The organism is Amycolatopsis sp. lyj-112 (assembly GCF_046549055.1).
Taxonomy (GTDB): domain Bacteria; phylum Actinomycetota; class Actinomycetes; order Mycobacteriales; family Pseudonocardiaceae; genus Amycolatopsis.
The window spans coordinates 113,492-169,083 of the sequence record NZ_JAJPWS010000002.1 but is presented as its reverse complement, the minus strand read 5'-3'; the positions used below and the strand labels follow the sequence as shown (position 1 = coordinate 169,083).

Here is a 55,592-nt window from a genome sequence, read left to right as displayed (position 1 = left end):
CTTGAAGCGGTTGATGATGCCCTTCGTCATGTCGGAGTTCACCGCCGTCGCGGTGGCGCCGAGCCCGTAGCAGACCGCCAGCAGTATCAGTCCCGGCGTCGCGTAGTCGATGTAGTCGACTCCGACGTTGAAGGCGTCGCCCATCATGTACACGAACATCAGCATGATCACGATCGGCATCAGGACCGCGTTGAACACCGACGTCGGGTTGCGGGCGATGTGCTTGAAGTTGCGGCGCAACATCACCGTCGAGTGGGAAGTGCTCCCTGTTTTGATATTCACTGTGAAGCCTCCGTGGTGCGGCCGGTCAGGGCGAGGAAAACGTCGTCAAGGTCAGGGGTGTGCACCGAGAACTCTTCGGCGCTGAGGGAGTACTCGTCGAGCTTGTCCAGCAGGGCCCGCAGCGATTTCGTCCCGGCGTCGCTGGGAACCCGCAGGGTCAGCGCCTCGTCGTCCCGGGTGGACTCGGGGAAGAGACGCGCGGCCCCGTCGAGCAGGGAAAGGCCGGAGAACCGGAGCCGGACGTGCGTGCCGGGCATCTGGCGCTTGAGCTCGTCGGGCGTGCCCTGGGCGACCACGCGGCCCTGATCGAGGACCGCGATCCGGTCGGCGAGCTGATCGGCTTCTTCGAGGTACTGGGTGGTGAGGAAGACGGTCACCCCGTCGGCGACCAGCTCACGGATGATCGACCACATCGTGCGACGGCTGCGCGGGTCCAGCCCGGTCGTCGGCTCGTCCAGGAAGATGATCCGCGGATTGCCGACGAGCGTCATCGCCAGATCCAGTTTCCGGCGCATCCCGCCGGAGTAGGTCGACGCCTGCTTCTGCGCCGACTCCACCAGATCGAACCGCTCCAGCAACGCCGCGACGACCCGCTTGCCCTCGCCGGAGCCCATCCCGCTCAGATCCACCATCAGCTGCAGGTTTTCCTGCCCTGTCAGCAGTTCGTCCACCGCCGCGAACTGACCGGTGACCCCGATCGACGCGCGCACCGCCTTGGTCTCGGTCGCCGCGTCGTGCCCGGCGACGCTGACCGTCCCGCCGTCGGCCTGCATCAACGTGGTCAGCACGTTCACCGTCGTCGTCTTGCCCGCCCCGTTCGGGCCGAGCAGGGAGAAGATCGTGCCCGCCGGGACGTCCAGGTCGATGCCGTCGAGCACGACCTTGTCCCCGAAGGCCTTCCGCAGTCCTGTAACCGCGATCGCTGAAGTTTTCATGTGAGTACCATCGCGACCCGCCCTGACACGGCCCCGCCACGGCGCTGACGCGTCCTGACACGGGTCAGCCGGCGGTGCCGGTGCCGTGCCCACCGCGCGTTGTGAAAGCCACTTTCGCAACCTTCAACGTTGCGAAAGTGGCTTTCACAACTCCAGCCTTGCCCATGACCACGCCACCTTCGCCCTGCCCTCGCCAGTGCTCAGCCGGCGCGAGTCCCGGAAGCGACAATGAAGGGAATGGCGAGGAACAGCCGGTTGTCGCGTGCCCTGGCGGTTTGATCGTCGAGCCAGGCGCCTTCTCCACCGATGTTGGCGAGCATCGGCAGGCAGGTGGCGTCTGTCCAGACAATCGTGCGGACCTCGACGGTGACGTCAGTGAATCCGTTGTCCAGCAAGAGGTTCCGGTATCCGCGGGCGACCCATCGCTGGGGCACGCCGTCCGCGCGAGCACGGAGGAGCGCGCGGGTCAGTTCGGGATCGTCGGAGTCGATCGCGTACGAATCCCAGTCCTGGCCGATGAGCACCGCACGGCCGTTGGCGGCCAGGACCCGGCGCGCCTCGATGACGGCCAGCTCGGGCTCGGGGAGGTCGTGCAGGAGCTTGTCCGCGCGGTAGCCGGTGACCGAGCCGTCGTCGAGCGGCAACGCGGTGGCGTCGCCGACGTGGAACTCGCTCGCGGGCCAGCGCTCGATGGCGACCTCGATCATGTCGTGGTCCGCGTCGACGCCGATGGCCCGCGCCCCACGTGCGGCCAGCTCGCCGACCGCTCGTCCGCTCCCGCAGCCGACGTCGACAACCGTGTCGCCCAGCGCTCGATAAGTGTGTTCCCGCAGGCTACGAGCCTGGGTTCCGTCGTCAAAGGCGTCCAGGAGAGTGAGCAAGGTCGACATGGCCGTCATTGTGCCGCTTGATGTCGTCCTGACGTCAATGTCCGCGCGGACGCAGCAAAAAGGCCACCCGCGCAGCGGGTGGCCTTTCAGGACAATCTTGGGTGGAGCTGAGGGGAATCGAACCCCTGACCTTCTCGATGCGAACGAGACGCGCTACCAACTGCGCTACAGCCCCTGATAAAGCTTGAGACCTCGGTGAAGCTGGCCCCTTGTTTTGAAGCTCCATGAGCCTATCAGTGGCTCATGGAGCCCCAAAACGGGGGGTCACTCTCCGGAGGCCCGGCGGAACGGCCTGGTCCCGGGCTCGTCGAGCTCGTGAAAGGCCGGGTCCTCGTCGTCGAGGTCGACGACGACGGCTTGGCGCCGGATGCGGGACATCGGGGACGGCTTGCGCTCCACGACGTCCGGGCGTTCGGTGGCGACGACCTCGATGTCCTCGTGGTGTTCGTCGTCGTCCTCGGCGACCGGCGGGCGGCGCGGGGCGCGAGTGTTGTTGTAGCGCGCGAGGCGGCGTTGCCGGATGTCGTTCTCGATGCGGACCTGACGGCGCAGGTACGCGAGGTAGCCGATGAGGACGGCGTCGGCGATCCCGTTGGCCCACCAGACGAGGGGGAACAGGAAACCGGCGACGACCGCGGTGGCGATCACGAGCACCAGTAGTGCGACGACGACCCGCTGCCGGAACGCGTATTTGGCGCGCGCGGCGATGTCGGCGGCTTCGGGGTCGAAGCCCCCTCTGCCGGGCCGGTAGCCGGCGCCTTGGCGTTCGCTTTCGGCCCGTTTGTCCCGCGAGGGCTGGGGAAGCGGGTCGGCTTCCTGCTCCTCGTCCTCAAGGTCGGCGTCGAGTTCAGCCTCGAGTTCGGCCAGGTCGTCTTCTACCGATGGTTCCGTGTTCTCCGCCATGGCGAACTCCTCCGGTCCCTCGTGGCGCGTGCTCCCGCTCCGCACGACTCGCGCCGCTAGAGCCGAGTCCGCCGTCCGGGCGACCTGCTGGCGCTTGCGGGCGACCATGGGCACGAGAACGACGAGCCATGCCGCTGCGAGCGCGACGATGATCACCGAACTGGGCATCTCCCGTCACCTCCCCCGATCCACTGCTGTAGTCACGCTAGCCACAACAGTCACACACGCCGCGCAGACTCGCCGGTTTCGATCACGGAAAATGCATCACCAAATTAGGTGAATCTCACAGCTTGTGGTAACGCGGTCACCGAAACGGCCCGGTAGTGGGGTCAAACGCGCTCGGCGAAGCCCCTTGAGACCAGGCGAGACACCAGTCCGTCACCGGTTTCTTCCTTGGTGACGGCGTAGCAAAAGTGGTCCCGCCAGCCGCCCGCGACGTCGAGATAGCGCTCGAAAAGGCCTTCTTGCCGGAACCCTGCTTTGGTGAGAACCCGCAGGCTGGGGGTGTTTTCGGGGCGAACCGTCGCTTCGAGCCGGTGCAGCCCGGCGAAGTCGAAGACGTGGTCGGTCACGAGCGCCACGGCGCCGGTCGCGACGCCGCCGCGGACGATTTCCGATGACACCCAGTAGCCGATCCATGCGGATCGAAGCGACGCCCGGATGACGTTACCCACAGTGATCTGTCCGGCGAAGCGTCCATCTACCGTGATGGTGAACGGAAGACATTGCCCGCGCCGGGCGAGCCCGCGCAGGGCGGTCCACTGCGAAGGCCACGACCAGAACGCGTTGCGGTCGGGCCACGGCCCGACACCGGTCGGCTCCCACATCTCGAGGTGCTGCCGATCGCGCAACCGGACACGGCTCCACTCGCCGGCGTCCCGCAGCCGGACCGGCCGGACGGCGAGCACCCCGGCCGGTACCCGGAGCGGCCCGAGTTTCGCCGGCCAGCCCGGGTTCCTGCTCTCGATCGGATACGCGACGCCGGAAATCGGTCCGCCCATTACGCGCGCTGGGCCAGGAAGGTCACCTTGACCTGCTCGCCCGCGGCGACCTCGGTGAGGTCTTCGTCGATGTTGATCAGGCAGTTCGCCTCGGCCAGCGACGCGAGCAGGTGCGCGCCGGAGGTGCCGAGCGGCTGCACCAGGTACTCACCGTTGCCCTCGTCGCGCAGCAGTTGCCCGCGCAGGAACCCCTTGCGGCCTTTGGTCGAGGTGATGGGGGAGAGCAGCCGCGCGCCGACGATCCTGCGGTGCGGGTTGCGGGTACCGCGCGCGGCGCGGATCAGCGGGCGCACCAGCACTTCGAACACGACGAGCGCGCTCATCGGATTGCCGGGGATCAGGAACGTCGGCACCGAATCGGGGCCGAGCCTGCCGAAACCCTGCACCGACCCCGGGTGCATGCCGACCCGGGTCATGTCGATGTGGCCGAGGTCGGACAGCGCCGCGTGCACCTCGTCACCCGCGCTGCCGCCGGCGCCGCCCGCGACGACGACGATCTCCGACATCAGCAGGCGGCCTTCGACGATCTCGCGCAGCCGCTTCGGGTCCCCGGGAACGATGCCGACCCGGCTCACCTCGGCGCCCGCGTCCCGGGCGGCCGCGGACAGCGCGTAGGAATTGACGTCGTAGACCTGCCCGACCGACGGGGTCCGGTCGATGTCGACCAGTTCGTCGCCGACGGACACGATCGAAACCCGCGGTCGCGGGTAGACCAGGACCTTCGCCCGGCCGACCGCGGCGAGCAGGCCGACCTGGGCCGAGCCGATGGTGTCGCCCTTGCGCACGGCGACGTCGCCGATCTGGACGTCCTCGCCGGTCCGGCGCACGTAGCCGGCCGACGGCACCGACCGGTGCACGGTGACCTTGGCCCGGTGGCCGTCGGTGTAGGCGGTGGGGACGACGGCGTCGGCCAGCGTGGGCAGCGGCGCGCCGGTGTCGACCCGCACGGCCTGGCCCGGCTGCAGCCGTCGCGGCTGGCGCGAACCGGCGGCGATCTCGCCGACCACTGGTAGCTGCACGGCCTCTTGGCCGGCGGTGCGGACGTCGACGCTTCGTACCGCGTAACCGTCGACGGCGGCCTGGTCGAAACCGGGCAGCGCGTGTTCGGCGACGACTTCTTCGGCGCAGAGCAGGCCTTGGGCCTCGGAGATGGCGACCCGGACCGGACGCGGGCGGACCGCGGCGTCCAGGGTCAGCGCGATCTGATCCTCGACGGAACGGAACTGTCCCGCGTCTTCGGTCTCTGCCGCTTCGGCGATGGGCTCCGTCATGACTGGGGAATCTCGATCCGTTCGTAAGACCAGGCACGCGTCGAAGGCCCGCCGGTGAACTGAAGTTCACCACCGTTACCAGGAGTGATGCGGTCCGAAGCCGCGGAAATCGCCCGATCGGGCAAGCTCCTCGTGGTCCGTGCCGCCTGGATGGTCGCTGCGCCTGTCATAGGCGTGAAGCCTAACCTGACCACGTGGTCAAGCCCGGCAATGAACACCTGAGCAAAGCGGAGTGGCGTACCCGGATAACCGCCGAACGGCGTTCGCAGGCCACTGAGGAGCGGTCCAGAGAGGCGCTGTCACTGGCCGCCGCGGCCGCCGGAATACCGGGCGAGGTCGTGGCCGCGTACGTCCCCTTCGGTACCGAGCCGGGCTCGATCCTGCTCCTTGATCAACTTCGCGACCAGGACAAACGCGTACTGCTGCCGATCGTTCCCGACGAGCCGGGGCCGCTCGATTGGGCCGCCTACGAAGGCCCCTCGACACTCGGGCCGGGCCGCCTGCGCGGGCTGCTCGAACCGGTGGGCCGACGGCTCGGCGCCGACACGCTGGAGACGGCGGATCTGATCCTGATCCCCGCGCTCGCCGTCGACGACGAAGGTGTCCGGCTGGGCCGGGGCGCCGGATACTACGACCGGTCCCTCGGGTCCGCCGCGCCGGGCGCCGCGTTGATCGCCGTCGTCCGGGACGGCGAACTGGTGCGCGAACTGCCCGCGGAACCGCACGACTTCCGGATGACCGGTGTGCTCACCCCGGACCGGGGAGTGGCGCCACGGCCGGTAATACACTGACGCCCCGACGCAGTGTTTCAGAAAGGGCACGATGAGCTCTGACGCGCACCAGTCCGAGAATTTCACCGCAACTCTGGCGAAAATGCGTTCCGCGGGAGCGCACGCCATGGAGATCGCGGCTTTGCGACGGCGTCTCGATCAGCTGACCGAGCCCGGCGCCGGTGAACTTCCGGGGTCCGAACTCGAACCATTGGGTGACATCAGCCGGCTGGTGGATCTGCCCGAGCCGGATGCCGAGGAAGCGCGTCGCGTGCTGGATCGCACGGCGGTCCTCAAACTCAACGGCGGCCTCGGCACGAGCATGGGGCTCACCGGGCCGAAGTCCCTGCTGGAGATCAAACCGGGGAAGACGTTCCTCGACGTCATCGCGATGCAGGTGCTGTCGACCCGCAAGGCGTACAACGCGCGGCTGCCGCTGATCCTGATGAATTCGGCGGGCACCCGCGAGCCGTCGCTGGAGCTGCTGAAGAAGTACCCCGATCTGGCCGACAAGGTCATTCCGGCCGATTTCCTGCAGGGCCGGGAACCGAAGATCACCGCCGACGGCCTGCCCGCCGAGTGGCCCGCCAACCCGGAACTCGAGTGGTGCCCGCCGGGGCACGGCGACATCTACATCGCCCTCGCCGTGAGCGGCATGCTCGACACGTTGCTGGCGGAAGGCATCCGCTGGTGTTTCGTGTCCAACGCGGACAACCTCGGCGCGCAGCCGGACGCGCGGATCGCCGCGTGGCTCGCGAACGAGAACGTCCCGTTCGCGATGGAGACCGTGCTCGGTACCGCGGCCGACCGCAAGGGCGGTCACCTGGCCCGGCGGGCGGGCCGGATCGTCCTGCGGGAGTCCGCGCAGGTGCCCGACGGCGACGATTCGTTCGGCGACGTCGCCAAGTGGCGGTTCTTCAACACGAACAACATCTGGTTCGACCTCGAACGCTTGAAGGAACTGCAGAACGCCGATCCGGCCGCGCCGGTGCTCCCGCTGATCGTCAACCGGAAGACCGTCGACCCGGCGGATTCCGCCAGCACGCCGGTGATCCAGCTCGAAACGGCGATGGGCGCGGCGATCGCCTCGGTCGAAGGCGCGCGGGCCATCGAGATCCCGCGAACCCGGTTCGCTCCGGTCAAGACCACCGACGACCTGCTCGTCGTCCGCTCGGACGCCTACGTGCTCGATCCCGGCGGGGAGATGATCCCGGAGTTCACCACCACCCCGCCGGTCGTGTCGCTGAGCAAGGAGTTCTACAAGCTCCTGCCCGATTTCGACGCGCGCATCCCGGCCGCCCCCTCGCTGCGGGAATGCACGAGCCTCCAGGTGGAAGGCGACGTCACCTTCGGCAAGAACGTCGTCGTCCGGGGCGATGTGAAGATCACCGGCCCGAAAACCGTTCCGGACGACGAAATCCTGTAGCTACTCAGGTGGTCCGCTGAGCCACGAACACGTACTCGCGTCCTGGACGATCCGGGGCATCCCGGACGTCCAGGACGCGAAAGCCGTGTTCGGCCAGCAGTGACTCAAGGTCTTCGCGCTCGCGGAACCACAGGGTCGAATCCGACGTGACGACCTCGCCGTCGGAGAACCGGTAGTGATACCGGAACGAAACGAACGGCAGGTTCACCTCGGTGACCTCGCGCCACTGCTCGACCTCGCCGACGCCCGGGACGTCGATGGTCTCGTGCGCGGTGTCGGCCGCCCACCCCTCCCAGGCCCGGTAAGCCGGTCGCCTGATCTCGAACACCAGGTGACCGCCGGGCGCCAGCGCGGCGTGGATGCCTTGCAGAGTCCGGTTCCAGTCCTCGTCGGTCAGGAAGACCTGGGCCACGTTCCCCGTCATCAACGCGAGATCGGCCTCGACCGCGCCCGCAGCCTTCGCGTCGCCGTGGATCCAGGTGATCTTCCCTTCCGGGTCCTTGGCCTTCGCGATCTCCAGTGAGGCCTCGGCCGGGTCGACGCCCACGACTTCGAGGCCGCGTCCGGCGAGCAGGACGCCCAGGCAGCCGGTGCCGCATCCGACGTCGAGCACTCTCTTCGCCCCGAGCTCGCCGATGATGGCGAGGTAGTGCTCCAGATCGTCACGGGCGCCGTCGAAGGCGTCGTAAACGGGGGCGAGCCGGGCGTGAGCGAAGAGCGCGTCAGGCATTCGGCGACGATAGTTCCGGGACGCGTTGGGGCGCGACGGGTTTTCGGCCGGGCCGCCAGAGCCGTTCTCCCAGCAGGGCCAGGAACGCCGGGAGCAGCACACCGCGGACGAGAGTGGCGTCGATCAGCACGGCCACCGCCATCCCGACGCCCATCATCTTGTACTCGATCGCGCTCAGCGTGATGAAGACGCTGAACACCCCGACCATGATCACGGCCGCGCTGCTCACCACTCCCGCGCTGGTGCCGGTGCCCCGGACGATCGCGGCGACGGCGCCCTCCGCGCGACGTTCGCGGATCCGGCTGAGGATGAAGATGTGGTAGTCCATGCTCAGCCCGAGCAGCAGGACGAACATGAACATCGGCAGCCAGCCGACCACCCCGCCGTACGGGGTGAATCCCAGCAGGGACGCGAAATGGCCGTCCTGGAAGATCCAGGTGAGCACGCCGTACGCCGCGCCGATCGACAGCAGGTTGAGCGCGATCGACACCAGCGACACCGCCACGGACCGGAAAGCCAGTAGCAGCAACACGAACGCCGCCAGCAGGACGAAACCGAAGACCAGCGGCATCCGTTCGATGACCTGATCGGCGAAGTCGCGGGCGTTCGCCGTGCGGCCGGAAACCGCGAACTCGACGCCGTCCACCCGGCCCACGGTCGCCGGCAGCACTTCGGTGCGCAGCTTCGCCAGTGCGGCGTCGGCTCGCGGGTCGCGGCCCGCCCCGGACAACGGAACGCGGACGACCACCGCTTGGTCGACACTCGCGACCGCGATCGGTTTGTTCAGCACGCCACCGGTTTCGCCGATCCGGCGGCCGAGGTCGTCGATCGCCGATCGCAGTGCCGGGCTGTCGACCGGCCCGCCGTTCTCCGCGGTGAGCACCACGGTGGCCGGGTAGACCACACCGGGGAACGCCTCCTGCGTGCGGACCGCGGCATCGATCGTCGGCAGTGACCCCGGCAGGCTTTCCGCCGGTGTCGGGTCCTGCAGGCGCATGCCGAGCGCGGGGAGGGTGAGCAGGATCAGCAGCGCCGTCGCCAGCCCACCCCACAACGCCGGGCGCCGGGTGACCACGCGGGCGGTGGCGGTCCAGAACCGCGAGTTCTCCGCGGCCGTGCGTCGCTTGCCGAGCCAGGGGATCCGGCCGCGATCGACCTTGTCGCCCAGCAGCGAAAGCAGCGCGGGCAGCACCGTGACCGCGCCGAGCACGGCCAGCCCCACGACGAACGCGGTGCTGATCGCCAGGCCGCGGAAGTTGTCGAGGCCGGTGAACAGCAGCCCGCTCACGCACAGGACCACGGTGACCCCCGAGACGACCACGACGTGTCCCGACGTGCGAGCCGAGACCCGGATCGCGTCGTCGACGGAGAGGCCGTTCGCACGTTCTTCTCGTTGCCGCCGAAGGAAGAACAGTGAGTAGTCGACGCCGACGGCCATCCCGATGAGGAGGGTGATCACCGTCGTCGCACTGTTGATCGGGGTGAAGTCGTCGACGACGGAAAGAAAGCCGAACGTCGCGGCGACGCTCGTTCCCGCCAGCAGCAACGGGACCGACGCGGCGACCAGCGCGCCGAACACGATCAGCAGGATCACCAAGGTCATCGGCAGGGAAAGGAACTCCGACTTCTTGACGTCTTCCCGGATGGCCTTGTCGACCACGCTGGAGAGACTGAGGTCGCCGGAGAGAGCCAGCCGCACCGAAGGATGCCGGGCCGCGACCGCGTCGACCTGGGCGACCGCGGTTTCGAAGTTCGGGCGGACCTCCTTCTCTCCGCCTGCGATCGAGAAGCCGACGAGACCGGACAGGCCGTCGGCCGAGATCCGTTCCTGTTCGTTCCCGGCCAAGGGCGACCGGACGTCGGCGACGGCACCGGATCCGGTGAGGGTGGTGACCAGGTCTTCGGTCGCCCGGCGGAGTCCTTCGTTCGTCGCGAACGGTGCCGAGCCGGGGTCCTTCGCCTGCACGAGGACGTTCTCGCGCAAGGGATCGAAGGTGTTCTGGGCATTCATGGCGGTCTGGGCACGGCCGGATTCACCGGGATCGGTGCTGCGCTGGTTCTCCCCGTCGAGCACGATGCCCGAGAGCAGGGCGACGACCACGAGCGAGAGCCAGCCGACGAGGGTGAGCGCGCGGTGCCGGACTGACCAGGCGGCCAGCCGCTCGGTCACCGGCGCGGCCCGCGGATCGCTCGCGGCTCCTTGAGAGTTGTTTTCGGGCAGCATGAACTACAGTCCTTTGCGTGAAGGAGTGAGATGCCTCGGGCGAGGTTTTTGCTTCTTCTTTCCTGGACCGTCGAGTTGCCGCTCGGCGGTCCAGGGTCTTTTCAAGGTCTTTCCGGGGTGGTCAGTCGACCTCCTTGAGGATCCGCTCGACCGAGCCGACGCTCTTCTGGAGATCGGCGAGCCGCCCGTCGAGTTCGGTGAGCTTGCGTTCGGTCTCTTCCTGCGCCTGGACGGCCTTTTCGGCGAGCCTGCGGTATTCCTGCTCACGCGCCAGCGCGCCCCTGGCCCGGATCGTCGCGCCGAACTGCCACACCACCACCGTGATCACCACGGTGAGGAACACGAAAATGCCGATCACCCCGGCGACCTCCTGCCATTGATGCCACTTCACGGTCGTTCCCCCTCATCGCCGGGCTCTGGTGTTACTGATGCTGCTTTGACTGATGTCGGTGTGGTCAGCGTCGGTGCCGCGGCGGCGATGGTGTCCGGGCTCAGCTCGACCAGGAACGGTTTCACCTCGTAGAACTTCATCGCTTTCCCGTCCTCCGACAGCTCGAGGGTGGCCGACACGAGCCCGGCCGCCTCCAGTTTGCGCAGGTGGAGCTGGAGCAGCGCCCGGCTGATGCCGAGCTCTCTCGCCAGCTGGCTCACGTACGTGCGCTCCGCGCGGAGCGCCGCGACGATCCGCAGCCGGTGCGGGTTCGCGAGGGTCCCCAGCACCCGCAGCAGCTCGTCGCCGGACGGTCCGGTGGCGGTCATCCCCAGCTCCTGCACATGCCAAAGAAACCTAGCAGGTGCTGGCTCGGACTACCAGGTGCTCCAGCCAAGGCATCTTGGTTTGAGTCCGTGAGGGCCACCTTCAGGGACTCTGAGTCCCTGAAGGTGGCCCTCACGGACTTGAAAATACGGGTAAATGGCGCTTATTCGGACAATTTGACCGAGGTGTGTCCTTTGTGGACAGTTTCGGAGGCTGGAGCATGGCAGGGGCTTGAGGCGAAGGGAGCCTTCGCCGCGTGTCATGCGAGGAAAGCTCCCTTCGCCTCACTCAGTCCAGGCGATCCACCAGACACCGTAGCCGGATCCCGCCGCGCGCCCCTAGGCCCAACGCGGCCATCCGACTCAGGGCACCAGGTGCTCCAGCCAGACGTTCGGCTCGACGTAAACGCCGAGGTCCAGCGCGGAGGAGGCGAGCACCGGCGCGATCCCGCCCGGCACGGTCGTGAGACCGTCCCGGAGTTCGACGCCGGTCCACGTCCGCCATTGGGCGAAGCTGCCCGTGACCGTCATCGCGAACGGAGCCACCTTCACGAACCGCGCGCCGATCCGTTCGTGCGTGCGCAGCCACGGATCCTCGGGCAGCCCGTCCGGACGACGGCGGGCGATGTAGTCCTCAAAGGACAGTTCGGGTTCGTTCTCCTTCCCGGCCGGCCGTACCGGCACGACGAGTTTGCGCAGGCCCGTCTCCGAGGCGCGCTTTTTCAGTGCTTCCAACGCTTGGGTGGCCAGGCCGCCACCACGGCGGCCGGCATCGACCATCACTTCGAGTGCGATCAGGGTGTTCGTCTCACGGTCGTCCATCAGGTCTTCCGCGGCCCAGATCAGGGCGGCGTCCCAGCCGTGGTCCGGCAGTTCCGGGCGCTCGGCCGTCGGGAACCCGACCGGGACGGCGGCCGCCCGGGCCACCGGGACGCCGTCCTCCAGCAGCACGAGGAAGTATTCCGGCCAGCGGGCGGCGAGATGGGACGACTTCGCCAGCAGGCCGACCTGGTCGTGCAGGAGGAATTCACCACCGACGCCGCCGAGGCCGAGCGCGGCCTCGCGCAGATCGGGCCGGGTGGACAGGTCTTCGATCACGATCATGTCCTCAGTAGAACCGAGGACACGCCTTCTCACGGGGTGGTTTTCCGCCAGGGGCGGGGACCTAGCGCACCGGCAGCGCGGGGCGCCTTCCGGTGAGGCCGGTGGTGTTGAGGTTGGCGCGCTCGCCGGCGAAGTGCCCGTCGAGGTAGCCGCTGCCGGTCAGCCGCCTCGGCGGTGCCGAGCGCAGGCCGCCGTACTGTTCTTCGTAGGCGTGCTGGACCATCGCGGTCCGATCCTGGACCACGAGTTCGGCCGAGCGCTGGCCCGCGGCGGTGGTGTGGGTGCGGGCGGCGGTGTCCTCACTGCGGCGAAGCCGTTCGTAGACCGCTCCGGAGAATCCGTGCAGCCAGGTCCGCCGGTACGCCGCCAGCGATTCGCCCGCGAACACGCGGTTCTCCGGGCGCACCCTGGTCAGCTGGGTGGTCGCCTGCAGCAACAGGCTGGTGTACAGCAGCTCGACGCGCTCGAGGTCGGACCGGAAACCGAACACGGTCACCGCGGTGACCGACTGGCCCAGCCGGTGCAGCAGCGCCCGGCAGCGCATCGGATGCGCGATGTTCGTGAGCAGGCCGGCCTTGTCCCGGCTGTACGGGTTGTCGATCGAGATCGTGACCTGGGTGATCTCGTCCGCCGTCGCGCCGGAGGCGGCCAGCAGCGCCTGATCGATGCCGTACCGGGCGATCAGTTCGGCGGCCTTGGTGTTGTACGACTCGGCTTCGGCCTCGGTGACCGCCGGGTCCTCCGCCTTGGCGAGGAGTTTCCGGACGCGCGCGAGCAGCGTGTCGTGGTCGGGCATGGCCCCCCTTCCTGATTGGGTTGGTGCGGATCAACCTAGGAGAGGGGTCCGACAATATTCGATCAGATGTTCGGATCTCGGCAAGGGGGTGGCATGTCGGCCGATGTGTCGGTGGTCGGTTCCGGCCCGAACGGGCTCGCGGCCGCGGTCATCCTGGCCCGGGCGGGTCTCTCGGTCGAGGTCCACGAGTCGGCGGAGGAGATCGGCGGGGGAACGCGCACCACCGCGCTGTTCGACGACGACGTCCGCCACGACATCTGCGCCACCGGGCATCCGATGGCCGCGGCGTCTCCCTTCTTCCGCTGGTTCGGCCTGGCCGAGCGCGGCGTCGAACTCCTGCGGCCGGAGATCGCCTACGCGCATCCGCTCGACGGCGGCCGCGCCGGGCTCGCGTACGAGGACCTTGACCGGACCTGTGACGCCCTCGGCGTGGACGGGCCCCGCTGGCGACGGCTGATAGGCCCGCTGGTCGAACGCAGCCGCGAACTGACCGATCTGCTGCTCGGCGACCTCCGCCGTCCACCGCGTGATCCCCGGGCGGCCGCGCTGCTGCCCGCCCGGATACTGACGCTCGCCGCCGGGCTGGAGCGCCGCCTATTCACCGGCCCCGAAGCGCCCGCGCTGCTCGCCGGGGTCTCCGCGCATGTGATGAGCCGCCAGCCTTCGCTCGCCGCGGCCGGCGCGACCCTGCTGCTCGCCCATCTCGCTCACTCGACAGGCTGGCCGATCGCCCGTGGCGGCAGCCGGACCATCACCGACGCGCTCGCCGCCGACCTCCGTGCGCACGGAGGCCGGATCCACACCGGCAGCCGGATCACGGACCTGCGGCAACTGGCGAAGTCGCGGACGGTGATCCTCGATATCGGGCCTCGAGGCTTCCTCGACATCGCCCGCGATCTGATGCCGCCGCGCTATCGCCAGGCACTGGAGTCGTACAAATACGGTCCTGGCGCGGCGAAGGTCGATTTCCTGGTGTCCGAACCGGTTCCCTGGGCCGTGCCCGAGGTGGGCAAGGCCGGCACGGTCCATCTCGGCGGGACGCGCGACGCGGTGTACGCCGTCGAGAACGCCATCGTGCGCGGAGAGAGCCCGGACGACCGCTTCGTGCTCGTCTCCGACCCGATGGCGATCGATCCGAGCCGCGGACTGCCCGGGAAGCGGCCAGTGTGGGCTTATTGCCATGTGCCGCAAGGGGATCCGCGGGACATGACGGAGCTCGTCCGTCGCCGGATCGAGCGGTTCGCCCCCGGGTTCTCCGACACGATCTCGGCGAGCCGGTGTCTCACCGCGCCGGAACTCGAGGCGTACAACGCGAATTACGTCGGCGGTGACGTCGCCGCCGGCGCGGTGAACCTGCGGCAGGTGATGGGCCGCCCCGTGCTGCGGCAGAAGCCGCACCGGACCCCGCTCGGCGGTGTCTTCCTGTGCTCGGCCGCGACGGCGCCGGGGCCGGGGGTACACGGAATGGGCGGCTGGTACGCCGCGAAAGCCGTGCTGGGCAAGGACTTCGACCGGGTCGTTCAGGAACCGCGAGGTCGCACGAGGCCCGTTTCGTAGGCCACCACCACGGCCTGCGCGCGGCTCGAGATCCGTAGCTTCGTCATCACACGGTTCAGATGCGTCTTCACCGTGGCCTCGCTGACCAGCAGGTTCCGCGCGATGTCGGCGTTCGGCATCCCGGTGCCGACGAACCGCAGCACCTCGAGTTCGCGTTCGGTGAGCCCGCTCAGCGCCGGTGGTGCCGGAGGCTGGTCGGGCGGTCCCTGGGTGAAGGCCTCGACCAGCCGCCGGATGATGGTCGGCCCGAACAGCATGTCGCCGCGCGCGACGGCGTGGATCCCGGCGATCAGGGTCTCCGGCGGGCTGTCCTTGAGCAGGAAACCCGCCGCACCCGCGCGCAGGGCGGTGTAGACGTACTCGTCGAGGTCGAACACCGTCAGCATGAGCACGCTCGGCTTGTCCGGCCCGGCCTGCGCGAGGATCCGCTCGGTCGCCTTCACACCGTCGAGTTCGGGCAGCCGGATGTCCATCAGGATCACGTCCGGCCGCAGTTCAAGCGCTTTCGCGACGGCTTCGAGCCCATCGCGCGCTTCGCCCACGACGCGCACGTCGGGAACGGCGTCGAGCAACGCGGCGAACCCGGCGCGGACGAGATCCTGGTCGTCGACCACCAGCACACTGGTCACCGGGCTCGCTCCTGCGGAAGATAGGGAAGGGTCAGTTCGATCGCGAAGCCGCCTGAACCGACGGGTCCCATTTCGATCTGGCCACCGTACATTCTCGCCCGTTCGCGCATTCCGATGAGGCCTTGTCCCGCCGGATTGGGTGGCGGAGTTCCCTCGGAAGCGGAATTGCGGACACGCAGCACGAGTTCGTCGGCACCGTATTCGAGGGTGAGTTCCGCACACGCCTCACCGGCGTGTTTCAGCACATTCGTCAGTGCCTCCTGCGCGATGCGGTAGGTGCACAGTTGCTGGCCGGGCGGGAGCCGCCGGGGTTCGCCGGTGGTCCGCGTTTTCACCGTGAGACCGGCTTCGCGCACGCGGGCGACCAGCGCGGGGAGATCCGCCAGACCCGGCTGCGGACGGTATTCGCGGAGTTCGTACCGCGGCGGGCGCAGGACCCCGAGCAGCCGCCGGAGTTCGTCGAGCGCCTCCGTCGTCGTCCCGGTGATGGTGTCCAGCGCGGTGCGCGCGGTGTCGGGGGAGGATTCGAACACGTACCGCGCGAGGTTCGCCTGCACCGAGATCACCGAGATGTGGTGAGAGACGACGTCGTGCAGCTCGTGGGCGATGCGGATGCGCTCCTCCGCGACGGCCTGTTCCGCTTCGAGCCGGATCTCCCGTTCCGCGCGGACTGCCCGTTCCACCATCCTGTCCGCCCGGAGATAGCCGAGCCGTCCGACGATGATCGTGCCCGCGCACTGCGCGAGCAGCCTGGTCGTATCGACCACAAAGGACGGTACGTCCCCGAGGACGAGACCCAGTTCGAACAGGACGACCCACGCGACCGTCGGGGCCACGGCCTTCGCGGGCGGATAGCGCGCCCAGACGGTGTACGCCGCGATGAAGGCAGCCGGTTCGCCCAAGGTGGCCCGGTAACCCAAGGAGGTGTAGACGGTCATGATCACGACGGACGTGAGCAGTACCGCGATCGGGTAACGACGGCGGACCACGAGCGGGGCCGCCACGAGCACCGCGAGGAGGACGACGCCGACGGGAGCGGGATCGCCGAACGCGCCGCCGTGGGGCGCCGCGCCCAGGCCGAGCAGGGCCGCCGACGCCGCGGCGATCAGGCAGTCGACGAGCAGGGGCCGCGCCCGAAGGGCCTGGATCGGCTTGGCGAGTGACGGCACGTCCGCAAGCTACCGTCGGAGGGTCACCGAACCCAATTGCTGCAACCGGCGCGGTATATACCGGGAGTCATATACCGCCAAGGTTTACGCCGGTGTCCGACTCGGGGATATTCCGCTCGGTGATCCGCCCCGCTAACGTCGAAGAAGGATGGACATTTCCATTCCCCCAACTCGGCGAAGAGGATGACCCGCTTCGGGTAGAGGGCTTTACGGGAGGGGAAGCCCGCGGTGGTCCACCTCTTCGCCGAGTCGAAAATTCACGGCTGAAAGCCGAAGTCACGGCTGAATCGGATTCCCGTCGGTGCCGCAGACGTAGCCGCCGTGGAAGGTGAACCGGGCGCGTCGGAGACCTGGACGCCGCCGAGGGTGCCGGGCAGGCGAGGAAGTCCCTGCTCGATTCCGGCGTGCCGAGGCAGGACCAGCGGGCGTACGGGTTCTGGTCCGGGGCGTTCGCGGTGCGGTTGCCGAAGAACTCGTGGATATGCGAAACCCAGGGCATCCGGGGAAGGCGATCGGGTCGTCGCCCTGGCGGTGGGAGCTGAAGCAGTCCGTCCCGATGGCCGGGATTCAGCCCAGATACGCGTCGAGCGTGACGGCCAGCGCGCTTTCCGGGGACGGCGCGAAACTCGCCCCCGCCAGCCCGCCCCACAGCCACAACTGGGCGAGGCCGTGCAGCGACGCCCACAGCGACGACGCGAGCAGCCGCGGATCGGTGCCGGGATGCCAGCCGGTGCCCTGGACGTCGGCGACGAGCACGGCGAAGAAGTCGAACACCGCGCTGCTCACCCGCGTGAGTTCGGCGTCCTCCGGATCGATGAGGTCGCGGCGGAACATCAGCTCGAACATCGCCGGATTGGCCAGCGCGAAATCGAGATATCCGTGGCAGGCCGCGATGAGCCGTTCTCGCGGCGTTCCGTTCGGCAAGCCGGTGCCGCGGCCGAGTAGTTCCGTGTAGCCGCGGGTGGCGACGGCCGAAAGCAGGGCCGCGCGGCCGGAGAAATGCCGCAGCGGCGCGCCGTGCGAGACGCCTGCCGCTTTCGCGATCCCGCGCAGCGTCACGGCGCTGACGCCTTCTTCGGCCAGCAGGTTCGCCGCCGTGTCGATCAGGCGGGTTCGGGCGCCCATGCCTGCGTCTCCTCCGCGATGGGAAGCAGTTCGGGGCGTTTCGGCAGGAAGCCGTCCCCGGGCTGGCGGCCGATGAGCCGGTTGCGGAACCGGGTGACCGCGACCGGGAGGACCTCTTGGCGCATCCAGCGCAGGTCGGCCCGCAGGCCGGGGCGCGCGTCGGGGCCGGGGAGCGGTTCGAGCCAGGCCGGGTCGTGGCTGACGCCGAGTTTGCCGAGCACGTGCCCGGCGAGGCGCCGGTGGCCGGGTTCGGACAGGTGCAGCCTGTCCGGGCCGAAGTAGCGGGAATCGTGCACGGCGTGGTCCGGCCAGAGGTCGACCAGTGTCGCGCCGTAACTGACGGAAGCCTCGCGGACGGCGTCGTTCAGCGCGACGATCCGCGGGCGCATGCGGTGCCCCATCGGCATGCGGTGGGAGATGTCGCTGAGGGTGAAGGTGACGACGGCGGGCGCGATTTCGGTGCAGGCACGGATGGTCGCGTCGACGCGGCGGGCGACCGTGCGCGCGTCCCAGCCGCGGCTCATCACGTCGTTGCCGCCGCCGAACAGCGCGATCAGGTCGGGTTCGAGCCGGCTCGCCGCCGGGGTCTGCTCGACGTGGATCTGGTCGAGCCGCCGGCCGCGGACGGCGAGGTTGGCGTAGCGGAAACCGGGCTGCTCTTCGGCGAGGCGTCCCGCGACGAAGTCGGCCCAGCCGCGGTAGTGGCCGCCGTCCGGATGCGGGTCGGCCAGCCCTTCGGCGCAGCTGTCGCCGAGCGCGACGAAACGTTGGTAGCCCATCCAGATCTCCGTAACCGCGAGTTCACCTTGTAGACACTGTCTATCAAACTCATGTAGACGCTGTCTACTTCGCGGTGCATGACAGGCTCGTGTCATGATCGATGATTTCGCGAAAGAGTACTTACACGGCGATCTGCGCGAGGTCCGCGAGGTGATGCTCTGGAAGCTCGAAGGGCTGGGCGAGTACGAGATCCGCCGTCCCCTGACCCCGACCGGCACCAATCTTCTCGGGTTGGTCAAGCACCTGTCGCTCTGGGAGTCCCGGTACTTCGGCGAGGTCTTCGGCAGGCCGTTCCCCGAACCCCTGCCCCGATGGGACGACCCCGGGCAACGCGGTGCCGACATGTGGGCCACCGAGCACGAGACGCGTGAGGAGGTCATCGGCCGCTACCGGCGCGTCTGGGAGCACTCCGACGCGACAATCGCGGCTCTGGCCGTTGATTCGCCCGGTCACGTGCCCTGGTGGCCGCGACCTCAGGTGATGCTGTTCAACGTTCTGGTCCACATGCTCACCGAGACCAGCCGGCACGCCGGACACGCCGATATCCTGCGCGAACAAGCGGACGGCTCGACCGGGGTGGCCGCCGACTACGCCACCCAGCGGCACGACGCGGCCTTCTGGGAAGCCCGGCGCGGCCAGATCGAGCAAGCCGCCACGGCGGCCGTCGCCAAGCCCGACCACGACCTCCGGCCGTAGCGGCGAGCAACTTACCTGTTCAGGCGGGCCCGATGGGTGGCACCGTCGGCGGAGCTGAACGGCCCAGCAACGCGATGAGCCGTTCGCCCGGGCCGGCGTCCGGCGGTGCCTCGACAGCGTGGCCGAAGGCGCCGCCGGGCCCGCGCACCGGCGTGACATCGGGGTAGCGGCTCGCCACGGCCAGCGCGGCTGTGGCGAGTTCGTCGTCCCAGTGGTGTTCGCGGCCGAGCGCGGCGTCGAGGTCCCAGCCGTGGACGAGGGTGTCGACGAACAGCACCGCCAAGACGTTCGCGCCGGGCAGCGGGCCGAAGTTCCCGAAGTCGAAGATCTTGGCGAGCGCCGAGGTGTCGAAGGCCGTGAGGAACTCGGCGGAACTCTCTTCGTGGGCTTTGGCGAGGTCGCCGTCCGTGGTCGTGCGGGTGTTCCGGGGACGGCCCGCCGCCTGCGCGGCGTACTGCTCGTTGTTGTCGATCAGGTGGTGCACGAGGTCGCGGACGGTCCACTCGGCGCAGGGGGTCGAGCGGTCCCAGTCGTCGGCGCCGACACCGGAGATCGTCGTTCCCGCTCGGCGGTGTGCCCGTCTCGTCACTTCGAAAAAGTCCATGATGGCAAGATATACGAACGATCGTGCTACCTTCTAGGTGTGAGCACACTCGAAGTGAACGAGGTCTTCGTCGGGCGTCCGTCCGTACTCGGCTTGAAGCGCGATATCCCGATCTACAGCGCGATCTCGAAATCGCGCGTGGAAGTGCCGTCCCTGAAGCTGGGCGAGATCAACCTGGCGGGTGACGACCAGGCGGATCGCACGGTCCACGGCGGGGTCGACAAAGCGGTCTACGTCTATCCGGCGACGCATTACGCGGCATGGTCCGAGCAGGGCTTCCCGGTCGCCGCGGGCGATTTCGGCGAGAACGCGTCGGTGGTGGGCGCCGACGAGTACGACGTGCGTATCGGCGACATCTGGGCGTGGGGAGACGCGCTGGTCGAGGTGTCGCAGCCGCGGACCCCGTGTTTCAAGCTCGCGATGAAGACCGGGCGCAAGGACGTCATCCCGGCGATGATCGACTCCGGTCGCAGCGGCTGGTACCTGCGTGTGCTGCGGACGGGTGAAGTCCCCACGTCCGGTCGGATGCTGCTCGAAGAACGCGATCCGGTGAACCCGACGATCGCGGAGGTGTACGTCGCGTCGTACACCAACGTCGCCCAGCTCGACGCCGACCGGCGGGCCGCGTACGGGGCGCTGCTGGACCGGGTCCTCGCCGCGCGGGCGCTCTCCCGGCAGTACCGTGACGGCCTGGCAGCGGCGAAGCGGCGGCAGGAGGAACGGAATGCCGGTTGACGGCCGGGTGGCCCGGGGCGACGCGACGAGGCGGATCGTGCTGCGGCGCGCCGTCGACATCGCCTCGGTCGAAGGGCTCGACGGACTGTCCCTCGGCAGGCTCGCCACCGAGCTGGAACTGAGCAAATCCGGCGTTTTCGCGTTGTTCGGGTCCAAGGAGGAACTGCAGCTCGCGGCCATCGAGACGGCGAGCGCGATCTTCGCCGAGAACGTCGTCGCCCCGACCCTGGAGGTCGAGCAGGGCATCGAACGGCTTCGCGCGTTGTGCGCGAACTGGCTGGACTACTCGGAACGCCGGGTATTCCCCGGCGGCTGCTTCTTCTTCAACACCGGCGCCGAGTTCGACGCGCGGACCGGCCGCGTCCACGACGCCGTGGCGAAGGTGAGCCGGGCCTTCGCACAGTTCATCCGTTCCATCGCCGTCGAGGCCCGGAAACTGGGGCACCTCGACGATTCCGTCGACGTGGAGCGGCTGGCCTTCGAACTGCACGCTCTCGGGCGGGCCGCGAACGCCGACTCGGTCATGTTCGGCGGCAAGGAGCCCTACACGCTGGCCCGAGCCGCCATCACCGCCCGTCTCGACGCCGCAGCCGTGTCCTGAAAGACCCTTTCATGACACTCGCGAGCTACTTCCAGTCGACCTGCGTGGACCGGTAGAAGTCGATGCCCTGCTGAACCCACCGCGGGCTCTGCTTCGCCAGCCGGAGCCGGTAAGCGTCCCAAGTGCGGGAAGTCTTCGGCGACCAGCCCATCTCGGCGTAGCCGGGCAGCCTCGGGAACGCCATGAACTCGATGTTGTCACTGGTCACGAGCGTTTCCGACCACAGCGGCGCCTCGACACCGGCGATGTTCTTCTCCGTCACGCCCTTCAGGTACGTGGACGGATCCCAGTCGTAGCCGTCCTTGACCTCGATCAGACCGGCCCAGTCCAGGCCGAGCGGCGTCTGGGGGTGGTACTTCATGTCCAGATACGCCTTGTTCGCCGGCGACATCAGGATCTTGTTGCCCCGCTGCGCCGCCGCCGCGACATTGGCGTCGGTGTCGGTCGTGCCCCAGTACTGCGGGATGGCCGACGTCGGCGGAGCCGTCTTGGCGATGTCATGCCAACCGGTGATCTTCTTGCCGTACTTCGAGACGATCGGTTGAACCTTCTTCGCGAAGGTCTGGTAATCCTCCGGAGTGGTGGCGTGCGCTTCGTCGCCACCGATGTTGATGTACTTCCCCGGGGTGATCGCCGACAGCTCACGCAGGACGTCGTCGACGAACTTGTAGGTGATGTCCTTGTTGATGCACAAGGAGCTGTAGCCGACTTCGGTGTCCGTTCGCGGTGGCACCGCGACGCCGTCGCAGTTCAGCTCGGCGTAGGAGTGCTGGGCCGCGTTGGTGTGCCCCGGCATGTCGATCTCGGGAACGATCGTGATGTGTCGCGAAGCCGCGTAGCGCACCAGGTCCTTGTACTGCTCCTGGGTGTAGTACCCGCCCGCGCCGCCGCCGACGGCGGTCTTCCCGCCGATGGTCGCCAGCTTCGGCCAGCTCTTGATCTCGATCCGCCAGCCCTGGTCGTCGCTCAGGTGCAGATGGAGCGTGTTGATCTTGTACTGCGCGATCTGGTCGATGTAGAGCTTGACCTGCGACGGGGTGAAGAAGTGCCGGGCGACGTCGAGCATCGCGCCGCGGTAGCCGAAGCGCGGGTAGTCGAGCACGGTGCCGCCCGAGACCACCCACGAGCGGTGCTGGACGGACTTCGCGTCGATCGCCGACGGGAACAGCTGGCGCAGCGTCTGCACGCCGGAGAACAGGCCCTCGTCGGTGTTGGCCTTCAGCGTCACTCCGGAGGAGGACACCTTGAGCTGGTAGCCCTCGGTGCCGACGCGGCCGCCCGCGTGGCCGGTTTCCAGGGAGATGGCCGGGCCGCCGCCGCGGTGGCCGCTGACGACGGGCAGCCGGTACCCGGTGGCGGGCCGGAGCAGGCTCGCCAGGTACTCGCCGACTTGCCTGCCTTCGCGGTCGGTGCGGATGACGGTCGCGGGGCTGAGCCGGAAGTTCGCGCGGGAGTCCGCCTTGGCTTCGACGGGAACGGGAACGACGTCCGTGACGGCTCGTTCGGTCTTCGCGTGCTGCGCGGCGGGTTCGGCGGCCGCCGGGTTCGCCAGTGCCGGCAGGCCGAGAGTCACGAGACTCAGAACGGCCGCGCCTAGCACGGTTCGGGAAAGGCATTTACTCATGGAGCACCTCTCATGGAGCACCTCCGGTCGGGGAACTGGAGACTCGCTTCTCTAGGAGGTATAGACCAATAGGGCAAACACGACAACACCCGATCGGACTACGCCGCGTACCGATCACCGGTTCACTCGCCGCGTAGCACCGCTTTCAGGGCATCGAGAACACTTGCGTCTTCGATGGTCGAAGGCACCGGTTCGTCACGTCCGTCGGCTATGCCCCGCATGGTCTTCCGCAGGATCTTGCCGGACCGGGTCTTCGGCAGCGCGTCCACAATGGACACGTCACGGAACGCGGCCACCGGGCCGATATCACGCCGCACCAGCGCGACCAGTTCCGCCTTCAGCGTCTCGTCGTCGGCCTCGACACCCGACTTCAGTACCACGAAACCGCGCGGTAACTGGCCCTTGAGCTGGTCCCGGACCCCGATGACCGCGCATTCGGCGACGGCGGGGTGGGAGGCCAGCACGGCCTCCATCGACCCGGTCGAAAGCCGGTGACCGGCGACGTTGATGACGTCGTCCGTCCGGCCCATGACGAACAGGTAGCCGTCTTCGTCGATGTACCCGGAGTCGCCGGTGAGGTAGTGGCCGTCGTACCGCGAGAGGTAGGCCTCGCGATACCGCTCGTCGTCCTCCCACAGTGTCGGCAGCGAACCCGGCGGCAGCGGCAGCTTGATCGTGATCGCGCCTTCCTTCCCGGCCGGGAGCGGCTCGCCCGACTGGTCCAGGATCCGCACGTCCCACCCCGGTACCGGTTTCGTCGCGGAACCAGGCTTGACCGGCATCGGGTCGAGGCCGCGCGGGTTCGCCGCGATCGGCCACCCTGTCTCGGTCTGCCACCAGTGGTCGATCACCGGCACGCCGAGCTTGTCGTGCGCCCAGTGATAGGTCTCCGGATCGAGCCGCTCGCCCGCCATGAACAACGTCCTGAACCGGCCGAGGTCGTGTTTCCCCAGCTCCGCGGCGTCCGGGTCGACCTTCTTGATCGCCCGCAACGCGGTGGGCGCGGTGAACAGCGCCGTCACCCCGTGCTCGGCGATGACCCGCCAGAACGCGCCCGCGTCCGGCGTCCCGACCGGCTTGCCCTCGTACATCACCGACGTCGCCCCGACGAGCAGCGGCGCGTACACGATGTAGGAGTGGCCGACGACCCAGCCGACGTCGGACGCCGTCCACCACACGTCGCCGGGCCGGACGTCGTAGATCGCGCTCATCGACCAGGCCAGCGCGACCGCGTGCCCGCCGGTGTCGCGCACGACGCCCTTCGGCTTCCCGGTGGTGCCGGAGGTGTACAGGATGTACAGCGGATCGGTCGCCGCGACCGGCACCGGATCGGCGGGCGACGCGTCCGCCATCAGTTCGGCCCAGTCGACGTCGCGTTCGCCGAGTTCGGCGCGGGCGCGCTCCCGCTGCAGCACCACGACCTTGTCGGGCTGGTGGGCCGTGCTCGCGAGCGCGTCGTTGATGATCGGCAGGTACTCGACGACCCGTGTCGGTTCGATCCCGCAGGACGCGGCCACGATGACCTTGGGTTTCGCGTCCTCGATCCGCGCCGCCAGTTCCTTCGGCGCGAACCCGCCGAACACCACCGAGTGCACCGCGCCGAGCCGGGCGCAGGCGAGCATCGCGATCGCGGCTTCGGGGACCATCGGCAGATAGACGATGACGCGGTCGCCCTTCCCGACGCCGAGCGAGGCGAGCGTGCCGGCGAACCGCGCGACCTCGTCCAGCAGTTCGGCGTAGGTGAACCGGCGTTGCGAATCGGTGACGGGGGAGTCCCAGATCAGCGCGGTCTGCTCGCCGCGGCCGTCCCGGACGTGCCGGTCGAGCGCGTTGAACGCCGTGTTCAGCTCCCCGTCGGGGAACCAGCGGTAGAAGGGGGCTTTCGAGGCGTCGAGGGCCTGTGACGGCGGGCGGATCCAGTCGATCGCCCGTGCGGCTTCGAGCCAGAAGCCCTCCGGGTCGTCGAGGCTTCGCTGGTACGACTCGGCGTACATCGAATGCTCCTTCACGCTCGGGTACGGCCCATCATGGACTCAGCGGCAGGTGAATGCCTGGTGGTAACGGCGCGGAGACGTCCGCGACAACCCGGCAACCCTGTGAGGGCGTATAGCGTCCTAAGCTGAACCGGAGGAAAACCGCCGGAAACGGCACGAACTAGCGAGGGGAGCAGGGTCCATGGGACTAGCGAGCGCGCTGCTTTCGTTCGCACACGGCCTGTTCGGGCCGGGCATCTGGCCTGGGGACTGGGTGTGGGCGACGAGCACCGCGGGAGCGCTGGTCGCGCTGCTTCCCGCATTGGGCGCGATGATCGTCGCGATCATCCGCAAAGGCACCGGTAACCGCTACGACGTGGTGACACTGTCGGTGTTCGGCGGCATCGGCGTCGTCTCGGTCTTCCTGCTGCCGTGGCTGCTCGCCACCGGCGTTTCGCAGGTCTTCCAGGAGGCCGCCTCGTCCAGGTCGGGCGGCGGATCCGGGTTCAGCGCCAGCGACCTGGCGACGTTCACCTCCGACCAGGGCGCGCTGATCGGCAAGCAGAGTGTGTACCTCGGCGGCGGTCAGAACGTCTATGAAGTCCTGTTCTATCCGAACGGGATGCAGCTGAGCTACATCGTCTACCTGGTCCTGCTGGTCGGGCTGCCCGCGGTTTCGCTGCTGTTCGTGATGCTGCAGGCACGTACCGCGTTCCGTCGCGGCCCGAAGTGGCCTTCGCGGTTCTTCTGGATCCCGTTCGTGCTGATGGTGCTGGCCAGTGTCGGCATGGGCGCGAACACCGCCGTGCACTTCTGGCTCGGCTTCCTGCCGCTGAGCGTGCTGGGCCTGATCCCGGTCGCGCTCGTCGGGCCGCCGCCGTGGTCGGTCATCAACCGGCCGGACCCGCAGCCCCGGCAGAAGGTCGAGCCGTACCGGCCGGAGCCGCCGGCCCCGAAGCCGCAGCAGCAGCTTCCGCCGCCGGCCGCCCCGCCGAAGCAGTATCCGGCGACCGCGCTGGCGCAGACGCCCGAACCGCCCGCCCTGGCCGCGATGCCGGGCCCGGTCCCGGCGCCTCCGGGGTCCCGGAACTCCGGCGGCAGCCGCTACAAGCGCACCCGCCGGCTCGGCCACGGTGGCTTCGGCACTGTCTGGGAAGCCATCGACACGCAGCTCAACCGCACGATCGCGCTGAAGATCGCGCACGCGCCGGACCGCGACACCGAGGAGCGGATGCAGCGTGAGGCGAGGGCGCTGGCCGTGGTGAACCACCCCAACTGCGTCCGCGTCTACGACCTCGTCGAGGAGCCGGACGGGCTCGCGCTCGTGATGGAGTACCTCGAGGGGCGCTCGCTGGCCGAGATCGTCGACTCGCAGGGCCCGCTGGACGACATCGCCGCCGGACGGCTCTGGTCGACCATGGCGGGCGCGCTCGCCGCGGCGCACGAAAAGGGTGTACTGCACCGCGACATCAAGCCGTCGAACATCATCCTCGACCGGAACGGGCTCGCCCACCTCATCGACTTCGGTATCGCCCGCAGCCAGGGCGACTCGAAGATGACCGCGACCGGGATGATGATCGGCACGCCGGACTTCGTCGCCCCCGAGCAGGCGATGGGCGCCACGGCGAGCCCGGCGTCGGACGCGTGGCAGCTCGCCGCGACGGTCAGTTACGCGCTGTCGGGTCAGCCTCCGCGCGGCACCCGGGAGACGCCGATGGCCGCGCTCATGGCCGCCGCCCGCGCCGAACCGGTGTCGAAGCTGCCCGACCGCAGCTCCCACGCCCGGATCCTCGTCGCGTCGCTCGACCAGGAACCCCGTCGCCGTCCGACGCTCACCGCCGTGCGGCGCGAGATCGAAGGCTGGCTGGCCCGCGCCGGCAAGTCGCCGGACGGCCCGGTGACCCAGATCGTGCAGCGGCGGCCCCAGCAACAGCAGCCTCCGCCGCCGCACCAGCAACCGCGCCAGCAGCAGCCGCAACCCCAGCGTCACCCGCGCTGACCTGCGCAAACCTGCGAAAAGAGAGCAAGGGACCTTTGCTACCGCTCGCTTAGCCTGCCTAAGTAAGCGGTAGCAAAGGTCCCTTGCTCTCTTCCGGGCTCGCTCACTCGATGATGACCCAGGTCCCGCCGCGCCACGCCATGGTGAACGTCTTGGCGTCGCCGTCCATGATCGTCGCTTTCGGCGCGATCGCCGTGGGTGGCACGGTCACCTGGTCAGGCCCCTTGCTCTGCACCTTCGCGCGGTTGACCTTGGTGGCCTTCAGGTTCTTCAGGTCCTCGGCCGTGAGCATCTCGAACAGCATCGGGGTGAGGCTGCGGCACTCTTTCATCCCGCCGTCGTAGGCAGGCGCCGAAATCCGGCATACGACGTCCAGGTCCTTGGCGCCCAGCGCGTGGTGGAACTCCTCCATCACGCCCGCGGCCCCGTCCGGCGTGTGCGCCACCGGGCCGGTAGCGGGTTTGGTGGCCGGCGAAGCGGTCACCGAAGCCGCCGAAGGTCGCGAAGCACTCGCAGTCGGTGCGCTCGAGCTGCTGCTGCCAGTCGTCGGTGCGGTCGAGGTGTTCGGCACCGCCGAAGGCTGCGGCGACGCGCTTCCTGCCGTCTGCTCCTCGCACCCCACGAGCAGGAACAGCGCCGCGGCCGCGAAGGTCGTGGCGAGCGGTCGGATCGTCATGGTGCCCCCTGTCGAAATGCTGCTGACCGGGGGAGAGTAACAACTGGCCCCTAAGTGTCACAGGCGAATGGGGAAACTCGACCATGACGGGCGACCTCCCCCGCCTTACGCGTCGCCGGTTATCAGCCCCAGCATTGACGCGGACATGATGAGCTGAGCGGACACGCAGGTCCGCGTCATCGCTTCCTTCTTCTTGCCGATGAAGTCGACCTGCACCACCTGGCCGTTGGTGAGCCGCACGCTGACGGCGCAGGTCTCCTCGGTCTGTTCGAACCTGGCCTCGAGCGTGCCGAACTTCCCGGTCCGCACGTCCGCGCCCGGTTTCGGCGGCACGGCTTCGAGTCCGCCCGTGCCGGTCGTGTACATCCCGACGGCCTTCGCATAGGCGACTTCGTGGGTGCAGGTCGGCCCGAGCGGGCTCTCGCCCTTCTGCGCTCCTGCGCGGCCCGAATTGATGCCGGCGTAATTCGCGTGGGTGAACTTGACGACTTCGCAGACGTCCGCTGCCTTCAACGCGTCCGCGGCCGGCTCCTGAACGGTGCTCGCCGCGGGCGTGCCGCCGGCGAGCGGGACGAACTTCTTCACCACCACTTCGGCGACCTTCTTCGCCAGCGCACAGTGCTCGTCGCGGTTGCCCGCTTCGTCGCTGCCGACGTCGTAGGCGTCGACGGCGATCGAGGCGTAGGCGCGGACGTCCATGTTGACCGAGCAGAACGTCACCGGAGCCGCGTCGAAGGCGTAGGTCCGGCCCTTGATCCCGGCGATCTCCACCGGCTCCATCACCGCGGCGTCCTGCGTGATCCAGCTGTACGCGCCGTAGGCGTGCACCTGCGCGCCCTTGTTGCCCGGGAACACGAACTGGCAGCCGCTGAACTCTTCCTTGGCGCTGACCAGGCCGAGCGGCTGCAGGTCCGGCTTGATCGAATCCAGCCAGTCGCACGCGCCCTGCTTGACGGGCAGGGCCAGTGGCTGATCACGCGCCTGGTCGCTGAAACCCGACCCGTCGGCGGGCGGGTCGTACCGCGGATACTGCGCATCGCCGCTGCTCGCGCCGGGTGCCGAACCCTCACGGAAGGCTTTTCCGTCGAGGGCGCTGGAGCACCCGGTGAGCAGCAGGGCGATGGCCACGAAATACGGCCAACGAGACATGATGACCCCCAGAAATCTCAATTCTGGGGTGGATATTAAGCCGCTTTCAGCCGTCTCGCCGGGTCTTGGGCCGACCGGCCGAGGTCACTTCCAGGACGGGAGCCACAGTTCGGCGTTCCAATGCTCGTTCGTGATCGCGTTGCCGTTGAGGATCGGCCACAGCCAGGCGAAATTGGCCACGACGAGACCCACATAGAGGGCGACGACGAGCATGCCGGTGCCCCGCCGTTCGAATCCGCGTTTCGCGCTGCCGAGGACATGGCCGAGTATCAGCGTCAACCCGAGTATCAGGAACGGGGCCAGAGGCGTCGCGTAGAAGAAGTACATCTGGCGGTCGAGGTTGGTGAACCAGGGCAGGAACCCGGCGAAGTAGGCGACGAGCACGGCGGCGTACCGCCAGTCCGCGCGGAAGAACGACCGCCACAGGCTCCAGCCCAGCATCGGCAGGGCCAGCCACCACATCGCCGGCGTGCCGATCAGCATCGTCGCCCGCACGCAGGTCGACTCGCCGCAGCCGGTCGCCTCGGAGCCGCCGGCGTAGGCGTAGAGCATCGGGCGTAGCCCCATCGGCCAGGTCCACGGCTTCGATTCCCAGGGATGGGGTTTGTCCTTGGGCGTGACCAGGTTCGCGTGGAAGTCGAGGACGTTCATCGAGTAGTCGCCGAGCGAGCGCAGCGCGGGCGGCATCCAGGCCCAGAAGCCCGGGTCGATGGCCTTGATCGCCACCAGGTTGCGGTCCGTGGCGGTCTCGCTCGCGAACCACGCCCAGTAGCAGGCGAGGTACACCAGGATCGGGATGACGACGATCGCCCACAGCGCGGGCAGCACGTCGCGGCGCAGCGTGCCGACCCACGGCCGTTGCACCCCGGCGGCACGGCGCGCGGCGACGTCGAAGAACACGATGAGCAGCCCGAACGCGGCGATGTAGTACAGCGCCGACCACTTGACGCCGAAGGTCAGCCCGATCATCAGGCCGGCGGCGAACCGCCACCACCGGAAGCCCAGCTTCGGGCCGAAGCGGGACTCACCGATCCAGCCCTCGCGGACGGCCACGGCCAGCCGCTGCCGCACCTGGTCGCGGTCGCACAGCACGCAGGCGAACGCGGCGAGCACGAACACCGCGATGAAGATGTCGAGCATGCCCATCCGCGACTGCAGGTGGAGCACGCCGTCGCTGATCACCAGGATCCCGGCGACCGCGCCGAGCAGCGTCGACCGGGTCAGCCGCCGGGCGACCCGGATGATGAGGAACACGATCAGCGTGCCCGCCAGCGCGGGGACGATCCGCCAGCCCCAGGCGTTGTAGCCGAACATCCACTCGCCGATCGCGATGAGATGTTTCGCCAGCGGCGGGTGCACGATCAGTTCGTAGCCGTAGTTGTCTTCGTAACCGCCGTTGCGCAGCATCTGCCACGCCTGCGGGACGTAATGTTTCTCGTCGAAGACGGGGGTGCCCTTGTCGGTGGGCGACCCCAGGTTCTGGATCCGGACGATGCCGCCGATGAGCGTCAGCACCAGCGTGACGACCCAGCCGCGGAGGCGGTCGGTCGGCATGCCGCGGCCGAGGAGGGTGGCCTCCCGATCGCTCGGTGGCCTGAGCGCGTCGACCGGATCCGGCCGCATGCTCTCGTCGTCACGGGTCAGCAGTGCGGTCACGGGGGCTGATCCTACGGGCGCGAGAGTGAGCTCGGTGTCCGGATCTGGGAACCGGTTAACCTTCGGGAATGACCGAAGGACGCCTCGTTCTGGCAGCCACCCCGCTCGGAGACGTCCGCGACGCTTCACCACGCCTGTCCGAAGCACTCGCGACGGCCGACGTGATCGCCGCCGAAGACACCCGGCGCCTGCGCTCCCTCACCGCCGCCCTCGACGTCTCGCCGGTCGGGCGCGTCGTCAGCTTCTACGAGGACGTCGAGACCGCCCGCCTGCCGAAACTGCTCGAATCGCTCAAAGCGGGGGAGACGGTGGTGCTGGTGACCGACGCCGGCATGCCGAGCGTCTCGGACCCCGGCTTCCGCCTGGTCGCGGCGTGCGTCGAGGCGGAGGTACCGGTGACCTGCCTCCCCGGCCCGTCGGCGGTGACCACGGCACTCGCGCTGTCCGGATTGCCCTGCGACCGCTTCTGCTTCGAAGGCTTCGCCCCGCGCAAGCCCGGCGAACGCGCGAAGTGGCTCGGTTCGCTGAAGGACGAGCCCCGCACGGCCGTGTTCTTCGAGTCGCCCCACCGGCTGGCGAGCACGCTCGCCGACGCCGCCGAAGTCCTGGGGCCCGATCGCCGCGCCGCCGTCTGCCGCGAGCTGACGAAGACGTACGAAGAGGTCAAACGCGGCAACCTCCCGGACCTGGCCGCCTGGGCCGCCGAAGGGGTCAAGGGGGAGATCACCGTCGTTCTCGCGCCCGCGCCCCCGAGGTCGGTGAGCATCGCGGACCTGGTCCCGGAAGTCTCGTCGCGGGTCGCCGCGGGAGAACGTCTCAAGTCCGCCGCCGCCGAGGTCGCGGAAGCCACCGGAGTGTCCAAGAAGGAGCTTTACGACGCCGTCCTCGCGTCCCGCAAGTGACCGCTCAGGTCAGCAGGGCCGTCGCGGCCGCATAGGCCTTCGCGGCATCGGGCTCGGCACCGGTGATGACGTCCGTATAGATGAAGGACTCGCCGATCCGCACCAGTAGATAGGCCAGGTCCTCGACCGGCAGCGGAGGCGTGAGCCGCCCGGCCGCGACCTCCTCGTCGAGGAACTCCCGCATCTTCGCGATCGCCCGGCTCTGCACCACGCTGGCCTTCGTCGTCAGGATCCGCAGCGCCCGCTCGGGCTCGCTGCGCAGGAACTCCCGGAACGGCTTCGAGCCGTTCACGGTCCGGACGAACGTGCCGATGAGCTCCGCGATCCCTTCCGCGCCGCGTCCGAGCTTGCCGGAAGCGCGCGCTTCGAAGACCTCCATGGTCATCGACCACAGGATTTCGCCGAGCAGCTGGTCCCGGCCACCGACCCAGCGATGCAGTGTGGCGCGGCTGATCCCGAGCTCGCCCGCGAGATCACGCATGTCCACGCGGCGTCCGTCGAGGAACCAGGATCGCGCGATCGCGAACGCGCGCAGGGCGTCCGGGCGCGGCGAGGTGAGCTGGCGTTCGAGTGCGGTTTCGATGAGTGAAACATATCACGACCTGTCTCAGGCATGAGACATATGCAAGAATGTCTCATCTTGACGAGGAGGATGCGGATGCGTGCAGTACAGGTGACCGAATTCGGCGGACCCGAGGTGCTCAACCTCGTTGACCTGCCCGAACCCGTTCCCGGCCCCGGTCAGCTGCTCATCGACGTCGACCGTGTCGGCGTCAACTACGCCGATACGCACCAGGCCGAGAACTCCTATCTCGCGCCCAGTCAGTTGCCGCTCGTGCCCGGCGGCGAGGTCGTCGGCCACACGACCGGCGGCAAGCGGGTCGTCGCCCTGCTCAACGGCGGTGGCGGTTACGCCGAGCGCGCCGTCGCGGAGGAGGCCACCACGTTCGGCGTGCCCGAGGGCATCGACGATCTGACCGCGCTCTCCTTCATCGTCCAGGGCACCACCGCCTGGCTTCTGCTGCGCAAGAACGCCCACCTGGAGCCCGGCGAATCCGTCGTCGTGCACGCCGCCGCCGGGGGTGTCGGTTCGATCGCCGTCCAGCTCGCGAAGGCGTGGGGAGCGGGCCGGGTCATCGCGACCGCCAGCAGCGAGGAGAAGCGCGCTCTCGCCCTCGAACTCGGCGCCGACGTCGCCATCGATTCCCGCGACGAGAACATGACCGACGCGCTTCGCGAGGCGAACGGTGGCAAGCGGGTCGACATCGTGCTCGACATGACCGGTGGCACCGTGACGGACCAGAGCGTCGCGGCACTCGCGCCGTTCGGGCGCCTCGCGTTCTACGGCATGGCCAGCCGGCAGCAGCCGAAGCCGATCGAAGCCCGCAACCTGCTCGGGCACAGCACCACCGTGTCCGGGATGTGGCTGCCGCACGCCTTCAAGCTTCCCGGCAACGTGTTCGGCCGCGCGCTCGACGACCTCTTCTCGCTGGCGCTGGCCGGTCAGGTCCGTGCTGTGGCGGGCGGGGAGTACGCGCTGTCCGATGCGCGCGCCGCACACGAGGCACTCCGTTCGCGCGGCACCTCCGGCAAGCTCGTTCTGAACCCTGCCAAGTAGCTCAGCCGAGCAGTCGTTCCAGCGGAGCGGATTTGTGCAGGCATTCCTGCCATTCCGCTTCGCTGTCGGAGTCGGCGGTGATCCCGCCGCCGACTCCCAGCGCGATCGTGCCGTCGTGGATTTCGAAGGTTCTGATCGCGACGTTCAGCTCCAGGCCGGCGATCGGTGAAGCGAGCCCGATCGCGCCCGTGTAGACCCCGCGCGCCGTCGGTTCCAGTTCGGCGATCAGGTCCAGCGCGCGGATCTTCGGCGCACCGGTCACCGAACCCGGCGGGAACGTCGCCGCGAGCAGATCCGCGTCGGACGTCCCTGCGGCGAGCAGTCCCTCCACAGTGGACTCAAGGTGCCAGACGCCGGGAGCGGGCCGCACCTTGAGCAGTTCGGGGACACGCACACTGCCGGTGGCACAGACGCGCCCGAGGTCGTTGCGCACCAGATCGGTGATCATCACGTTCTCGGCGACGTCCTTGGTGGATTCCCGCAGCCGCTGGGCGAGTCCGTCGTCGGCGGCGCTTCTGCGCGGGAGGGTGCCCTTGATCGGCGTCGACCGGACGTGCCGTCCTTGCCGCGCAAGGAAAAGTTCGGGAGAGAACGACACGACCGAACCCCACTCGCCGCCGAGGAACGCTGCTCGGCGGGCGCGCAGGTGGCGCACTCCTTCGGCGAACAACGAGATCGGGTCGCCGTCGAAGAATCCGGCGAAGCGAGCGCAGATGTTCGCTTGGAACAACTCACCCGCTTCGATCGCGTGCACGCACGCCTTGACCGCGTCGCGGTGCTCCGACGGAAGCGGACGCGACAGCGGCCCGGAGCTCCACGGCCTGGTCGCGGGGGGATCGGCGAGCAAGGATTCCACAGCGGACACCTCGTCCACCGGATCCGGTTCGCCGTCCGGAATCAGGGCCTCGAACCACCAGATGCCGTCCGTGTCCAGCCGGAGCACCCGGTCGACCCAGCCCCAGGCCGCCGGAGGGAGATCGCCCGAGCGGCCGGACGGATCGGTCAAGTCGTAACCCAGGTAACCGAACCAGCCGCCACCGACCGCGCCGGGCACCGCGTCGCGCACTCGCGGCAGACGAGCGGGAATCGCGAACGCCTCGGCGACCTCCCGCACCGGGGACAGGGGAGCGCTCAGCGCGATGACCGCGCGCGAAGCGAACCAATCGCCGCAGAGGGCCGCCGGTGGCGCGAGGCCGAGCGTTCGGGCGCGTACGCCGAGAGCCGTCACCGCCCGCTCGGGCGCGACGTCCGTCCGCAGCTTCCGGCGCATCAACCGCACGCGACATTGTCGCTGCCCGGACCGGCGAAAAGGCAACCCGCGCCGAGCGAAAGTGACATCCGCGACCACGCGCGCGGGAGCGGGTGACGTGACGCACACCCGTGGTCACCTACAGGAGCACGTCCGTGAGCTTGAAGGGGTAGACCACGGTGTCCTGGGCGATCGGCCCGGTGACACCGGGCAGCCCGGTGCCGAAACCGTGCTGGTGCAGACCCAGCCTCGAGTGGAACCATCCCGGCCTGCCCGGGATCTCGTTGTGCTTGACCAGCCACAACACCACTTCGCTGTCGGCCCACTTGTCCGGGTGGAGACGGTTCATCCAGCAGTCGAGCCCGGCATAGATCAAGACTCGTTCGACGCGTGCCGCGCTCCTGACATGTTTGATCCACGCCTTGATGAACCGGTCGTCGACACTGGGCGCCTCCACTTCGAGCGCCGGCGCGAGCGATCCCGGCGCGAAGGCCCCGAGCGCGCTCGCCGTCCGCACGAAGTGGTCGGCCTGATCGTGAACGGCACCAGGGCGCGCGTAGTGCCGGGCACCGGTGTGGATGCCGGCCTGCTGCGCACCCGCCAGATTGCGTTCCGCGGCGACGTCCCGCCAGTTGGTGTTCTCGCTGACGGTCACCGAAGCGAACCGGATATCGGCGCCACGCACCGCCGCCCAGTCCGTCACCGTCTCCCGGTGGGACAGGGTGACGCCTTGTTCACCCTCCGGATCGATCAAAGTCACCGCCCTCGAATTGCCCCCAGTACGCCGGAAAGGTCACCCTACGTCCGCGGAGCGGTCGCAAGGTGACCTTTCGGTACAGCGTGTCTCAGGCGTTCTCGCGTTGGAACGTGCGCGAGCCCCACCAGATCGCCAAGACCGCCATCACCAGCACCACGACACTCCCGGTGAACAACGCGTCCATCGAGAAGTCGCCGCGGAAACTGTTCCGCTCGACATCCACCACATGCCGGAACGGATTGATGCGGGAAATCGTGTACAGCCAATCCGGCGCCGATCCCGCGGTGATCGGGATGAGGATTCCGGAAAGTAGCAGCAACGGCATCAGCACGGCGTTGAGCAACGCCGGGAACGTGTCCTCGCTCTTGAGGGTCAGCGCCAGCGCGTAAGAGCACGACGCCAGCGTGACCGACAGGAGGAAGACGATCAGCAGGCTGAGCAGCACGCCGCCGAACGGTGCGTTCAGGTCGAACACCAGATACGCCAGCGCGATGATGAGCAACGCCTGGATGACGGTCTGCAGTGCGTGGGCGAGAACCTTGCCCAGCAAGAGCGCCACCCGGCTCACCGGTGTCACCCGCATCCGCTCGACCACGCCGGAGCGGAACTCCGCGAGAAGACCGAACCCGACGAACGAACTACCGAACAGCGCGAGCTGAGCGATGATCGCCGGGGTGAAGATCATCCAGCCGTCCACATCGGACAGGCCTTGCGCGTTGAGCGACTTCACCAGGAGTGGTCCGAAGAAGAACAGATACAGCAACGGCTGCATGATGCCGATGATGACCCACATCGGGTTGCGCATCGCCGCGAGCATGTCGCGGCGGAAGATCAACCAGGTGTCATGCAACATGCGTCGCCTCTTTTTCTGTGGCGTCGTCGAGCGGTGCGCCCTCTTCGGCGTCACGCAGACTTCGGCCCGTCAGCGTCAGGAAGACGTCGTCGAGCGTCGGTCGGTGCACCTGCATGGACGTCATCGCGACGTCGCGGGCGTCCAGCGCGCGCAGCAGTTCGGGCATCGCCGTGTCCCCGCGAGGAACCCGGAAACGCACCGTGCCGTCGATGACGGCCATCTCGTGCGCCCCTTCCAGCCGGCCAGCGACCTCAGCGGTCTCCGCCGCGGATTCCGGTGAGACCTCGATGACGACGCTGTCGCCGGAAACCCTCGCTTTCAGCGAATCCGGCGTGCCCTCGGCGACGATCTTCCCGTCGTCGATGACGATCAGCCGGTCGGAAAGCGCGTCGGCCTCGTCCAGGTAGTGCGTGGTCAAGAAGACCGTGACCCCCTGCTCGTCGCGCAGCCTGCGGATGTGGTCCCACAGGTTCGCGCGGCTCTGCGGGTCGAGTCCCGTCGACGGCTCGTCGAGGAAGACGAGCCCGGGTGAGTGGATCAGCCCGAGCGCGATGTCGAGACGACGGCGCTGCCCGCCCGAGAGGGTCTTGGTCTGCCGCTGGTCGAGCCCGGCGAGGTCCAGCTGCTCGGCGAGAGTGGCCCCGCGTGCGAGCGCGTCCGCCTTGCTCATCCGGTACAGCCGTCCTTGGAACTCGACCTCTTCGACGACCTTGCTTTCCGGCGCTGTACCGCCACCCTGGGCGACGTAGCCGATTCGCCGGCGCACCCCCAGTGGGTCGGCGAGCAGGTCGCAACCGCCGACGGTCGCTTCACCCGCGGTGGGTTTGAGCAGTGTGGTCAGCATGCGCAGCGTCGTGGTCTTACCCGCGCCGTTCGGTCCGAGGAATCCGACCAGTTCGCCGGCCGACACGTCGAGGTCGACTCCCTTGACGGCGTGGACCTCGGTTCCCTTGCGGCCCTTGCGACGGAATCGCCGCTCAAGGCCGCGTGCCTTGATCATGAGTGCCCCTTTCTGGAAGCCAGCTAGTCAAATTTGACTAGCTGGACGGGTGCACTGTGCCCTAGCGGTCGTTCACTAGTCAAATTTGATTACTTGGGCGGTTCGCCGAACGCGGCGCCGCCTTCGCCCGACATCACGTACTCGCCTGCCGCGAGACGGCCGATCAGATCCCGCATCCACGTCACGTTCGCCTCGGCGTGAGCGCTCCACAAGCGGTACAGCTCGGTCACGTGCGGCGGTTTCCCCAGGTCGACCGCGTGCTCGCGGGCGTAGTAGGTCGACTGGGCATGCGCTTCCATATTCGCCAGCTGCTGTTTCAGAAAGGCCAGCACCTGGGCACGGGGCAGACTCGGCATCAACGTGACCGCGGCCGACAAGCTGTATCCGGTCGCGTCGTTGCTCGCCAGGGCCCGGCCGAGTTGCACGAGGAACTCGGTCTCGCCGTCTTCGGTCAGTTTGTACGCGACTCTGTCGGGCCCGCCGCCGCTGTTGTCGGTGTCCTCGACCTGTTCCAGAAGTCCCTCGGCGGTCATCTTCTTCAGCGCGTGATAGATCGAACCCGGCTGGACATTGCCCCATTTGTCGGCCGCCCACGAGAGAAGCTCGCGCCGTACCTGGTAGCCGTGCGCCTTCCCGTACATGCGCACGACACCCAGCACCAGCAGACGCGTGGCGGACACCGAGGCCTCCGTTCCTCTCCCGGACAACAATGCCTTAGACGACGTCCGTAGGCTAAACAAGCATGAGCACCCCAGTGTTGACTGCGGTGGCCTGGCCCTACGCCAACGGCCCCCGCCATATCGGCCACGTGTCCGGATTCGGCGTCCCGTCCGACGTCTTCTCCCGCTATCAGCGAATGGTCGGCAACCGGGTGCTCATGGTGTCCGGTACCGACGAACACGGCACCCCGATCACCGTCCAGGCCGACAGCGAGGGCCTGACCTCCCAGCAGACGGCCGACAAGTACACCCGTCAGATCGGTCAGGACCTGCAGGGGCTCGGCCTCAGCTACGACCTGTTCACCCGGACCACCACGGGCAACCACGCCGATGTCACGCAGCAGATCTTCCTCGCGCTGCACCGCAACGGCTACGTGGTGCCCAAGACCACGCGCGGCGCGATCAGCCCCTCGACCGGCCGCACCCTGCCCGACCGCTACATCGAGGGCACTTGCCCGATCTGCGGTTACGACGGCGCGCGCGGCGACCAGTGCGACAACTGCGGCAACCAGCTCGACGCCGCGGAGCTGATCAACCCGAAGTCCCGGATCAACGGTGAAACACCGAAGTTCGTCGAGACCGAGCACTACTTCCTCGACCTGACCGCGTTCGCCGAGACCCTGGGCAAGTGGCTGTCCAGCAAGACGGACTGGCGCCCGAACGTCCTCAACTTCACCAAGAACCTGATCGACGACATGCGGCCGCGGCCGATCACCCGCGATCTCGACTGGGGCGTGAAGATCCCGCTGGACGGCTGGCGCGACCAGCCGCTCAAGCGCTTCTACGTCTGGTTCGACGCGGTCATCGGGTACTTCTCGGCCAGTGTCGAATGGGCACGCCGATCCGGTAACCCGGACGCCTGGCAGGAGTGGTGGAGCAACCCGGACGCCCGCTCCTACTACTTCATGGGCAAGGACAACATCACCTTCCACGCCCAGATCTGGCCGGCTCTGCTGTTCGGCCACAACGGCGAGGGCGACCGCGGCGGCGAGCCCGGCAAGTACGGCAAGCTGCACCTGCCCGACGAGATCGTCTCCAGCGAGTTCCTCACGATGAGCGGCTCCAAGTTCTCGACCTCGCGCGGCACCGTCATCTACGTGCACGACTTCCTGCGCGAGTTCGGCCCCGACGCCCTGCGCTATTTCATCTCGGTCGCGGGCCCCGAAACCCAGGACACCGACTTCACCTGGGACGAGTTCGTCCGCCGGACCAACTTCGAGCTTGCCAACGAATGGGGCAACCTCGTCAACCGGTCCATCTCGATGGCGCACAAGAACGTCGGCGCCATCCCCCGTCCGGACGCCCCGACCGCGGCCGACGCGGAACTCAAGGAACTCTCCCGCAAGGCCTTCGACACCGCCGGCGCTCACCTGCAGCGTTCCCGGTTCAAGGCGGCGGCGAGTGAGGCCATGCGCGTCGTCACCGCCGCGAACCGCTACCTGTCGGATCAGGAGCCCTGGAAGCTCAAGGACGACCCCGCTCGCCGCGACAGTGTCCTGCACACCGCGCTGCAGGTCGTCTCGGACGCCAACACACTGCTGACCCCCTTCCTGCCCCACTCGGCTCAGAAGGTGCACGAGGCGCTCGGCGGCTCGGGTATCTGGGCGGCCCAGCCCGAAGTGCAGGAAGTCGAAGACCTCGACATCCCTGGCCGGATCAACCCCATCCTCACCGGGGACTACAAGGCCGAGCAGGCGCGCTGGAAGTCCGTGCCGATCGAGGTCGGCAAGCCGCTGGAGAAGCCGACTCCCTTGTTCGCCAAGCTGGACCCCGAACTCGGCGAGACCGGTCCCGAATGGGCCCCGATCTCGAAGTGATCAGCTGATGGGTGAAGAGAAGAAGGAGTTGCCACCGATCCCGGACCGGTTGCCGGTTTCGGTGGTGGACGCGCACACCCATCTCGACGCGTGCGGCGCGGTCACCGCGGCCGATGTGACGGCCATGGTCGACCGCGCCGAACGCGCCGGTGTCTCGAGGGTGATCACCGTCGCGGATGATCTCGCCGCGGCCCGCTGGGCTGCCCAGGCGTCCACTTGGGACAAGCGGGTTTGGGCTGCCATCGCGATCCATCCCACGCGTACCAAGGAGTTCGGCGAGGCCGAGAAATCCGAAGTGGAGAGTCTCGCGAAAGAGTCCAGAGTGGTCGCGGTCGGCGAGACCGGCCTCGATTACTACTGGGACTACTCGCCGCACGACGCGCAGCAAGACGCCTTCCGGTGGCACATCGATCTCGCGAAGCGGATCGGCAAGCCGCTGATGATCCATGATCGAGACGCCCACGACGACGTGCTCCGCATCCTCGAAGAGGAAGGCGCTCCCGATCAGGTCGTCTTCCACTGTTTCTCAGGGGATGAACGCGTCGCGCGCCGCTGCATCGACGCGGGCTACGTGCTTTCGTTCGCGGGCACGGTCAGCTTCCGCAACGCTCGCGGGCTGCATGAGGCGGCACGGATCGTGCCGGCCGGCCAGTACCTCGTCGAAACGGACGCGCCGTTTCTGACCCCCCATCCGTTCCGTGGGCGACCGAACGAGCCTTACTGCGCCGCCTACACCGTTCGCCACCTCGCCGCGTTCAGGGGCGAGGCGGTGCACGAGGTGGCCGAATCGGTGCGAGTGACCGCTGAGCGGGTTTTCCGCTTGCCGACAGTCACACCCAGTTGAACGGATTGCGACATTAGTGATCAGCAATGGTCCACTCTGATGAGTGACCAACGTCACGACACTCCGGGGGGTGTTTGCGCAACCCGGCGAGGTTCGTTACTGTCCCGTGATCGTGCCGGTCGGTGCCCGCTCATGCGGTTTCCGGCTGTTACGCCCACAGTCACGTCAGTGCACGTCGGGGAAGCGGAACCGGGAGCGGTACGGCCTGGAACCGTGACGATGGCGCTGGCTGCGGGTGTCGGACTTCTTAGAGGTGTGCCGAAGTGCGCATCGAGACGAAGGACGTTTGGAGCGGTTGTCGAGCTCCTTGACGTCTTGGGAAAGGGAACGACCCAGTGACTGGTAGCAGTAGGCAGGATGGCTCGCGCCTCGGCGCAGAGACGAACACCTTCGCTTCCTCCGGTTCGGTTGCCATGCTCGACCGCGACACTCAGTACGGCGAGCTCGACTACTCCGATGACCCGCGCATCACGCACCAGGACGTCCTGGCTGCGCTCGGCTCCGATGCCGAAACCCTGATGGCCGAGATCGACGTCGACGTCGACGAGCTGATCCGCCTCATCAGCGCCGAAACCACCATGCTCCCGCCGATCGTCATTCCGGACGAGCTGGCCGAGGACCGCACCTCGGGCGCACCTAGGAAGGTCGCGACCAAGGACGAGGTCATCTCGAGCGCGACCCGCGTCTGGAAGAAGCGGTTCCTCAAGGGCACCGTCATGGCAGTGCTGCTCACCCTCGGCGGTGGCGGCGCGGCCGCGATGGCGATGAACAAGAGCGTCACCCTCGACGTGGACGGCCAGCAGCGGACCGTGCACAGCTTCGGCGACACGGTCGGCGAGGTCCTCGAAGACGCCGGCCTTTCGATCGGCGCGCACGACTCGCTCTCCCCCTCGCCCCAGGCCGAAGTCGGCGATGGCGGCGTCATCAAGCTGGAGCGCGGTCGCAAGCTGAACCTGGTCGTCGACGGCGTCGCACAGGAGTCCTGGGTTCGTGCGACCAACCTCGGCGAGGCCCTGAACCAGCTCGGCCGCGCGGACCTCGCCAAGTCCGGCACCTGGACCTCGCTCCCGCAGAACGGTGAGCTTCCGCTCGAAGGTGCCACCGTCGAGGTCAAGACCCTCAAGAACGTCGTGGTCTACGACGGCGCGAACGAACCGCGCAAGGTTCAGACCAACTCGGTCACCACCAAGGAATTCCTTGGTGAGCTTCGTATGACCCTCGGCCCGGACGACGAGGCCGTCGGCGGCCTCGACGTCAAGCTGACCGATGGTGCCGAGGTCCACATCAGCCGGACCGGCGTCACCATGGTCAAGCAGAACGAGGAGATCGCTCCGCCGGAGCAGAAGGTCGACGACCCGACGCTCGAAAAGGGCAAGACCAAGGTCGAAGACCCGGGCACTCCCGGCCAGAAGACCGTGACCTACAAGGTCACCAAGCGCAACGGCAAAGAGGTCGACCGCGAGAAGGTCTCCGAAGAGGTCATCACCGAGGCCAAGCCCAAGATCGTCAAGGTCGGTACGAAGAAGCCGGTGGATCCGCCCATCGGCGACGCTTCGTCCTGGGACCGCATCGCGCAGTGTGAGTCGACCGGTAACTGGGCCGCTAACACCGGCAACGGTTACTACGGTGGTCTTCAGTTCAACAAGAGCACCTGGGATGCCTACGGTGGCGCGCAGTACGCCTCCTACCCGCACCAGGCCAGCAAGGCTCAGCAGATCGCCGTCGCCGAGAAGCTTCGTGACGACCGCGGTGGCTACGGCGCCTGGCCGCACTGTGGCAAGAAGGCTTGACGCCAGACTCCTCTCCTCCCCTCTGAAGGTCATCGTGTGGGCGCCCGTTGCTCACAAGGTGGCCTTCAGGGCGTTTCAGGGCCATTGAGCGGTGCTCTGTCCCCATCGGGGAGCCGGTCGAGAATCCGTTGGTGCGTCGTTGGCGAAGTTTCCGTTCTGGATCTTGGTCTCGACAGACGTGACCACCAACGCGAAGGCCGGACATGTGCCGCCTTCCGAGCCTGCTCGGCGCCGGCGCCCGCCTTCGCTCCGCCGACATCCGGGCGCTGACGTCTGTCGCTCCGTTGCCGCGTCTGGGCGGCGGGAGGGCGATGGTGCGGGATAGCGGGCATCGGGCGGGGCGACGGCTTCTTGAGCGACTCTGCCGGCTGAGCCTGTTCGGCGGCGATCCGATCTGATTCCTGGCGAGGTGCCGGGATGTCCGGACCGCATCCGGCAAGATCGACGATCTCTGCGAACGCATCGCCGCGTCGCTCTGCCGGTGTGCGCTGATCGGCCTCCCCGCTCGGCTCCGGGTGGGCGAGCGGGACAAGTAGCGCGTTCAGCCTGGCGCCTGTCTCGGAATCGAGGTTGCCCCGCATGTCCCAGCGGCCGGTTCGTTTCTGGCGCAGCCAGAACTCACTTCGCGGACGCCGTGTCCGCGGGTTCTCGGAGTCGTTCCCCTCTGGATCGAGGCGCGCGATCCAGTCGGTTCCGGCCACTGTGACCTCGCGAGGTCGTGCGACGCCGGCGAGGCTCACCAGGTCCTCTTCGACTTCAAGCCGTGTACTTGCGGGAATGCGCTCTGGAAGCCTTCTCATGACCGCGACGATGCGGTCGATGCCGGCATCGACCAGCACTCCTGTGGCGGCGGCGACTCCGGTCAAAGGCGCGATGGGTGGAGCCGAGGTGCCGTCGCGCGTGCGTCTCGAGTTGAGTGCGAGTGCCCGGTCGGTCACCTTCTTCGCCTCGGCCCGGGGCACCCGGGCCGCGTGCTCGTAGAAGACGGCGATCGAGTTGTATCCGTAGAGGTCCCGGACGCCGCGTGACTCGATCTCGGCCAGGATCTGGCCGACTTCGGCGAACAGACGTCGCCCTTCGCGTAGCCGTGTCTGCAACTCGTTGAGAAGCAGCTCGGGCTCACCTTCCGGCAGGTTATGCGGGAAGGCCTTGGGGGTGTTTGTGCTGGTCATCCCTCGATTGTCGCGGTGTGTTCGAACAAATGCACGGTCTCATTCTGGTGAATCCTGATCACTCTGCGAGCGCGCGATCCTGCCTCTATCACCCTGGAGTGGGATGCGATCCAGGCCCGCTACTCCCTAAGGATGTTGCAGGTGAGTTCGGGACTCTTCGAAGGAGCCTGGGGTCGGCGAAAGCCTTGGTCTCCGGGCTGCGGTCCCGTCTGACGCTGCCAGCGCGGCGCGGATGTGTGGCCCCTCAGGGCTCTCCTCGGTTATTCCGCCGACCTGTTCGCGCGTTGCCATTCCTCGCGGAGTACCCCGTACACAACGGCATCGTGTACGCCGCCGGACCAGCGCCGGGCTTGCCGGAACCGGCCTTCCTCGACGAAGCCCAAGCTGCGTCCTACGGCGATCATTCCCGGGTTGCCCGAGAAGGTGGCGAAGTCCAGCCGAAGCGCGTCTGTCCGCGCGAACAGGTAGCTCGTCCATAGACGCAGCGCCTCGGTGCCGAACCCTCCACCCCAGTACAGCTCGTCGTAGATGACCAGCCCCAGCCGACGCCAGTCGGTTTCTTCGCTTTCCCAGTACCAGCTGACCTGGCCGATCAATCTGCCATCGCCGAGGTCGGTCACGGCAAGGCTGGTGCGGGGATCGGGCGTGACCGTGCGGCTGGTGAGTTTCAGCGCCCGTGAACCGGCCTCATCGGCAGTAGGGCGACCGAAGTACGGTCCGTTCGTCTCATGCCATGGCCGCGCGGGATCGAGTAGGTCCCTGAGCGGTGCGAAGTCGGATGGCTGCCAGTCACGCAGCCGGACCTTGTCCCCTTCGAGCGCAACGTTGTCCACCGGCCAATCGTGGCTCACCGGGGCTGGTTACGATCGTCGGGTGACTGAACTGCTCGGGCCTGCGGAGATCAGGGCGCTGGCGTCCGAGCTGGACGTACGTCCGACCAAGAAGCTCGGCCAGAACTTCGTGCACGACCCCAACACCGTCCGCCGCATCGTCGAGCTTTCCGGAGTCGGTGAAGGCGATGTGGTGCTCGAGGTCGGGCCGGGGCTCGGCTCGCTGACGCTCGGGCTGCTCGCGGCCGGTGCCGAGGTCGTCGCGGTCGAGATCGACCCCGTGCTCGCCGGACGTCTGCCGGAAACCGTGGCCGAGCGGGGCGGTGCCGAAAAGCTGACCGTCGTTCGGGCGGATGCCCTGCGGGTGACGGCGGCAGACCTGCCGGGGCAGCCGACGGCGCTCGTGGCGAACCTGCCGTACAACGTCGCTGTCCCCGTCGTGCTCCACCTGCTCGCCGAGCTGCCGTCACTGACCAGCGGACTCGTGATGGTCCAGACCGAGGTCGCCGACCGGATGGCCGCCGGCCCGGGAAGCCGGACCTACGGCATACCCAGTGTCAAGCTCGCCTGGTACGGAAAGGCGCGCAAGGTCGCTGCGGTGCCTCGTTCGGTGTTCTGGCCCGTGCCGAACGTCGACTCCGCCTTGGTCGCCTTCGAACGCGGCGAAGTGGTGTCGTCTGTTGAGCGAGGTCGCCTGTTCGCAGTCGTCGACGCCGCTTTCTCGCAGCGGCGGAAGACCTTGCGTGCGGCGTTGGCTTCCTGGGCCGGTTCGGCTGAACGTGCTGGACAACTGCTCGAGAAGGCCGGCATCGACCCCAAGACCCGCGGGGAGCAGTTGGACGTTCATCAGTTCGCTCGGATCGCCGCCGCGGCTGACTGACGGGGTAGCCGGCGGAGGCGAGTGTCGGCGGTCTACGCAGGTCGTCGCGCCGGAGGTCCTTGGTCCAAACCTCGTGGCGGGTGTGGTCGAGACCGCACGGACGCGGATGTCGACAGAGGTCAGTACGGCTGCGTGAATGGTCGTCACGAGCGTCCTGCTTCCGGCCTGTCTCTGCAGGCAGAGGCCTTGATTCGAATCGTGAACATCCGCTGTCATCCCAGAATATGGATGGCTGATCCTGTATTATGGACGCGACCAGTCGTGTGATCTGCGCCTACGCGCTTGCTTTCATCTAGTGAGATCGGTTTTACTCAGTAAGCCATCCCGAGCGACTGAGAGACCTGGCTCGCCGAAGTCGCAGCAACCACCCTCCACAGGGCAGGTGCTACCGCCAGGACCGATGGAGGCTGTGCCTAATGAACAGGGTCACCCACCCGCTCCTGCTGACCAGGCGACGCGTTGTCGACGAAGGTCGCCGCACGGTAAGTGCGTGTCGACGCTCCACCGTTACTGCCTGAGTCTTTTCCCTTTCCTCTGAAAACCGTCCGCTCTGGACGGTTAATCGGTGACGGTTGGCGCGCTCGAAAGAAGCAGCGCCCCATTTGCATGGAGCCCTTCGTGATCACTGTCGAAAACCTGTCCAAGTCCTTTCCCCTCAACGGAAATCCCGTGGTCGCCCTGCGCGACGTCAGCGTGGACATCCAAGCCGGCTCGTTGTTCGGAGTAGTCGGTCCGGCGGGCTCCGGCAAGTCGACCCTCGCTCGTTGCATCGGCCTTCAGGAGCGTCCCGACCGGGGCGTTGTTCGTCTCGACGGCCTCAACACCGGGACCCTCGACGGACGCCGCCTGCGGGAGATCCGCCGTCAGGTCGGGGTCGTCAGCACCAAGCCTGAACTGCTCGCCGAGCGCACCATCGCAGGCAACATCGCTTCTCCGCTCGAGCAGCTGGGCCTCGACGGGCCGCAGCGTCGAAACCGGGTCGGCAACTTGCTCGACCTGGTCGGACTCAGCCAGCGGGCGGGTCAGCGACCGGGCGAACTGACCGAGGGACAGCTGCGCCGGGTGGCGATCGCCAAGGCGCTTGCCGCCGGGCCGGCCGTGCTCCTGGCCGACGACCCGACCGCGGGTGTGCGGCCCGAAGAGTCCGGTGCGGTCTTGACCGTGCTCGACCGTGCGCGTGCCGAACTCGGGGTCACCGTGCTGCTCACCACTCCTGACGCGAGCGTGGTCCGGCGTGTCTGCGACGACGTCGCCGTTCTGGAGTCCGGAGCGATCATCGAGCGCGGGACCGTGCTCGACCTGGTCTCCGACCCGAACAGCCGGACCGCGCAGGCACTGTTGCCCACGATCGAGACCAGCCGGGCGCAGACCGCAAAGTACGACCGAGCCGTGGACGTCGTGCTGGTCGGTTTCGCGTCGGTCGGTGCGCTGCTGCCCGAGGCGGCAGGGCGCTTCGACGTCGAACTCGCCACCATCGGCGGTGGTTTGACCCGGATCGGCGACACCCCGGTCGGGCGTTTCCGTCTCGGTGTGCGCGGCGAGCGCGCGGATGCCGCGCTCGCGTGGATCGCCGAGCGCGGTGGCCACGTGAGCCACCCTGTTCGCGGACCGCAGGGCGTCGCTGCCTGATTTTCTCTCGAATGGGCCGCTCAGGACGAAATCGGTCTTGAGCGGCCCGTTCGTGTCTGACTCGTCCTGTTCGCTTTCTCCTGGTGGCAGCACAAGTGGGGTGGGCACGTAGGCTTGAGGCGTGCTCGCCGTCGTTCCGCCCCCAGTCACCGTCAGGGTTCCCGCCAAGGTCAACTTGCACCTGGCGGTCGGTGACGTACGCCCGGACGGCTACCACGAGCTGGTGACCGTGTTCCAGGCGCTTTCACTGACCGACGAGGTGACCGTCGCGGCCACCGACGATCCCGGCGTCGAGGTCTACGGCGAAGGTGAAGGTTCCGTACCGACCGGCGCCAACAACCTGGCTTGGAAAGCGGCGCAGGCGCTGGCGGCCCACGTCGGTAAGGCAGAGGCCGAATCCAAGGTTCGCGTTGTGTTGCGCAAAGGCATTCCGGTCGCCGGCGGGATGGCCGGGGGCAGTGCCGACGCGGCCGCGACCTTGGTCGGGCTCGCGTCACTCTGGAAACTCGAAATTTCTCGCGATGAACTGGCAGGCATCGCCGCCAAGCTCGGCAGCGACGTTCCTTTCGCGCTCTACGGCGGGACGGCGCTGGGCACGGGGCGTGGTGAGCAGCTGGTGCCGGTGTTGTCCCGGCACACGTTCCACTGGGTGCTGGCGTTCGATCAGCGGGGCCTCTCGACACCGAGGGTGTTCGGCGAGCTGGACAGGCTGCGCGAAGAGGGCAGCCCGCCGCGGATCGGTTCGCACACGCCTGTGGTCGAGGCGCTCGCGTCCGGTGACCCGCGGCAGCTCGCGTTGCTGCTGGGCAATGATCTACAGGCGGCTGCCGTCTCGTTGCGTCCTGGCCTGCGTCGTACCTTGCGGGCGGGAGTCAACGCCGGTGCGCTCGCCGGGACGGTGTCCGGGTCCGGGCCGACCTGCGCGTTTCTGTGCGCGGACGCTCAGTCCGCGGTCGAGGTCGCCGCAGAACTGTCCGGTGCCGGGGTGTGCCGGACGGTCCGTGTCGCGCACGGACCGGTTCCTGGTGCCCGGCTGGTCGGCGGGGATGACGCGCCGCGTCCGACTCCGCCGCGGGTGCACGCGTGACGGTGTCCGAAATGGACATCGACTAATTCGTTGTGGTGCAAGCTTTCGGAAAGGATCGGCTGAGGAATGGCCAACTTGGTCAACCTGGAGTCGGTGAGCAAGTCCTACGGGGTGCGCCCGCTGCTCGACGGTGTTTCGCTCGGAGTGGCGGAGGGACAGCGCATCGGCGTCGTCGGCCTCAACGGGGGTGGAAAGACGACGCTGCTGGAAGTCCTCGCAGGACTCAATGAGCCGGATACGGGGCGGGTCAGTCAGGTCCGGGGCCTGCGGATGGCCGTGGTGACGCAGCGGACCGAACTTCCTGTCGGGAGCACGGTCGGCGATGTCGTGCTGGAGCGCTACGGCGCCGAGCACGAGTGGGCCGCTGACGCGCGTGTCAGGTCCATTATGGATGGTCTGGGGATGACCGCGCTCGGCGTCGACAAGCCGACGGCGAACCTGTCCGGTGGTGAACGGCGCCGGGTCGCTCTGGCCGCGGCGCTCACCGGTGAACTGGACCTGGTGGTCCTCGACGAACCGACCAACCACCTTGACGTCGAAGGTGTGCGCTGGCTGGCGGATCACCTGCTCAACCGCAGGATCGCGGTTGTGGTCGTCACTCACGACCGGTGGTTCCTCGACACCGTGGCGAGTGTGACCTGGGAGGTCTCCAACGGTCGTGTCGAGCAGTACGAAGGTGGCTACGCGGACTGGATCTTCGCGCGGGCGGAGCGGGCGAGGCTGGCCGCGACCGCCGAGGAGAAGCGGCAGAACCTGGCGCGCAAGGAACTCGCGTGGCTGCGCCGCGGTCCGCAGGCAAGGACTTCGAAGCCGCGTTATCGCGTCGAAGCCGCCGAGGCCTTGATTTCCGACGTTCCAGAGCCGCGCGATTCGGTCGAGTTGCAGGCGTTCGCGCGGCGTCGGTTGGGAAAGACAGTGCTGGAACTCGAGGACGCCAGCATGACCGTCGGCGACCGCACGCTGCTCGATCACGTCACGTGGCGGATCGGGCCCGGCGACCGGGTCGGCCTGGTCGGCGTCAACGGGTCGGGCAAGACGACGTTGCTCAAGCTGCTCGGCGGCGACGTGGATCCGATGACGGGCCGTCGCATCGAGGGGAAGACTGTCAGCCTCGCGCACTTGCGCCAGGAACTTGACGACCTGCCGGGTGATCTGCGCGTTCTGCAGGCAATCGAGGAAATCGCCGGAAGGGTCGTGTTCGGCAAGCAGGAGCTGACCGCATCGCAGCTGGCGGAGAAGCTCGGATTCCCCGCGGCGCGACAGTGGACACCGGTCGAAGATCTATCCGGTGGTGAGAGGCGTCGCCTGCAGATGTGCCGGCTTTTGATGGCCGAGCCCAACGTGCTGCTGCTCGACGAGCCGACGAACGACCTGGACATCGACACCTTGCAGCAGCTGGAGGACTTGCTCGACTCGTGGCCGGGCAGCCTCGTCGTCGTCTCGCACGACCGTTACCTGGTGGAACGCGTCTGCGACACGATCGTCGCCTTGTTCGGAGACGGACGCGTGACCCACTTGCCGGGCGGTATCGAGGAGTACCTCGACCGACGGGTCAAGAGCCTTGAGAAGTCGAGTAGCGACAGGAAATCGGCCAACGGGCAGGCCTCCGAGCCGAAGAAGAGCGCTGCGGAGCAGCGGGCGGCTCGAAAGGACCTGTCCCGGCTCGAGCGCAAGCTCGACCAGTTGCATGCCAAGGAGGAGAAGCTGCACGCGGCGCTCCTCGCCGCGGCGACCGATCCGTCGAAGCTCATCGAGTTCAACACCGAACTGAAAGCTGTCGAATCGGAGAAGGACGAGGTCGAGGCGCAGTGGCTCGAGACCTCCGAAGCGCTCGAGTGAGTTCACTCGACGGCGAGCGGGTGTTTCAGAGCGGACAGTAGTGTGACGCGCATGAGTCGGTTCGTGGACACGCTCGTCGCCACCGCGGCGGGGCGAGGTCAGCAGCGGGGAATGGTCACGGGGGAGCCCAAGGAGCCGGTTCGGCGGACCTGGGCCGAGATTCACGAGCAGGCCAAGCGGGTCGCCGGTGGCCTGGTGGCCGGCGGGCTCGAGCCGGGCAAGGCGGTGGCGGTCCTGGCGGCCGCGCCCGCGTTGATCGCGCCGACAGTGCAGGCCGTGTGGCTCGCCGGTGGCAGTGTGACGATGCTGCACCAGCCCACTCAGCGCACCGACCTCGCGGAATGGGCCGAGGACACCGTCCGGGTGCTGCGGATGATCGGGTCCGGGCTGGTTCTGCTCGGTGAGCCGTTCGACCAGCTGGCGCCGGTGCTCGCCGAGCACGACATCGCCTTCCAGGTGATCACCGAACTGCTCGAAGCCAAGCCGCTGGAGGAGGCCGTGCCGACGGCCGAGTCCGACACCGCGCTCTTGCAGCTGACGAGTGGGTCGACGGCCGATCCGAAGGCCGTCCAGATCACTTACGGAAACCTGTACTCGAACGTCAAGGCGATGGTCGATCGCGCCGAGTTCGCTTTCGACGACGACGTGATGGTTTCCTGGCTGCCCACGTTCCACGACATGGGCATGGTCGGCTTCCTGACGGTCCCCATGACGTTCGGTGTCGAACTCGTCAAGATCACGCCGCTCGAGTTCCTGTCAGGCCCGTTGATCTGGCCGCAGCTGATCAGCAAGTACAAGGGCACGACCACGGCCGCGCCGAACTTCGCTTACGCGATCGTGGGCAGGCGGATGGCGCGTGTCGACGACGACAACGCCTACGACCTGTCGAAGCTCCGGATCGCCCTGAACGGGGCCGAGCCCGTCGATGAGACGGCCGTGCAGACGTTCGTCGAGGCGGGGGCGCGGTTCAAGATGCCCGCCGAATGTGTTTTCCCGGCGTACGGCATGGCGGAGGCGACCCTCGCGGTTTCGTTCGCACCGTTGTTCACCGGACTGACGTTGGACGTCGTCGAAGCCGACGCGCTGGAAACGGACAATCGCGCGGTGCCGGTCCCCGAGGGCGACCCGCGGCGGGGAACGGATGACGTCCGGTCCTTCGCGATTCTCGGACCGCCGCTCGATGGGCTTGAGGCCGAGATCGTCGACGACAAGGGCACGGCGCTCGGAGAACGTCAGGTCGGGGAAATCCGCCTGCGCGGAGAGGCTGTGACGCCCGGCTACCTGACCATGGACGGCCCGCTCGCGACGCAGGACGGAAACGGTTGGCTGCTCACCGGGGACCTCGGTTACCTGGTCGACGGCATGATCGTGATCTGTGGCCGGCGCAAGGACGTCATCATCATGGGCGGCCGGAACCTGTACCCGACGGACATCGAACGGGCCGCGATGTCGGTCGAAGGGGTCCGGGCGGGGAACGCCGTGGCGGTGCGGATCGACGCGGGCAGCCGCCGGGAACGGTTCGCCGTGGTCGTCGAATCGAAACTGGCCGGTGACCCCGACACCGAGAAGACCTTGGCGAAGGATGTCGCGGCCAAGGTCCGCGACGCCGTCGACATGCGGCCGTTCGCGGTCGTGGTGCTTCCCGCCGGAAGTCTGCCGAAGACGCCGTCGGGCAAGGTCAAGAGGGCGGCCACCGCCCTTCAGTTCGCGGACAAGATCGCCAAGAACGCGACCACCGCTTGAGACGGCGAGGCCGGGTCTCGCGGACATCGCGAGACCCGGCCTCGCCGTAGCACCTCCCGTGCGGTCAGCGGCGCCGCCAGAGCGGTTTGCGCGTGTGCGTGTGTTCCAGGGCCGGTGCGATGTAGTAGCCGGAAGACTGCGAGAGCCCGGCCAGGGTGCTTTCGACGTCCCGGAGGAACGCGTCGACGGCGGTCGGGTCATAGCCGCGTTTCGAAAGTGCCGCTTTGGCGAACGCCACGTCGTGGACGTCCGAAACCGACAGGTCGTCGTCGCCGTCCAGCGTCGCCGCGACCCGTTCGAGAAAGGCATCGACCTGGGGTTCGAGATAGCCCCGGGTGCCGATCGGCGCCCGGTCGAACTGCCGGGTCCGCGCCTCGAACGCGGAGACGGGCACTAGCGCTCCTGCAGATACTCGACCGGACCGCGGTCCGGCGTTACGCGCTCGGTGGTCGTTTGGCCCTCTTCGCGCGCGCCAGGCACGCCGAGCACCTGCTGGCCGGTCCGGTGGGCGAGCTGTTCCTCGACCTTGTCGAGGAACTCGTCGACTTCGCGTTCGTCGTAGCCGCGCTTGCCGATCAACGGCCGCGAGAACATGACGTGGTGGACCTCCGCCGCGGTCAGGTCGTCGCGGTCCGCGATGGTGTCCGCGACCCGCTCGAAGAACGCGTCGACCTCGTGCTTGGCGTAGCCGCGCCGCCCGATGGGAGCGTTCGGGAACGTGACGCCGGTGATGTCTTCGGCCGTAAACGACATGAAACTCTCTCCGGTTTCGGTGGGGAATGCAATCTCCGCATTCCGTCCTAACTGGTTTGAGAGTTCCCCGATAGGGCCTGCGCTATTCCACGACTCGATCAGGGGCGTGGAGAAACGCCTTCGAGTGATGACCTGTAACGCACTGCCATGTGAGCGGGTTCACCCAGCGTGGAAGGTGTTCTGGGCGGACGTCAGCCCTGTGCTGATAAGCGCTTCAACCGCGTCGGCGCAACGATCGACCTCGAAAGCGAGTTCTTTGCGCTCGACGGTCGAGAAGTCCTTCAGCACGAAATCCGCCGGATCCTGCCGTCCCGGAGGGCGGCCGACGCCGAAACGGACGCGGTAGTAGTCCTTCGTGCCGAACGATTTAGTGATGGAACGGAGGCCGTTATGGCCGTTGTCACCGCCGCCCAGCTTCATCTTGAGCGCGCCGAAATCGACGTCGAGTTCGTCATGGACGACGACGAGGCCTGCCGGCGGGATCTTGTAGAACCGGGCGGCGCCCACGACGGGGCCGCCGGAAAGGTTCATATATGAGCGCGGCTTGGCCAGGACCACTCGTTGCCCGGCGAGCCGGCCTTCGAGGATCTCGGCGCCGCTCTTGTGGGCTTTGAACTTGCCGCCGACGCGTCCGGCGAGCTCGTCGAGCACCATGAAGCCGACGTTGTGCCGGTTGCCTGCGTACTGGGGCCCGGGATTGCCGAGGCCGGCGAGCAGGATCTGCTCGCCGGCCCCGGGAAGTACTGCTTCGGTCACACGAGTGACTTTATTCGGCGCTCTCGGCGGAGGTCTCCTCCGCCTCGCCCTCTTCGCCCTCCATCGAGGACTCGGACGGCGCCTCGTTGACGGCGATGACCAGCGCGTCGGCGTCGGTGACCAGAGAAGCGCCCTGCGGCAGGGCGACCTGCGAGGCGAGGATCTGCGTGCCGGCGGCGATGCCCTCGACCGAGACCTCGACCTGCTCGGGGATGTGCAGCGCCTCGACCTCGATCTGGATGGAGTCGATGTCGATGGCGACCAGGGTGCCCGGGCCGGGGGTGCCGGTGACGACGACGGGGATGTCGACGGTGACCTTCTCGCCGCGAATGACGACCAGCAGGTCGACGTGCTCGATGTAGTTCTTCAGCGGGTGGACGACGATGGTCTTCGTCAGCGCCAGCTCGCTGTTACCTTCGAGGTCGAGGGTGATGACGGCGTTGCTGCCGTTCTCACGCACGACGCGGGCGAACTCGAGGGCGGGCAGGGCGTAGTGGCGCGGGTCCGAGCCGTGCCCGTACAGCACCGCGGGGATCTTGCCGGCGCGACGCGTGCGGCGCGCGGCACCCTTGCCGAATTCGGTGCGGGGCTCGACGGACAGGCGTACCTCGGACACGGTGTTGCACTCCTTCAATTCACCAACATGTAGCGAAAGCATGCTGCGATGGGGATGGTTCGGGCGTTCGGCGGCGAGTACCACAGGCATGCTCGATCGCGTGTGGCTTTACTCAAGCCGCCGCGTCGATCACGTCGGGCACCAGGTGCTCACGGAACCCGCCTCGCCGAGACCGGGAAAGTGTAGACCAAGCGGTTGTGCAGGGGTCCCGCCGGGTGGCTCGTTCAGGTGACAAGTCGGTGACAGGTGCTCAGGGAACCCGCGGATGCGGTGGTGCGTGACCCCTTTTCTAAGGTGTGATCTCCTGCAGGCGAAGCACAGGGGGCGGAATGCTGGCACGGATGAGGATCGGGGCGGTCGCTGCCTTGTGCTGCCTCGTGGCCGGTTGCGATGTCGCCATCGACGGCGCGGCAGGGATCTCGCCCGCCGAGCAGCAGCGAGTGGACCGGCGTACGGAGCAGCGTGGTGCGGTCGAGAGCGCGTTGAAGGCACTCGAGCAGTCTCCGGCAGTTGTCTACAAGTCGACAATCAAGGATGCGGCCGGCAAGCCCTCGGAGTTGCTGTTCCGGATCACCCGCAACGGCAGTGCACAGGGTGCGCTGCCGGTCGACGGCCAGACCGTCCAGCTCGTTTCGGCCGCCGACCAGCTGTATCTCTCGGCGACACCGGAGTACTGGAAGGCACACGGGCTCGGTAACAGCGACCAGTACGGCACCAACTGGGTCCGAACGGACAGCACGGACCTGCCGGTGAACGCCGTTGATGTCCTCAGCCCGCGTAAAGCCGCTTCGACGCTTCGGACCGCGGTGTCCGCGATGAACCGGCTGACCGATCCGGTCCGGTCGAAATTGCCCGACGGCACCGAGGTCTACGACGTCGGGAGCGGGCTCGGGACGCTGCGGGTCACCACCTCGGCGCCGCACCGCGTGATCAGTTTCGCGCCTTCCCTCGTCGACGCGGCCGGCGGGAAGACGCTCGGAGCCGAGTTGCGCGTCGAGCCCCTGACCGGGGACGCGCTCAAGAAGCTGCAGTCGGATCTGGACGGCACGATCGGCGGGCTCGGTGAGCCGTTCGACGCGCTCAGCCAGGTCAGCGTCAGCGTGGTCAACGACAAACTGAACTGCACGGATTACGTCGGTACCTGCCGGGCGACCATCGACGTCGCCAACACCGTCATCGGGACCGGAACCGGGACTCCTCCTCCGGTGCGCCTGATGCTGTCCGTCGAGTTCACCGCCGATGCCCTCGGGGCCCAGACCTGCACGGCGAACGCCAACGCGGCCCCGGACACCACGACGAGCATGACCTGTGAGGTCAAGTTCAAACTTCCGAATCGGAACGCGAGCTACCAGGTGCTGGCCAAGCCCTCGGCGCGCGGCGAGGTCCGTGCTCCGGTCGACGTCAACGGCGTCCGCGAAAAGCTCAAGTCCGAGTTCGCCGCGCTGGGCGGCTGACCTGCACGCTCACCTCGGGGTGCGTTGCATACGTTGAAGTAGCCGATCTTGTGTTCCTAACATCGGTGTCGTCGCCGATGTAAGGGAGAAACGTGATGACGAAGCTGGTCGTGTTCGGTGGAACCGGGTACGCGGGCGGGAAGATCACCGCCGAAGCGCGTGGCCGGGGGCACGAGGTCCTGGCGGTGTCGAGGAACGCCGACGGTGAGGGAACCCGGGCGGGTTCGCTGTACGACGAAGAATTCCTCGCCGAGGTCGCCAAGGGGGCCGACGTCCTCGTCATCGCGGTCCACGGGCAGGGCGGACTGCTCGACGCTGTTCCCTCGATCGCGCGGGTCGCGAAGGACAACGGTGCGCGGGTCGGCGTGGTCGGCGGGGCGGGCAGCCTGCACGTGGCCGAGGGCGGGCCGCGGCTGATCGACACCCCCGAGTTCCCGGACGAGTACAAGGGCGAGGCGGGCACCCACGCCGAGGTGCTGGAAGCGTTCCGGGCACTTCCGGCGGACGTCGACTGGTTCTACGTCAGCCCGGCCGCCGAGTTCGGCGCATGGGCCGAGGGGGAGCGGACCGGGGGCTACCGGGTCGGGAGCGATGTCCTCCTGACCGACGAGAACGGCGCGTCGAAGATCAGCGGCGCCGACTACGCGATCGCGTTCGTCGACGAGATCGACAAGCCCGCGAACCGCCGCCGTCGTTTCTGCGTCGCTTACTGACCGGACAGCTCCTTCACGACCGGCGCGAACGTTTCCAGCATCGGTTCGAACACCGTGATGTAGGAGAAGCCGTACCGCTCGCGACGGTCCCGGAGCTGCCGCACGATCTCGTCGACGGTCCCGAACAGCAGTTGCGGGGTTTCGAGTAGCACGTCCACGTCGAGATCGTCCTGGTCTTTGATCTCTTCACGCCAGGCCTCGGCCGCCGCTCGACGGTCGTCCGTGACGACGACCCGCTGGACGAGCATGTTCAGTTCGGGATCCCGGCCGTCGAGCTGCGAGCGGAAGAAGGCGACCCGCTCGTCCATGCGCTGGGCGTCGTCGAGGCGGAAGGTGCCCGGCGATCTCCCCTGAGCTTGGCGGAGGCCCGCGAAACCGGCGATGTCGGCGTCGCGGGCGGCGAGAGAGAGCACGCCGTCACTGTTGCCCGCGAGGAGCAGCGGTGGGGGCGTGATCCCTTCGTCGGCGAAGTGTTCCTTCAGGTGATCGAGGCTCTTGGTGAGGTACTCG

General features: G+C 67.9%; 54 protein-coding genes, 1 tRNA gene and 1 riboswitch (2 of these 56 running past the window's edge). Of the genes, 19 read left to right on the top strand and 36 right to left on the bottom strand.

Going from position 1 to position 55,592, the window contains the following annotated elements:
* The 7 genes from ACLJRL_RS07565 to glp form a co-directional block, all read right to left on the bottom strand.
* Positions 1–243, bottom strand: the start of a protein-coding gene (locus ACLJRL_RS07565; protein ID WP_410656148.1) for an ABC transporter permease. The gene continues 480 nt to the left of window position 1, outside the view; the window shows 243 of its 723 coding nt (coding positions 1–243); its start codon is at positions 241–243; the stop codon falls past the left edge of the window.
* 35 nt (positions 244–278) lie between these two features.
* Positions 279–1,217, bottom strand: coding sequence for an ATP-binding cassette domain-containing protein (locus tag ACLJRL_RS07560; protein WP_410655342.1), 939 nt, complete (start codon positions 1,215–1,217; stop codon positions 279–281).
* A gap of 200 nt (positions 1,218–1,417) precedes the next feature.
* Complete coding sequence (locus ACLJRL_RS07555; protein ID WP_410655341.1) at positions 1,418–2,107, bottom strand: methyltransferase domain-containing protein; 690 nt, start codon at positions 2,105–2,107, stop codon at positions 1,418–1,420.
* Between the two features lie 102 nt (positions 2,108–2,209).
* Positions 2,210–2,282, bottom strand: a tRNA-Ala gene (locus ACLJRL_RS07550).
* Positions 2,283–2,371: 89 nt separating this feature from the next.
* The gene (gene glpR, locus ACLJRL_RS07545; protein ID WP_410655340.1) at positions 2,372–3,178 is read right to left on the bottom strand and encodes a gephyrin-like molybdotransferase receptor GlpR; all 807 of its coding nucleotides are present in this window, start codon (positions 3,176–3,178) and stop codon (positions 2,372–2,374) included.
* 161 nt (positions 3,179–3,339) lie between these two features.
* Positions 3,340–4,011, bottom strand: a complete 672-nt coding sequence (locus ACLJRL_RS07540) for a GNAT family N-acetyltransferase (protein ID WP_410655339.1) — start codon at positions 4,009–4,011, stop codon at positions 3,340–3,342.
* The gene (gene glp, locus ACLJRL_RS07535) at positions 4,011–5,282 is read right to left on the bottom strand and encodes a gephyrin-like molybdotransferase Glp (protein ID WP_410655338.1); all 1,272 of its coding nucleotides are present in this window, start codon (positions 5,280–5,282) and stop codon (positions 4,011–4,013) included. The genes ACLJRL_RS07540 and glp overlap by 1 nt, the downstream gene beginning before the upstream one ends.
* 218 nt (positions 5,283–5,500) lie before the next feature.
* Between glp and ACLJRL_RS07530 the strand changes: the two genes are divergently transcribed.
* Together ACLJRL_RS07530 and ACLJRL_RS07525 are read left to right on the top strand one after the other, a co-directional pair.
* Positions 5,501–6,073 carry a 5-formyltetrahydrofolate cyclo-ligase gene (locus tag ACLJRL_RS07530; protein ID WP_410656147.1) on the top strand — a complete coding sequence of 191 codons (573 nt, stop codon included), beginning with the start codon at positions 5,501–5,503 and terminating at the stop codon, positions 6,071–6,073.
* Positions 6,074–6,155: 82 nt separating this feature from the next.
* Positions 6,156–7,478 carry a UTP--glucose-1-phosphate uridylyltransferase gene (locus ACLJRL_RS07525; protein WP_410655337.1) on the top strand — a complete coding sequence of 441 codons (1,323 nt, stop codon included), beginning with the start codon at positions 6,156–6,158 and terminating at the stop codon, positions 7,476–7,478.
* A 4-nt stretch (positions 7,479–7,482) separates the two neighbouring features.
* Here the strand turns inward: ACLJRL_RS07525 and ACLJRL_RS07520 are convergent, their stop codons facing one another.
* The 6 genes from ACLJRL_RS07520 to ACLJRL_RS07495 all read right to left on the bottom strand — a co-directional run bounded on the left by ACLJRL_RS07520 (position 7,483) and on the right by ACLJRL_RS07495 (position 13,088).
* The gene (locus ACLJRL_RS07520) at positions 7,483–8,208 is read right to left on the bottom strand and encodes a class I SAM-dependent methyltransferase (RefSeq protein ID WP_410655336.1); all 726 of its coding nucleotides are present in this window, start codon (positions 8,206–8,208) and stop codon (positions 7,483–7,485) included.
* Positions 8,201–10,432: an MMPL family transporter gene (locus ACLJRL_RS07515; RefSeq protein WP_410655335.1), complete on the bottom strand. Its 2,232-nt coding sequence runs from the start codon at positions 10,430–10,432 to the stop codon at positions 8,201–8,203. The genes ACLJRL_RS07520 and ACLJRL_RS07515 overlap by 8 nt, the downstream gene beginning before the upstream one ends.
* Before the next feature lie 121 nt (positions 10,433–10,553).
* On the bottom strand, positions 10,554–10,823 hold the full coding sequence (locus tag ACLJRL_RS07510; protein ID WP_410655334.1) for a hypothetical protein: 270 nt from the start codon (positions 10,821–10,823) through the stop codon (positions 10,554–10,556).
* On the bottom strand, positions 10,820–11,191 hold the full coding sequence (locus ACLJRL_RS07505; protein WP_410655333.1) for an ArsR/SmtB family transcription factor: 372 nt from the start codon (positions 11,189–11,191) through the stop codon (positions 10,820–10,822). Before ACLJRL_RS07505 ends, ACLJRL_RS07510 begins: the two co-directional genes overlap by 4 nt.
* A gap of 360 nt (positions 11,192–11,551) precedes the next feature.
* Positions 11,552–12,292: a GNAT family N-acetyltransferase gene (locus ACLJRL_RS07500; RefSeq protein ID WP_410655332.1), complete on the bottom strand. Its 741-nt coding sequence runs from the start codon at positions 12,290–12,292 to the stop codon at positions 11,552–11,554.
* Positions 12,293–12,353: 61 nt separating this feature from the next.
* Positions 12,354–13,088, bottom strand: a complete 735-nt coding sequence (locus ACLJRL_RS07495) for a DUF2786 domain-containing protein (protein WP_410655331.1) — start codon at positions 13,086–13,088, stop codon at positions 12,354–12,356.
* A 93-nt stretch (positions 13,089–13,181) separates the two neighbouring features.
* On the opposite strand from ACLJRL_RS07495, the gene ACLJRL_RS07490 reads away from it, so the two are divergent.
* Positions 13,182–14,645 carry a phytoene desaturase family protein gene (locus ACLJRL_RS07490; RefSeq protein WP_410655330.1) on the top strand — a complete coding sequence of 488 codons (1,464 nt, stop codon included), beginning with the start codon at positions 13,182–13,184 and terminating at the stop codon, positions 14,643–14,645.
* On the opposite strand, the gene ACLJRL_RS07485 is transcribed toward ACLJRL_RS07490, so the two are convergent.
* From ACLJRL_RS07485 to ACLJRL_RS07470, 4 genes are all read right to left on the bottom strand, one after another.
* The gene (locus ACLJRL_RS07485; RefSeq protein WP_410655329.1) at positions 14,609–15,274 is read right to left on the bottom strand and encodes a response regulator; all 666 of its coding nucleotides are present in this window, start codon (positions 15,272–15,274) and stop codon (positions 14,609–14,611) included. The two genes, ACLJRL_RS07490 and ACLJRL_RS07485, sit on opposite strands and share 37 nt — an antisense overlap.
* The gene (locus ACLJRL_RS07480) at positions 15,271–16,443 is read right to left on the bottom strand and encodes a sensor histidine kinase (RefSeq protein WP_410655328.1); all 1,173 of its coding nucleotides are present in this window, start codon (positions 16,441–16,443) and stop codon (positions 15,271–15,273) included. Before ACLJRL_RS07480 ends, ACLJRL_RS07485 begins: the two co-directional genes overlap by 4 nt.
* Before the next feature lie 567 nt (positions 16,444–17,010).
* Positions 17,011–17,568, bottom strand: coding sequence for a TetR/AcrR family transcriptional regulator (locus tag ACLJRL_RS07475; protein ID WP_410655327.1), 558 nt, complete (start codon positions 17,566–17,568; stop codon positions 17,011–17,013).
* Entirely contained in the window at positions 17,547–18,347 is an 801-nt protein-coding gene (locus tag ACLJRL_RS07470) for an SGNH/GDSL hydrolase family protein (protein WP_410655326.1), read from the bottom strand. Before ACLJRL_RS07470 ends, ACLJRL_RS07475 begins: the two co-directional genes overlap by 22 nt.
* Positions 18,348–18,441: 94 nt before the next feature.
* Here ACLJRL_RS07470 and ACLJRL_RS07465 point away from each other — a divergent pair, with 94 nt between their 5' ends.
* Positions 18,442–19,044, top strand: coding sequence for a DinB family protein (locus ACLJRL_RS07465; RefSeq protein ID WP_410655325.1), 603 nt, complete (start codon positions 18,442–18,444; stop codon positions 19,042–19,044).
* Positions 19,045–19,063: 19 nt separating this feature from the next.
* On the opposite strand, the gene ACLJRL_RS07460 is transcribed toward ACLJRL_RS07465, so the two are convergent.
* On the bottom strand, positions 19,064–19,648 hold the full coding sequence (locus ACLJRL_RS07460; RefSeq protein WP_410655324.1) for a TIGR03086 family metal-binding protein: 585 nt from the start codon (positions 19,646–19,648) through the stop codon (positions 19,064–19,066).
* Positions 19,649–19,687: 39 nt separating this feature from the next.
* On the opposite strand from ACLJRL_RS07460, the gene ACLJRL_RS07455 reads away from it, so the two are divergent.
* On the top strand, positions 19,688–20,383 hold the full coding sequence (locus tag ACLJRL_RS07455) for an MOSC domain-containing protein (RefSeq protein ID WP_410655323.1): 696 nt from the start codon (positions 19,688–19,690) through the stop codon (positions 20,381–20,383).
* Positions 20,373–20,984: a TetR/AcrR family transcriptional regulator gene (locus ACLJRL_RS07450; protein WP_410655322.1), complete on the top strand. Its 612-nt coding sequence runs from the start codon at positions 20,373–20,375 to the stop codon at positions 20,982–20,984. Before ACLJRL_RS07455 ends, ACLJRL_RS07450 begins: the two co-directional genes overlap by 11 nt.
* Positions 20,985–21,009: 25 nt before the next feature.
* Here the strand turns inward: ACLJRL_RS07450 and ACLJRL_RS07445 are convergent, their stop codons facing one another.
* Together ACLJRL_RS07445 and ACLJRL_RS07440 are read right to left on the bottom strand one after the other, a co-directional pair.
* Entirely contained in the window at positions 21,010–22,608 is a 1,599-nt protein-coding gene (locus ACLJRL_RS07445; protein WP_410655321.1) for a beta-N-acetylhexosaminidase, read from the bottom strand.
* A 122-nt stretch (positions 22,609–22,730) separates the two neighbouring features.
* A complete protein-coding gene (locus tag ACLJRL_RS07440; protein ID WP_410655320.1) occupies positions 22,731–24,602 on the bottom strand; it encodes a propionyl-CoA synthetase in 1,872 nt (623 codons plus the stop codon).
* 181 nt (positions 24,603–24,783) lie between these two features.
* Here ACLJRL_RS07440 and ACLJRL_RS07435 point away from each other — a divergent pair, with 181 nt between their 5' ends.
* Positions 24,784–26,580, top strand: a complete 1,797-nt coding sequence (locus ACLJRL_RS07435) for a serine/threonine-protein kinase (protein ID WP_410655319.1) — start codon at positions 24,784–24,786, stop codon at positions 26,578–26,580.
* Positions 26,581–26,683: 103 nt separating this feature from the next.
* On the opposite strand, the gene ACLJRL_RS07430 is transcribed toward ACLJRL_RS07435, so the two are convergent.
* The 3 genes from ACLJRL_RS07430 to ACLJRL_RS07420 all read right to left on the bottom strand — a co-directional run bounded on the left by ACLJRL_RS07430 (position 26,684) and on the right by ACLJRL_RS07420 (position 30,061).
* Positions 26,684–27,256 carry a hypothetical protein gene (locus ACLJRL_RS07430; RefSeq protein ID WP_410655318.1) on the bottom strand — a complete coding sequence of 191 codons (573 nt, stop codon included), beginning with the start codon at positions 27,254–27,256 and terminating at the stop codon, positions 26,684–26,686.
* A gap of 105 nt (positions 27,257–27,361) precedes the next feature.
* A complete protein-coding gene (locus ACLJRL_RS07425) occupies positions 27,362–28,405 on the bottom strand; it encodes a hypothetical protein (RefSeq protein WP_410655317.1) in 1,044 nt (347 codons plus the stop codon).
* Positions 28,406–28,489: 84 nt separating this feature from the next.
* Positions 28,490–30,061: a dolichyl-phosphate-mannose--protein mannosyltransferase gene (locus ACLJRL_RS07420; RefSeq protein WP_410655316.1), complete on the bottom strand. Its 1,572-nt coding sequence runs from the start codon at positions 30,059–30,061 to the stop codon at positions 28,490–28,492.
* 68 nt (positions 30,062–30,129) lie between these two features.
* On the opposite strand from ACLJRL_RS07420, the gene rsmI reads away from it, so the two are divergent.
* A complete protein-coding gene (gene rsmI / locus ACLJRL_RS07415; protein ID WP_410655315.1) occupies positions 30,130–30,963 on the top strand; it encodes a 16S rRNA (cytidine(1402)-2'-O)-methyltransferase in 834 nt (277 codons plus the stop codon).
* A gap of 4 nt (positions 30,964–30,967) precedes the next feature.
* Here the strand turns inward: rsmI and ACLJRL_RS07410 are convergent, their stop codons facing one another.
* Positions 30,968–31,444, bottom strand: a complete 477-nt coding sequence (locus tag ACLJRL_RS07410; protein WP_410656146.1) for a QsdR family transcriptional regulator — start codon at positions 31,442–31,444, stop codon at positions 30,968–30,970.
* A gap of 177 nt (positions 31,445–31,621) precedes the next feature.
* Here ACLJRL_RS07410 and ACLJRL_RS07405 point away from each other — a divergent pair, with 177 nt between their 5' ends.
* Positions 31,622–32,581 (top strand): quinone oxidoreductase family protein, encoded by a 960-nt coding sequence (locus ACLJRL_RS07405; protein ID WP_410655314.1) that lies wholly within the window; start codon positions 31,622–31,624, stop codon positions 32,579–32,581.
* A gap of 1 nt (position 32,582) precedes the next feature.
* On the opposite strand, the gene ACLJRL_RS07400 is transcribed toward ACLJRL_RS07405, so the two are convergent.
* The 5 genes from ACLJRL_RS07400 to ACLJRL_RS07380 form a co-directional block, all read right to left on the bottom strand.
* Entirely contained in the window at positions 32,583–33,860 is a 1,278-nt protein-coding gene (locus tag ACLJRL_RS07400) for an aminodeoxychorismate synthase component I (RefSeq protein ID WP_410655313.1), read from the bottom strand.
* A 109-nt stretch (positions 33,861–33,969) separates the two neighbouring features.
* Complete coding sequence (locus tag ACLJRL_RS07395) at positions 33,970–34,584, bottom strand: glycoside hydrolase family 25 protein (protein WP_410655312.1); 615 nt, start codon at positions 34,582–34,584, stop codon at positions 33,970–33,972.
* A gap of 91 nt (positions 34,585–34,675) precedes the next feature.
* Entirely contained in the window at positions 34,676–35,440 is a 765-nt protein-coding gene (locus ACLJRL_RS07390; RefSeq protein WP_410655311.1) for an ABC transporter permease, read from the bottom strand.
* Entirely contained in the window at positions 35,430–36,440 is a 1,011-nt protein-coding gene (locus ACLJRL_RS07385; RefSeq protein WP_410655310.1) for an ATP-binding cassette domain-containing protein, read from the bottom strand. Before ACLJRL_RS07385 ends, ACLJRL_RS07390 begins: the two co-directional genes overlap by 11 nt.
* 89 nt (positions 36,441–36,529) lie before the next feature.
* Positions 36,530–37,120, bottom strand: coding sequence for a PadR family transcriptional regulator (locus ACLJRL_RS07380; protein WP_410655309.1), 591 nt, complete (start codon positions 37,118–37,120; stop codon positions 36,530–36,532).
* Positions 37,121–37,182: 62 nt separating this feature from the next.
* Here ACLJRL_RS07380 and metG point away from each other — a divergent pair, with 62 nt between their 5' ends.
* The 3 genes from metG (at position 37,183) to ACLJRL_RS07365 (ending at position 41,610) form a co-directional block, all read left to right on the top strand.
* Positions 37,183–38,976 (top strand): methionine--tRNA ligase, encoded by a 1,794-nt coding sequence (gene metG / locus ACLJRL_RS07375; RefSeq protein ID WP_410655308.1) that lies wholly within the window; start codon positions 37,183–37,185, stop codon positions 38,974–38,976.
* A gap of 7 nt (positions 38,977–38,983) precedes the next feature.
* On the top strand, positions 38,984–39,820 hold the full coding sequence (locus tag ACLJRL_RS07370) for a TatD family hydrolase (protein ID WP_410655307.1): 837 nt from the start codon (positions 38,984–38,986) through the stop codon (positions 39,818–39,820).
* Between the two features lie 413 nt (positions 39,821–40,233).
* Positions 40,234–41,610, top strand: a complete 1,377-nt coding sequence (locus ACLJRL_RS07365) for a transglycosylase family protein (RefSeq protein WP_410655306.1) — start codon at positions 40,234–40,236, stop codon at positions 41,608–41,610.
* A 65-nt stretch (positions 41,611–41,675) separates the two neighbouring features.
* Here the strand turns inward: ACLJRL_RS07365 and ACLJRL_RS07360 are convergent, their stop codons facing one another.
* Both ACLJRL_RS07360 and ACLJRL_RS07355 read right to left on the bottom strand, forming a co-directional pair.
* The gene (locus ACLJRL_RS07360) at positions 41,676–42,782 is read right to left on the bottom strand and encodes a DUF222 domain-containing protein (RefSeq protein WP_410655305.1); all 1,107 of its coding nucleotides are present in this window, start codon (positions 42,780–42,782) and stop codon (positions 41,676–41,678) included.
* Between the two features lie 260 nt (positions 42,783–43,042).
* Positions 43,043–43,615, bottom strand: coding sequence for a GNAT family N-acetyltransferase (locus ACLJRL_RS07355; protein WP_410655304.1), 573 nt, complete (start codon positions 43,613–43,615; stop codon positions 43,043–43,045).
* Between the two features lie 40 nt (positions 43,616–43,655).
* Between ACLJRL_RS07355 and rsmA the strand changes: the two genes are divergently transcribed.
* The 5 genes from rsmA to ACLJRL_RS07330 all read left to right on the top strand — a co-directional run bounded on the left by rsmA (position 43,656) and on the right by ACLJRL_RS07330 (position 50,790).
* The gene (gene rsmA / locus ACLJRL_RS07350; protein ID WP_410655303.1) at positions 43,656–44,492 is read left to right on the top strand and encodes a 16S rRNA (adenine(1518)-N(6)/adenine(1519)-N(6))-dimethyltransferase RsmA; all 837 of its coding nucleotides are present in this window, start codon (positions 43,656–43,658) and stop codon (positions 44,490–44,492) included.
* Positions 44,493–44,808: 316 nt separating this feature from the next.
* A riboswitch (SAM riboswitch) is annotated at positions 44,809–44,899 on the top strand.
* 211 nt (positions 44,900–45,110) lie between these two features.
* Positions 45,111–46,121, top strand: a complete 1,011-nt coding sequence (locus tag ACLJRL_RS07345; protein WP_410655302.1) for a methionine ABC transporter ATP-binding protein — start codon at positions 45,111–45,113, stop codon at positions 46,119–46,121.
* Positions 46,122–46,242: 121 nt separating this feature from the next.
* Positions 46,243–47,208, top strand: a complete 966-nt coding sequence (locus tag ACLJRL_RS07340) for a 4-(cytidine 5'-diphospho)-2-C-methyl-D-erythritol kinase (RefSeq protein WP_410655301.1) — start codon at positions 46,243–46,245, stop codon at positions 47,206–47,208.
* 66 nt (positions 47,209–47,274) lie between these two features.
* On the top strand, positions 47,275–49,047 hold the full coding sequence (locus ACLJRL_RS07335) for an ABC-F family ATP-binding cassette domain-containing protein (RefSeq protein WP_410655300.1): 1,773 nt from the start codon (positions 47,275–47,277) through the stop codon (positions 49,045–49,047).
* A gap of 51 nt (positions 49,048–49,098) precedes the next feature.
* Positions 49,099–50,790 (top strand): fatty acyl-AMP ligase, encoded by a 1,692-nt coding sequence (locus ACLJRL_RS07330; RefSeq protein ID WP_410655299.1) that lies wholly within the window; start codon positions 49,099–49,101, stop codon positions 50,788–50,790.
* A 64-nt stretch (positions 50,791–50,854) separates the two neighbouring features.
* Here the strand turns inward: ACLJRL_RS07330 and ACLJRL_RS07325 are convergent, their stop codons facing one another.
* The 4 genes from ACLJRL_RS07325 to ACLJRL_RS07310 form a co-directional block, all read right to left on the bottom strand.
* Positions 50,855–51,184: a DivIVA domain-containing protein gene (locus tag ACLJRL_RS07325; protein WP_410655298.1), complete on the bottom strand. Its 330-nt coding sequence runs from the start codon at positions 51,182–51,184 to the stop codon at positions 50,855–50,857.
* The gene (locus ACLJRL_RS07320) at positions 51,184–51,543 is read right to left on the bottom strand and encodes a DivIVA domain-containing protein (protein ID WP_410655297.1); all 360 of its coding nucleotides are present in this window, start codon (positions 51,541–51,543) and stop codon (positions 51,184–51,186) included. Before ACLJRL_RS07320 ends, ACLJRL_RS07325 begins: the two co-directional genes overlap by 1 nt.
* 159 nt (positions 51,544–51,702) lie before the next feature.
* Positions 51,703–52,299, bottom strand: coding sequence for an aminoacyl-tRNA hydrolase (pth, locus tag ACLJRL_RS07315; protein ID WP_410655296.1), 597 nt, complete (start codon positions 52,297–52,299; stop codon positions 51,703–51,705).
* Between the two features lie 10 nt (positions 52,300–52,309).
* Positions 52,310–52,915: a 50S ribosomal protein L25/general stress protein Ctc gene (locus tag ACLJRL_RS07310; protein ID WP_410655295.1), complete on the bottom strand. Its 606-nt coding sequence runs from the start codon at positions 52,913–52,915 to the stop codon at positions 52,310–52,312.
* A gap of 341 nt (positions 52,916–53,256) precedes the next feature.
* Between ACLJRL_RS07310 and ACLJRL_RS07305 the strand changes: the two genes are divergently transcribed.
* Entirely contained in the window at positions 53,257–54,369 is a 1,113-nt protein-coding gene (locus ACLJRL_RS07305; RefSeq protein ID WP_410655294.1) for a hypothetical protein, read from the top strand.
* A gap of 95 nt (positions 54,370–54,464) precedes the next feature.
* Complete coding sequence (locus ACLJRL_RS07300) at positions 54,465–55,082, top strand: NAD(P)-dependent oxidoreductase (RefSeq protein WP_410655293.1); 618 nt, start codon at positions 54,465–54,467, stop codon at positions 55,080–55,082.
* Here ACLJRL_RS07300 and ACLJRL_RS07295 read toward each other — a convergent pair.
* Positions 55,076–55,592: the 3' portion of a TIGR03621 family F420-dependent LLM class oxidoreductase gene (locus tag ACLJRL_RS07295; protein WP_410655292.1), read on the bottom strand. Its footprint extends 359 nt past the window's final position; the window shows 517 of its 876 coding nt (coding positions 360–876); the start codon falls outside the window, past its right edge; it ends in the stop codon at positions 55,076–55,078. The genes ACLJRL_RS07300 and ACLJRL_RS07295 overlap by 7 nt on opposite strands.

Bases quoted from the DNA above. Each gene is read 5' to 3' on its own strand.
- ACLJRL_RS07305 (WP_410655294.1), top strand. From the start codon at position 53,257: ATGAGGATCGGGGCGGTCGCTGCCTTGTGCTGCCTCGTGGCCGGTTGC.
- ACLJRL_RS07520 (WP_410655336.1), bottom strand. From the start codon at position 8,208: ATGCCTGACGCGCTCTTCGCTCACGCCCGGCTCGCCCCCGTTTACGAC.
- ACLJRL_RS07460 (WP_410655324.1), bottom strand. From the start codon at position 19,648: ATGGACTTTTTCGAAGTGACGAGACGGGCACACCGCCGAGCGGGAACG.
- ACLJRL_RS07405 (WP_410655314.1), top strand. From the start codon at position 31,622: ATGCGTGCAGTACAGGTGACCGAATTCGGCGGACCCGAGGTGCTCAAC.
- ACLJRL_RS07490 (WP_410655330.1), top strand. From the start codon at position 13,182: ATGTCGGCCGATGTGTCGGTGGTCGGTTCCGGCCCGAACGGGCTCGCG.
- glpR (WP_410655340.1), bottom strand. From the start codon at position 3,178: ATGCCCAGTTCGGTGATCATCGTCGCGCTCGCAGCGGCATGGCTCGTC.
- ACLJRL_RS07320 (WP_410655297.1), bottom strand. From the start codon at position 51,543: ATGTCGTTTACGGCCGAAGACATCACCGGCGTCACGTTCCCGAACGCT.
- ACLJRL_RS07555 (WP_410655341.1), bottom strand. From the start codon at position 2,107: ATGTCGACCTTGCTCACTCTCCTGGACGCCTTTGACGACGGAACCCAG.
- ACLJRL_RS07300 (WP_410655293.1), top strand. From the start codon at position 54,465: ATGACGAAGCTGGTCGTGTTCGGTGGAACCGGGTACGCGGGCGGGAAG.
- ACLJRL_RS07435 (WP_410655319.1), top strand. From the start codon at position 24,784: ATGGGACTAGCGAGCGCGCTGCTTTCGTTCGCACACGGCCTGTTCGGG.
- ACLJRL_RS07370 (WP_410655307.1), top strand. From the start codon at position 38,984: ATGGGTGAAGAGAAGAAGGAGTTGCCACCGATCCCGGACCGGTTGCCG.
- ACLJRL_RS07390 (WP_410655311.1), bottom strand. From the start codon at position 35,440: ATGTTGCATGACACCTGGTTGATCTTCCGCCGCGACATGCTCGCGGCG.
- ACLJRL_RS07365 (WP_410655306.1), top strand. From the start codon at position 40,234: ATGCTCGACCGCGACACTCAGTACGGCGAGCTCGACTACTCCGATGAC.
- ACLJRL_RS07540 (WP_410655339.1), bottom strand. From the start codon at position 4,011: ATGGGCGGACCGATTTCCGGCGTCGCGTATCCGATCGAGAGCAGGAAC.
- ACLJRL_RS07440 (WP_410655320.1), bottom strand. From the start codon at position 24,602: ATGTACGCCGAGTCGTACCAGCGAAGCCTCGACGACCCGGAGGGCTTC.
- ACLJRL_RS07330 (WP_410655299.1), top strand. From the start codon at position 49,099: ATGAGTCGGTTCGTGGACACGCTCGTCGCCACCGCGGCGGGGCGAGGT.
- ACLJRL_RS07525 (WP_410655337.1), top strand. From the start codon at position 6,156: ATGCGTTCCGCGGGAGCGCACGCCATGGAGATCGCGGCTTTGCGACGG.
- metG (WP_410655308.1), top strand. From the start codon at position 37,183: ATGAGCACCCCAGTGTTGACTGCGGTGGCCTGGCCCTACGCCAACGGC.
- ACLJRL_RS07560 (WP_410655342.1), bottom strand. From the start codon at position 1,217: ATGAAAACTTCAGCGATCGCGGTTACAGGACTGCGGAAGGCCTTCGGG.
- ACLJRL_RS07500 (WP_410655332.1), bottom strand. From the start codon at position 12,292: ATGATCGTGATCGAAGACCTGTCCACCCGGCCCGATCTGCGCGAGGCC.
- ACLJRL_RS07335 (WP_410655300.1), top strand. From the start codon at position 47,275: ATGGCCAACTTGGTCAACCTGGAGTCGGTGAGCAAGTCCTACGGGGTG.
- ACLJRL_RS07465 (WP_410655325.1), top strand. From the start codon at position 18,442: ATGATCGATGATTTCGCGAAAGAGTACTTACACGGCGATCTGCGCGAG.
- ACLJRL_RS07450 (WP_410655322.1), top strand. From the start codon at position 20,373: ATGCCGGTTGACGGCCGGGTGGCCCGGGGCGACGCGACGAGGCGGATC.
- ACLJRL_RS07410 (WP_410656146.1), bottom strand. From the start codon at position 31,444: ATGCGTGATCTCGCGGGCGAGCTCGGGATCAGCCGCGCCACACTGCAT.
- ACLJRL_RS07430 (WP_410655318.1), bottom strand. From the start codon at position 27,256: ATGACGATCCGACCGCTCGCCACGACCTTCGCGGCCGCGGCGCTGTTC.
- ACLJRL_RS07475 (WP_410655327.1), bottom strand. From the start codon at position 17,568: ATGGGCGCCCGAACCCGCCTGATCGACACGGCGGCGAACCTGCTGGCC.
- ACLJRL_RS07505 (WP_410655333.1), bottom strand. From the start codon at position 11,191: ATGACCGCCACCGGACCGTCCGGCGACGAGCTGCTGCGGGTGCTGGGG.
- ACLJRL_RS07445 (WP_410655321.1), bottom strand. From the start codon at position 22,608: ATGAGTAAATGCCTTTCCCGAACCGTGCTAGGCGCGGCCGTTCTGAGT.
- ACLJRL_RS07425 (WP_410655317.1), bottom strand. From the start codon at position 28,405: ATGTCTCGTTGGCCGTATTTCGTGGCCATCGCCCTGCTGCTCACCGGG.
- ACLJRL_RS07385 (WP_410655310.1), bottom strand. From the start codon at position 36,440: ATGATCAAGGCACGCGGCCTTGAGCGGCGATTCCGTCGCAAGGGCCGC.
- ACLJRL_RS07515 (WP_410655335.1), bottom strand. From the start codon at position 10,432: ATGCTGCCCGAAAACAACTCTCAAGGAGCCGCGAGCGATCCGCGGGCC.
- ACLJRL_RS07495 (WP_410655331.1), bottom strand. From the start codon at position 13,088: ATGCCCGACCACGACACGCTGCTCGCGCGCGTCCGGAAACTCCTCGCC.
- rsmI (WP_410655315.1), top strand. From the start codon at position 30,130: ATGACCGAAGGACGCCTCGTTCTGGCAGCCACCCCGCTCGGAGACGTC.
- ACLJRL_RS07360 (WP_410655305.1), bottom strand. From the start codon at position 42,782: ATGACCAGCACAAACACCCCCAAGGCCTTCCCGCATAACCTGCCGGAA.
- ACLJRL_RS07470 (WP_410655326.1), bottom strand. From the start codon at position 18,347: ATGGGCTACCAACGTTTCGTCGCGCTCGGCGACAGCTGCGCCGAAGGG.
- glp (WP_410655338.1), bottom strand. From the start codon at position 5,282: ATGACGGAGCCCATCGCCGAAGCGGCAGAGACCGAAGACGCGGGACAG.